Annotated in this window: 58 protein-coding genes, 1 tRNA gene and 3 pseudogenes (1 of these 62 only partly in view); 34 read left to right on the top strand and 28 right to left on the bottom strand. The window is 48.6% G+C overall.

Annotated features, from left to right (window positions below; translation table 11 throughout):
* The first annotated feature begins 212 nt into the window (after positions 1-212).
* The 3 genes and pseudogenes from A7098_RS03835 to A7098_RS03850 all read left to right on the top strand — a co-directional run.
* Positions 213-288 (top strand) — tRNA-Met (locus A7098_RS03835).
* Positions 289-963: 675 nt separating this feature from the next.
* A pseudogene (locus tag A7098_RS24120) lies at positions 964-1,080 on the top strand (lysis system i-spanin subunit Rz); the annotation flags it as partial.
* 11 nt (positions 1,081-1,091) lie between these two features.
* Positions 1,092-1,369, top strand: a pseudogene (locus A7098_RS03850) (transposase); the annotation flags it as partial.
* Between the two features lie 110 nt (positions 1,370-1,479).
* Here A7098_RS03850 and A7098_RS03855 read toward each other — a convergent pair.
* Both A7098_RS03855 and A7098_RS03860 read right to left on the bottom strand, forming a co-directional pair.
* Positions 1,480-2,196 (bottom strand): YebC/PmpR family DNA-binding transcriptional regulator, encoded by a 717-nt coding sequence (locus tag A7098_RS03855; RefSeq protein WP_032225387.1) that lies wholly within the window; start codon positions 2,194-2,196, stop codon positions 1,480-1,482.
* Positions 2,197-2,506: 310 nt separating this feature from the next.
* On the bottom strand, positions 2,507-2,836 hold the full coding sequence (locus A7098_RS03860) for a YkgJ family cysteine cluster protein (protein WP_010345776.1): 330 nt from the start codon (positions 2,834-2,836) through the stop codon (positions 2,507-2,509).
* A gap of 880 nt (positions 2,837-3,716) precedes the next feature.
* Between A7098_RS03860 and A7098_RS03865 the strand changes: the two genes are divergently transcribed.
* The gene (locus tag A7098_RS03865; RefSeq protein WP_085460637.1) at positions 3,717-5,240 is read left to right on the top strand and encodes a cyclic diguanylate phosphodiesterase; all 1,524 of its coding nucleotides are present in this window, start codon (positions 3,717-3,719) and stop codon (positions 5,238-5,240) included.
* Positions 5,241-5,411: 171 nt separating this feature from the next.
* On the top strand, positions 5,412-5,630 hold the full coding sequence (gene ymgF, locus A7098_RS03870) for a cell division-associated protein YmgF (RefSeq protein ID WP_105280364.1): 219 nt from the start codon (positions 5,412-5,414) through the stop codon (positions 5,628-5,630).
* A 306-nt stretch (positions 5,631-5,936) separates the two neighbouring features.
* Here the strand turns inward: ymgF and A7098_RS03875 are convergent, their stop codons facing one another.
* The 5 genes from A7098_RS03875 to minC all read right to left on the bottom strand — a co-directional run bounded on the left by A7098_RS03875 (position 5,937) and on the right by minC (position 9,022).
* Complete coding sequence (locus tag A7098_RS03875; RefSeq protein WP_000979974.1) at positions 5,937-6,272, bottom strand: YmgD family protein; 336 nt, start codon at positions 6,270-6,272, stop codon at positions 5,937-5,939.
* Between the two features lie 3 nt (positions 6,273-6,275).
* Complete coding sequence (locus A7098_RS03880; RefSeq protein WP_000730702.1) at positions 6,276-6,620, bottom strand: YMGG-like glycine zipper-containing protein; 345 nt, start codon at positions 6,618-6,620, stop codon at positions 6,276-6,278.
* 600 nt (positions 6,621-7,220) lie between these two features.
* On the bottom strand, positions 7,221-7,487 hold the full coding sequence (gene minE / locus A7098_RS03885; RefSeq protein ID WP_001185665.1) for a cell division topological specificity factor MinE: 267 nt from the start codon (positions 7,485-7,487) through the stop codon (positions 7,221-7,223).
* Between the two features lie 3 nt (positions 7,488-7,490).
* Positions 7,491-8,303 (bottom strand): septum site-determining protein MinD, encoded by an 813-nt coding sequence (gene minD, locus A7098_RS03890; RefSeq protein WP_000101043.1) that lies wholly within the window; start codon positions 8,301-8,303, stop codon positions 7,491-7,493.
* A gap of 23 nt (positions 8,304-8,326) precedes the next feature.
* On the bottom strand, positions 8,327-9,022 hold the full coding sequence (gene minC, locus A7098_RS03895) for a septum site-determining protein MinC (protein ID WP_105280365.1): 696 nt from the start codon (positions 9,020-9,022) through the stop codon (positions 8,327-8,329).
* A gap of 128 nt (positions 9,023-9,150) precedes the next feature.
* On the opposite strand from minC, the gene A7098_RS03900 reads away from it, so the two are divergent.
* The 3 genes from A7098_RS03900 (at position 9,151) to A7098_RS03910 (ending at position 10,714) form a co-directional block, all read left to right on the top strand.
* Complete coding sequence (locus A7098_RS03900) at positions 9,151-9,444, top strand: YcgL domain-containing protein (RefSeq protein WP_001516252.1); 294 nt, start codon at positions 9,151-9,153, stop codon at positions 9,442-9,444.
* 71 nt (positions 9,445-9,515) lie between these two features.
* Positions 9,516-10,175 (top strand): fumarylacetoacetate hydrolase family protein, encoded by a 660-nt coding sequence (locus A7098_RS03905; protein WP_105280366.1) that lies wholly within the window; start codon positions 9,516-9,518, stop codon positions 10,173-10,175.
* Between the two features lie 92 nt (positions 10,176-10,267).
* A complete protein-coding gene (locus tag A7098_RS03910) occupies positions 10,268-10,714 on the top strand; it encodes a YcgN family cysteine cluster protein (RefSeq protein ID WP_024165127.1) in 447 nt (148 codons plus the stop codon).
* A gap of 513 nt (positions 10,715-11,227) precedes the next feature.
* Here the strand turns inward: A7098_RS03910 and znuB are convergent.
* On the bottom strand, positions 11,228-12,013 hold the full coding sequence (gene znuB, locus A7098_RS03915; RefSeq protein WP_000571472.1) for a zinc ABC transporter permease subunit ZnuB: 786 nt from the start codon (positions 12,011-12,013) through the stop codon (positions 11,228-11,230).
* A complete protein-coding gene (znuC, locus tag A7098_RS03920; protein WP_105280367.1) occupies positions 12,010-12,765 on the bottom strand; it encodes a zinc ABC transporter ATP-binding protein ZnuC in 756 nt (251 codons plus the stop codon). The genes znuB and znuC overlap by 4 nt, the downstream gene beginning before the upstream one ends.
* Before the next feature lie 78 nt (positions 12,766-12,843).
* Here znuC and znuA point away from each other — a divergent pair, with 78 nt between their 5' ends.
* The 3 genes from znuA (at position 12,844) to lpxM (ending at position 16,204) form a co-directional block, all read left to right on the top strand.
* A complete protein-coding gene (gene znuA / locus A7098_RS03925; RefSeq protein WP_024165128.1) occupies positions 12,844-13,776 on the top strand; it encodes a zinc ABC transporter substrate-binding protein ZnuA in 933 nt (310 codons plus the stop codon).
* 15 nt (positions 13,777-13,791) lie between these two features.
* Complete coding sequence (mepM, locus tag A7098_RS03930) at positions 13,792-15,114, top strand: murein DD-endopeptidase MepM (protein WP_001184035.1); 1,323 nt, start codon at positions 13,792-13,794, stop codon at positions 15,112-15,114.
* Between the two features lie 118 nt (positions 15,115-15,232).
* Entirely contained in the window at positions 15,233-16,204 is a 972-nt protein-coding gene (gene lpxM, locus A7098_RS03935) for a lauroyl-Kdo(2)-lipid IV(A) myristoyltransferase (RefSeq protein ID WP_010357026.1), read from the top strand.
* Positions 16,205-16,335: 131 nt separating this feature from the next.
* Here the strand turns inward: lpxM and pyk are convergent, their stop codons facing one another.
* Positions 16,336-17,778 carry a pyruvate kinase gene (pyk, locus tag A7098_RS03940; RefSeq protein ID WP_000091159.1) on the bottom strand — a complete coding sequence of 481 codons (1,443 nt, stop codon included), beginning with the start codon at positions 17,776-17,778 and terminating at the stop codon, positions 16,336-16,338.
* Between the two features lie 126 nt (positions 17,779-17,904).
* A complete protein-coding gene (gene hexR, locus A7098_RS03945; protein ID WP_105280368.1) occupies positions 17,905-18,774 on the bottom strand; it encodes a DNA-binding transcriptional regulator HexR in 870 nt (289 codons plus the stop codon).
* A gap of 337 nt (positions 18,775-19,111) precedes the next feature.
* On the opposite strand from hexR, the gene zwf reads away from it, so the two are divergent.
* From zwf to kdgA, 3 genes are all read left to right on the top strand, one after another.
* The gene (gene zwf, locus A7098_RS03950) at positions 19,112-20,587 is read left to right on the top strand and encodes a glucose-6-phosphate dehydrogenase (protein ID WP_000301727.1); all 1,476 of its coding nucleotides are present in this window, start codon (positions 19,112-19,114) and stop codon (positions 20,585-20,587) included.
* Between the two features lie 234 nt (positions 20,588-20,821).
* On the top strand, positions 20,822-22,633 hold the full coding sequence (gene edd, locus A7098_RS03955; RefSeq protein ID WP_001069467.1) for a phosphogluconate dehydratase: 1,812 nt from the start codon (positions 20,822-20,824) through the stop codon (positions 22,631-22,633).
* Between the two features lie 36 nt (positions 22,634-22,669).
* Positions 22,670-23,311: a bifunctional 4-hydroxy-2-oxoglutarate aldolase/2-dehydro-3-deoxy-phosphogluconate aldolase gene (gene kdgA / locus A7098_RS03960; protein ID WP_000800512.1), complete on the top strand. Its 642-nt coding sequence runs from the start codon at positions 22,670-22,672 to the stop codon at positions 23,309-23,311.
* A 235-nt stretch (positions 23,312-23,546) separates the two neighbouring features.
* Here the strand turns inward: kdgA and purT are convergent, their stop codons facing one another.
* Positions 23,547-24,725, bottom strand: a complete 1,179-nt coding sequence (purT, locus tag A7098_RS03965; RefSeq protein ID WP_000173457.1) for a formate-dependent phosphoribosylglycinamide formyltransferase — start codon at positions 24,723-24,725, stop codon at positions 23,547-23,549.
* A gap of 141 nt (positions 24,726-24,866) precedes the next feature.
* Between purT and yebG the strand changes: the two genes are divergently transcribed.
* From yebG to ptrB, 4 genes are all read left to right on the top strand, one after another.
* A complete protein-coding gene (yebG, locus tag A7098_RS03970) occupies positions 24,867-25,157 on the top strand; it encodes a DNA damage-inducible protein YebG (protein WP_000257576.1) in 291 nt (96 codons plus the stop codon).
* Between the two features lie 66 nt (positions 25,158-25,223).
* Positions 25,224-25,580 carry a protein YebF gene (gene yebF, locus A7098_RS03975; RefSeq protein ID WP_010345796.1) on the top strand — a complete coding sequence of 119 codons (357 nt, stop codon included), beginning with the start codon at positions 25,224-25,226 and terminating at the stop codon, positions 25,578-25,580.
* Between the two features lie 305 nt (positions 25,581-25,885).
* Complete coding sequence (locus A7098_RS03980; protein WP_000024758.1) at positions 25,886-26,545, top strand: tellurite resistance TerB family protein; 660 nt, start codon at positions 25,886-25,888, stop codon at positions 26,543-26,545.
* A gap of 209 nt (positions 26,546-26,754) precedes the next feature.
* Positions 26,755-28,815 (top strand): oligopeptidase B, encoded by a 2,061-nt coding sequence (gene ptrB, locus A7098_RS03985; RefSeq protein ID WP_105280369.1) that lies wholly within the window; start codon positions 26,755-26,757, stop codon positions 28,813-28,815.
* Here ptrB and exoX read toward each other — a convergent pair.
* The 3 genes from exoX to holE all read right to left on the bottom strand — a co-directional run bounded on the left by exoX (position 28,812) and on the right by holE (position 30,486).
* Positions 28,812-29,474, bottom strand: a complete 663-nt coding sequence (gene exoX, locus A7098_RS03990) for an exodeoxyribonuclease X (protein WP_105280370.1) — start codon at positions 29,472-29,474, stop codon at positions 28,812-28,814. The genes ptrB and exoX overlap by 4 nt on opposite strands.
* 24 nt (positions 29,475-29,498) lie before the next feature.
* Entirely contained in the window at positions 29,499-30,155 is a 657-nt protein-coding gene (gene yobB / locus A7098_RS03995; protein ID WP_105280371.1) for a carbon-nitrogen hydrolase family protein YobB, read from the bottom strand.
* A gap of 100 nt (positions 30,156-30,255) precedes the next feature.
* Entirely contained in the window at positions 30,256-30,486 is a 231-nt protein-coding gene (holE, locus tag A7098_RS04000; protein ID WP_000916765.1) for a DNA polymerase III subunit theta, read from the bottom strand.
* Between the two features lie 138 nt (positions 30,487-30,624).
* Between holE and yobA the strand changes: the two genes are divergently transcribed.
* The 4 genes from yobA to pphA all read left to right on the top strand — a co-directional run bounded on the left by yobA (position 30,625) and on the right by pphA (position 33,291).
* Positions 30,625-30,996, top strand: a complete 372-nt coding sequence (gene yobA, locus A7098_RS04005; RefSeq protein ID WP_000255068.1) for a CopC domain-containing protein YobA — start codon at positions 30,625-30,627, stop codon at positions 30,994-30,996.
* 3 nt (positions 30,997-30,999) lie between these two features.
* Positions 31,000-31,872, top strand: coding sequence for a copper homeostasis membrane protein CopD (copD, locus tag A7098_RS04010; RefSeq protein WP_105280372.1), 873 nt, complete (start codon positions 31,000-31,002; stop codon positions 31,870-31,872).
* A gap of 12 nt (positions 31,873-31,884) precedes the next feature.
* A complete protein-coding gene (locus A7098_RS04015) occupies positions 31,885-32,226 on the top strand; it encodes a YebY family protein (protein ID WP_105280373.1) in 342 nt (113 codons plus the stop codon).
* 408 nt (positions 32,227-32,634) lie between these two features.
* A complete protein-coding gene (gene pphA / locus A7098_RS04020; protein WP_105280374.1) occupies positions 32,635-33,291 on the top strand; it encodes a protein-serine/threonine phosphatase in 657 nt (218 codons plus the stop codon).
* Here pphA and A7098_RS04025 read toward each other — a convergent pair whose 3' ends face one another.
* The 5 genes from A7098_RS04025 to yebS all read right to left on the bottom strand — a co-directional run bounded on the left by A7098_RS04025 (position 33,292) and on the right by yebS (position 39,346).
* Positions 33,292-33,483, bottom strand: coding sequence for a YebW family protein (locus A7098_RS04025; protein ID WP_032225372.1), 192 nt, complete (start codon positions 33,481-33,483; stop codon positions 33,292-33,294).
* 105 nt (positions 33,484-33,588) lie between these two features.
* Positions 33,589-33,825, bottom strand: coding sequence for a DUF1480 family protein (locus A7098_RS04030; RefSeq protein WP_010345804.1), 237 nt, complete (start codon positions 33,823-33,825; stop codon positions 33,589-33,591).
* 116 nt (positions 33,826-33,941) lie between these two features.
* Positions 33,942-35,381 carry a 16S rRNA (cytosine(1407)-C(5))-methyltransferase RsmF gene (gene rsmF, locus A7098_RS04035; protein ID WP_105280475.1) on the bottom strand — a complete coding sequence of 480 codons (1,440 nt, stop codon included), beginning with the start codon at positions 35,379-35,381 and terminating at the stop codon, positions 33,942-33,944.
* A gap of 79 nt (positions 35,382-35,460) precedes the next feature.
* Positions 35,461-38,094, bottom strand: a complete 2,634-nt coding sequence (gene yebT, locus A7098_RS04040; RefSeq protein ID WP_105280375.1) for a lipid-binding membrane homeostasis protein YebT — start codon at positions 38,092-38,094, stop codon at positions 35,461-35,463.
* Positions 38,063-39,346, bottom strand: a complete 1,284-nt coding sequence (gene yebS, locus A7098_RS04045) for a membrane integrity lipid transport subunit YebS (RefSeq protein ID WP_105280376.1) — start codon at positions 39,344-39,346, stop codon at positions 38,063-38,065. The genes yebT and yebS overlap by 32 nt, the downstream gene beginning before the upstream one ends.
* Positions 39,347-39,475: 129 nt before the next feature.
* On the opposite strand from yebS, the gene msrC reads away from it, so the two are divergent.
* From msrC to htpX, 4 genes are all read left to right on the top strand, one after another.
* Positions 39,476-39,973, top strand: a complete 498-nt coding sequence (msrC, locus tag A7098_RS04050) for an L-methionine (R)-S-oxide reductase (protein ID WP_105280377.1) — start codon at positions 39,476-39,478, stop codon at positions 39,971-39,973.
* A gap of 96 nt (positions 39,974-40,069) precedes the next feature.
* On the top strand, positions 40,070-40,768 hold the full coding sequence (gene proQ, locus A7098_RS04055) for an RNA chaperone ProQ (RefSeq protein WP_000431365.1): 699 nt from the start codon (positions 40,070-40,072) through the stop codon (positions 40,766-40,768).
* A gap of 19 nt (positions 40,769-40,787) precedes the next feature.
* Positions 40,788-42,836, top strand: a complete 2,049-nt coding sequence (gene prc / locus A7098_RS04060; protein WP_105280378.1) for a carboxy terminal-processing peptidase — start codon at positions 40,788-40,790, stop codon at positions 42,834-42,836.
* Positions 42,837-43,027: 191 nt separating this feature from the next.
* Positions 43,028-43,909, top strand: coding sequence for a protease HtpX (gene htpX / locus A7098_RS04065; protein ID WP_000984500.1), 882 nt, complete (start codon positions 43,028-43,030; stop codon positions 43,907-43,909).
* 45 nt (positions 43,910-43,954) lie between these two features.
* Here the strand turns inward: htpX and A7098_RS04070 are convergent.
* Positions 43,955-45,329, bottom strand: a pseudogene (locus A7098_RS04070) (MFS transporter).
* Between the two features lie 176 nt (positions 45,330-45,505).
* On the opposite strand from A7098_RS04070, the gene kdgR reads away from it, so the two are divergent.
* Positions 45,506-46,297 carry a DNA-binding transcriptional regulator KdgR gene (kdgR, locus tag A7098_RS04075; protein ID WP_001262205.1) on the top strand — a complete coding sequence of 264 codons (792 nt, stop codon included), beginning with the start codon at positions 45,506-45,508 and terminating at the stop codon, positions 46,295-46,297.
* A gap of 141 nt (positions 46,298-46,438) precedes the next feature.
* Here kdgR and A7098_RS04080 read toward each other — a convergent pair whose 3' ends face one another.
* Positions 46,439-46,678, bottom strand: coding sequence for a YobH family protein (locus tag A7098_RS04080; protein ID WP_001211004.1), 240 nt, complete (start codon positions 46,676-46,678; stop codon positions 46,439-46,441).
* Between the two features lie 157 nt (positions 46,679-46,835).
* On the opposite strand from A7098_RS04080, the gene mgrB reads away from it, so the two are divergent.
* From mgrB to rlmA, 5 genes are all read left to right on the top strand, one after another.
* The gene (gene mgrB, locus A7098_RS04085; protein WP_000714530.1) at positions 46,836-46,979 is read left to right on the top strand and encodes a PhoP/PhoQ regulator MgrB; all 144 of its coding nucleotides are present in this window, start codon (positions 46,836-46,838) and stop codon (positions 46,977-46,979) included.
* A gap of 74 nt (positions 46,980-47,053) precedes the next feature.
* A complete protein-coding gene (locus tag A7098_RS04090) occupies positions 47,054-47,341 on the top strand; it encodes a YebO family protein (protein WP_001006853.1) in 288 nt (95 codons plus the stop codon).
* A gap of 666 nt (positions 47,342-48,007) precedes the next feature.
* On the top strand, positions 48,008-48,124 hold the full coding sequence (locus A7098_RS04100; RefSeq protein ID WP_032141266.1) for a DUF2627 domain-containing protein: 117 nt from the start codon (positions 48,008-48,010) through the stop codon (positions 48,122-48,124).
* Between the two features lie 39 nt (positions 48,125-48,163).
* A complete protein-coding gene (gene cspE / locus A7098_RS04105; RefSeq protein ID WP_001062678.1) occupies positions 48,164-48,373 on the top strand; it encodes a transcription antiterminator/RNA stability regulator CspE in 210 nt (69 codons plus the stop codon).
* Between the two features lie 165 nt (positions 48,374-48,538).
* Entirely contained in the window at positions 48,539-49,348 is an 810-nt protein-coding gene (gene rlmA, locus A7098_RS04110) for a 23S rRNA (guanine(745)-N(1))-methyltransferase (protein WP_032225360.1), read from the top strand.
* On the opposite strand, the gene mntP is transcribed toward rlmA, so the two are convergent.
* From mntP to manX, 5 genes are all read right to left on the bottom strand, one after another.
* Positions 49,345-49,911 (bottom strand): manganese efflux pump MntP, encoded by a 567-nt coding sequence (mntP, locus tag A7098_RS04115; RefSeq protein WP_024165129.1) that lies wholly within the window; start codon positions 49,909-49,911, stop codon positions 49,345-49,347. The two genes, rlmA and mntP, sit on opposite strands and share 4 nt — an antisense overlap.
* Positions 49,912-50,327: 416 nt before the next feature.
* Positions 50,328-50,786 (bottom strand): DUF986 family protein, encoded by a 459-nt coding sequence (locus A7098_RS04125; RefSeq protein ID WP_105280379.1) that lies wholly within the window; start codon positions 50,784-50,786, stop codon positions 50,328-50,330.
* A gap of 54 nt (positions 50,787-50,840) precedes the next feature.
* Positions 50,841-51,692 carry a PTS mannose transporter subunit IID gene (gene manZ, locus A7098_RS04130; RefSeq protein ID WP_024165130.1) on the bottom strand — a complete coding sequence of 284 codons (852 nt, stop codon included), beginning with the start codon at positions 51,690-51,692 and terminating at the stop codon, positions 50,841-50,843.
* 12 nt (positions 51,693-51,704) lie between these two features.
* Positions 51,705-52,505 (bottom strand): PTS mannose transporter subunit IIC, encoded by an 801-nt coding sequence (gene manY / locus A7098_RS04135; protein WP_000406930.1) that lies wholly within the window; start codon positions 52,503-52,505, stop codon positions 51,705-51,707.
* A 62-nt stretch (positions 52,506-52,567) separates the two neighbouring features.
* Positions 52,568-53,539 (bottom strand): PTS mannose transporter subunit IIAB, encoded by a 972-nt coding sequence (gene manX / locus A7098_RS04140; RefSeq protein WP_000150530.1) that lies wholly within the window; start codon positions 53,537-53,539, stop codon positions 52,568-52,570.
* A 317-nt stretch (positions 53,540-53,856) separates the two neighbouring features.
* On the opposite strand from manX, the gene A7098_RS24125 reads away from it, so the two are divergent.
* Together A7098_RS24125 and yoaE are read left to right on the top strand one after the other, a co-directional pair.
* Positions 53,857-54,015 carry a hypothetical protein gene (locus A7098_RS24125; RefSeq protein WP_272941839.1) on the top strand — a complete coding sequence of 53 codons (159 nt, stop codon included), beginning with the start codon at positions 53,857-53,859 and terminating at the stop codon, positions 54,013-54,015.
* On the top strand, positions 54,003-55,559 hold the full coding sequence (gene yoaE, locus A7098_RS04155) for a CNNM family cation transport protein YoaE (protein WP_105280380.1): 1,557 nt from the start codon (positions 54,003-54,005) through the stop codon (positions 55,557-55,559). Before A7098_RS24125 ends, yoaE begins: the two co-directional genes overlap by 13 nt.
* Positions 55,560-55,562: 3 nt before the next feature.
* Here the strand turns inward: yoaE and A7098_RS04160 are convergent, their stop codons facing one another.
* Positions 55,563-56,739, bottom strand: partial view of an EAL domain-containing protein gene (locus A7098_RS04160; protein WP_010345817.1) — the 3' portion only. 422 nt of this gene lie beyond the right edge of the window; 1,177 of the gene's 1,599 nt are visible here — the last part of the coding sequence; the start codon falls outside the window, past its right edge — the gene reads right to left on this strand; the stop codon is at positions 55,563-55,565.

A 56,739-nucleotide genomic window follows, 5' to 3' on the forward strand; every position in this document is an offset into this window, starting at 1 on the left:
TTTGAATCTTTTTGTTACAAAATATGATGAAATTTTTGTTTTTATAATGGTTAAAGCCTTACTTGTATTTATAAGATGATATAAATAATCAAAATATACAATGCAATTAATATCTGTAATAGATAAGAAAATATCAATTTTTTATTTTTTATTAATAATGCGATAATGTAGACTGTATATATGTACTTTTAACGAAGCAAATTTGTTTTTCTGACTCTTTAGCTCAGTGGTGAGTGTGAGCGACCCATAATCGCCAGGTCGCTGGTTCAAATCCAGCAAGCGCCACCAACCATACAGCCATTAGCTCATTGGGGGAGAGAGCGCCAACCTTCGAACTTGGCTGCGCGGGGATATCAACAGGTCACTATTACTCCTTTTGCTTTATTTGAGCAAATTTTGATATTGTGCCGAAATAGTATAAACCTGCCGTTGAGTGGATTTTGTTGTTTCGGATGCAGGAAAATCCGTAATTAACATATTCCGATAACAAATTAATTGTATTTGATAAAATTATGTGTTTTCGAGATTATGGTATTGATGCCATTTTTCTTATTTGTTAAAAAATCACCTGCATGGTGAATCCCCCTGTGCGGAGGGGCATATCAGCAAGGTTGCAAATATCCTTCGGCTTTAGCGGCAATATTGCGGGTTCGGATGCTGATGCCGGACTCACCGGGAGGCACCCGGCACCATGCAAATGATGGAACATTGCGCATACAAAAACCTGCCCTTCATCTCCGGAAGGGCTTTTTTATGGGCAAGTATCATGATTTATATATCGGATATTTTTATTGCCTGTCGATATTAATTACATGGTACAGGACTGTGCAATACCTGAACCCATATGTAATGTGTTGAATTCATAAGATTGCCAGTAGGCGCCCTTTTTATTTTCTGACGTTAGCCTGATTGCTCACTACAATCTGATTTATTCAACAGTCCCTCTTCGGGGGTGATATCGATAATCAGACGGTACAAGAAGCTGAGGACGTTTCCTTTACTGATATGCAGTTGCGCCAGTGCGATGTTGCTGCACTCGATACGAAATACTCAAAGGAGTTAGCCGATGCGAAAGCAGAATGCTGTGTGGATATATCCACATACTTGTGGAGATCCCGTCGAAAATGAGCGTATCGAGGTTTATGGCTATCTGAAGGGTAAACGCAGTCAGATGCTCTATGAGTAATTTAGAGATCTCAAGTTCAAATACAGGAACAGGGAATTTTGATGTGGAAGTTATTATTTAGATACGCTGGGTAAGAACACAGCAAAGATACAAGAATATATAAAGCACCCGCTCGAAGAAGATAAAATTGGCGAACAATTATTGAACCCATATCCAGGCAGCTCGTTTACGGGGCGTAAGTAACGAAGTTGAATGCAAATGTTAGATCATATGCACCAGTTAGGGCGCAGTTGGAAACAGTGCCTTATAGGCGCATTTGAAAAACCTCCGGCATAGCCGGAGGATATTTATAATTAGAGATTAGCAACGTTATGATATACTTTTTGGACATCATCGTCATCTTCAAGGGCATCAACAAGCCCTTCAAAGATTTCTAAATCTTCTGGTGAAAGTTCTACTTCTGATTGAGCAATCAATTCTAATTCTGTTGTTGAAAAATCAGTAATTCCAGCGGTTTTTAGAGCTGCAATTCCTTTGTGAAGATCTGTAGGTTCAGTATAAATAACGATGCTTCCTTCTTCTTCAGTCACATCACGAACATCTACTTCAGCATCAAGCAAAATTTCAAAAATATGGTCAGGATTTGTTCCTTTAAATACAATCACACCAGTATTGTCAAACATATAGCTGACAGAACCTGCTGCTCCAATATTCCCGCCTTTTTTATTGAAAATTGTGCGAATATTAGCAATTGTACGATTAACATTTGAAGTCAACGTTTCAGCGATAATCATTGAACCATTTGGTCCAAAGCCTTCATAACGCCCTTGTACGAACGTCTCATCTCCGCCACCTTTGGCTTTATCAATGGCTTTATCAATAACGTGTTTTGGAACTTGTGCCTGCTTCGCACGTTCAATAACGAATTTTAAAGATGTGTTTAATTCTGGGTCTGGTTCACCTTGTTTAGCGGCAGCATAGATTTCCACACCGAATTTTGCATATACTTTAGACGTTGCACCGTCTTTAGCCGTTTTTTTAGCAACAATATTGGCCCATTTACGTCCCACTGGAATGATCTCCTCGAAATTTATTTACATTACTGACAAGTTGATAACCTGTGTTTATTCGCCATATTATAACATGACACGAAAAAACTAGTCTATGAAAAATAAAATATGATAATGCTACAGACGTACTTTAATTTTATCAATGGTCTTAATTATTGATGGGGTGTTATATGATTTATTTTGGTTTTTTTTTGTATTTATTATTAATGGATTAACCGCGACAGTAATGTCGCGGCATAGTTAGTTTCGCTACCTGAATATATTGTTGAGGATGGCGATCGTATGGAGCTAATTAAACTTGAAAAAGCTTTTAAATTGGAGGTAGTCCATATTTAGCTCGAGCGCGATTACATGCCTCATTAATTTCTCCATGCTCGCCTGACATGGCGAATTCCCTACATGTGGAAGAGCGGTTTTTATATATTGTGCAGCAGGCGTTTTTTCCAGGCGTTCCTGCCAGGGCAATACAGCGTGGGTTCTTCTGGTTAGTTCCGCGCATACATCGGTGGTAAGGGGATATCTGCTCAGTAAGATGAGCCGGTATGGTTCCGCCTGCATCATCAGCTTCGGCCCAGTAAAAAGAGACGCGGAAAAATGCACAACAGGCACCACACGCCATGCATGGATTCAGATTGCTCATAATTCACCAGTACTTCTATATAAATATCACAACAAAACCGCAGACACGTCGTATAAAGGCGCGTGCCTGCGGCAGGCTGGCGAACTTTCTATAGTGCGAGTATTGAATGATTACCAGCCGTTATCAATTTTACATATCTATTTAGATATGACCAGACAAGTTGAATACAAACAGGAAGAGTTAATCTTTACAATTTGTAACATGGGGTTTTGTGAAAAGAAAATGTCTTACGCACTAGAGTTCGCATTATATGGTTTCTATAGCCTGACTTGCTAAATAAGAATATATCGCTCTCTTTCTTATTCTAACTGGTTATAGATGTTATCAGAAAAAGTTATTTCGCTGGTTTTTAAGAGTATAAAAAATCCACGTTTGACTTGTGCAACTTATATTACTGCTATCGATTCTTCACATTCCTTCCAGTGATATTGCTGTATATAATGGAGCTGATTTTGGATGCCGCTATTGATGGATACCGTTTGTTATGAGCAGGTGTCGTGTGCTGTTGAAGAAAAAGCTGGGTCGCGTAGAGTAACAATTTGCACTGCCTTACCTCGGTATAACCTTTACTGTCCCCATCGACGTTGTACCAGTTCAGCATATCCTTACTCATTGATACAGTTAAGTATTAAAGGATGAGTACACAGAGAACGTTGCCTACCCAATATTCTTGTTCTGGTTTGTTGCTCAATACGTCTTCTCTGCCTTAGGGTCAGTCAATTAACACTCACTTGAGATCTTTATCCAACATTGAAGGTATTACGGCATAGTGGGGTAAAATTTCATCAAGAACGTGGATATTTCTGATTCTCTCTACCATGCTCTCTGTAGACGCCAGATTGAGCGAATGAACAGAGAATAATGGTCCTGGGACACGCGAATGCGCAATACACTTATCCCCATCCTCGTTGCGGTGTGCCTGTTTATTACTGGCGTCTCTATTTTGAATATTCAGCTCTGGTATTCCGCAAAAGCAGAGAGCCTGGCGGGGGCGAAGTACGCCGCCAACAACATTAATCATATTCTTGAGGAAGCGTCACAGGCGACTCAAACGGCGATGGAAATTGCAGGGAAAAGGTGCGATCTGGATGAACAATATCAGCTAGGTACAGAGGCCGCGCTGAAACCCCATCTGCGGACGATCATCATTCTCAAACAAGGTGCTGTCTGGTGTACATCGCTGCCGGGTAATCGGGTACTGCTATCCCGTATTCCTGAGATACCAGACAGTAATTTGCTGTTGGCTCCGGCGCTCGACACTGTAAATAGATTACCCATTCTGCTCTATCAGATTCAGTTCGCTGATACGCGTATCCTGGTGACTATTAGCGACCAGCATATCCGTGGTGCGCTCCATGTGCCGTTGAAGGGGGTGAAATATAGTTTGCGCGTGGGGGATAATATTATTGGGCCGTCGGGAGATGTGACAACTCTCAATGGCAGACATCAACTTTCTGGACGGGTTAACTCCACTGAATATCATTTCAGTATTATCTATAACCAGCCGCCGCTATTTAGCTTTACCAGAATGATCGACAAAGGCTTGGGTATTTTGATATTCAGCCTTTTAATATCCTGTTCCGCTGCCTTTTTACTTGATAAATATTTCAATAAGACAGACACACCTGAAGAGATTCTGCGTAGGGCGATAAGCAATGGTGAGATTGTGCCTTTTTACCAACCGGTAGTTAATGGTCGGGAAGGGACGTTACGCGGCGTAGAAGTTCTTGCCCGATGGAAACATCCTCGTGGAGGATATATTTCACCTGTAGCATTTATTCCACTTGCTGAAAAATCAGGGTTGATAGTTCCGCTCACCCAAAGTTTGATGAGTCAGGTCGCCACACAAATGAACGCGATCGCCAGTAAACTGCCGGAAGGATTTCATGTTGGGATCAATTTTAGCGCCTCGCATATTATTTCGCCGACATTTGTTGAAGAATGTCTGAAATACCGCGACAGCTTCACTCGCCATGATTTGAATCTCGTTCTTGAAGTTACTGAGCGTGAAGCGTTACATGTTGATGAAAATTTGGTTCAGCGATTGAACATTCTGCATGAAAATGGTTTTGTTATCGCGCTGGATGATTTTGGTACGGGCTACTCAGGGCTTTCTTATCTCCATGATCTGCACATCGATTATATTAAGATTGATCACAGTTTCGTCGGTCGGGTCAATGCAGATCCTGATTCCACCAGAATTCTGGACTGTGTGCTGGATCTGGCGCGCAAACTTTCTATCAGTATTGTCGCCGAAGGCGTCGAGACGAAGGAGCAGCTCGACTATTTGAACCAGAATAATATTACGTTCCAGCAAGGGTACTATTTCTATAAACCGGTGACGTATATTGAACTCGTCAAAATTATTCTCTCAAAACCGAAGGTGAAAGTGGTTGTTGAGTGAATATTGCACTAATTGATATAGCATGATGATATTTGGCTGAAAATTGATCAGCAAGGCGATGAAATGGTGCAATTGTAGACAGGTAATTAGCTCGTTGCTTCTTGTTACTATTGTTCATTATTTTGTTTGCTATAATTGTCTGAAGATTTTGTCAGGATCACCGTAAGTAGCATGAACAAAAGTAATAGCCTGGATTATTTCACTTTGTATATCATCTTTTCCATTGCGTTTATGCTGAGCTCCATCCTGATTATCCTGATCGCCAAACCCAGCATCTGGCTAGGAGAAGTGCTTGTTACCATAAATTTAATCAATGCACTGGTTTGGCTGGTAATCAATTTGCTTAACCGGTTAAGAGAGAAGCTGGTAAGCCAAAGGGATCAGCATTAACCCTTCTTTTAAATACGTTTTGACAATTTGGGCTGACAGGATATTTGATCAGAAATGCTTATAAATCCAATCAGTAGATGATTAATCTTTGAAACTGGAAAAACTGGTCAGGTTTAGTTTTGGGAAAATTACTCTGCGGTGAGGCGGGGGTATACGGATATGATTGCAGTAAAATAGTTTTTGATACAGTGAAAACTGACGGAATAAACTAAAGCCAAATACTAACACTTCATTTTTGTTTATAAGCACATCCATCCGCTAAAAATATACCGCGTCGAATAAATCGACGCGGTACTACATTAACAATTATTTTTTGCCGATGGCACGCATGGTGTCATCAATTGCGGTAATTAACAGCATTTGCGGATCTTTAGCACAAACCTGATTCAGTTTTTCTACCACTTTGGCACTCAGTTCTGGAGATTGCTCAATTTTTAAATCACGGCTAGTAACGCTGGCATTACCCATTACAGCGACGATATCTGCAACCTGTGCGCTGTCAGTTTTTGCCATTTCGTTGGCTTCTGCGCAAGTAATGTAGGTTTCTGCCGGCAGGCCGTTCTTAATATTATAATCCTGCGCCCAGGTCATTGGTGCGAAAACAAACAGTCCAGCCAGTAAAGCAAATTTTTTCATCATCATACCTTATTTCATTTTACCCAGAATGGCACCACCTGTACCACCAATCACAGCACCTTTAATCGCGCCTTCCAGACCATTGCCGGTCAGGACGCCAGTGACTGCGCCAACGGCCGCACCTACTTTTGCGCCTTTACGGGCATTTTTACCATCGCGACCTTTTTCAGTGACTGCGCCAACACCTGCACCTACAGCAGCGCCTTTCAGTACGCCATTTACACCATTGCCAGTCAGTAAGCCTACGCCTGCGCCTAACAATGCGCCTTTAGTGGTGCGATTCATATCCGCCATGGCTGGCGTGGAGCAGAGTAATATTGAGATGAGCCCGAAGGCGAGTGTTTTTTTCTTCAACTTAGATGTCCGGTATTAAGTAAGTTGCACACACAATAATTTCGTCTTCAATTAAGAGCAGCTTAACTAAAGAACGCTCGATATTATTCAGATCATTCAAAATGAGCGCGGTTTGTATAATAAGAGTTATGTTTTTCGCTTGAATGGGAATAATCTTAAATAAGAATTAACTCATTGATTTTGAATATTTTATTCAAGAAATGTCATCAAGTGTTAACATTGCATTGCAAAGGTAAGGCAATCTGAAATATCAATGTTATTGTGTAATTTATATGTGAACAATATTTATCAGAAAACGTAATGTCAGTGGTTTTATTCTGGTGGCGATAATGTGAATTAGTTGCGACTTAATTTGACGCTGGAGCTTGAAGGGGGAGTGTTACCGTTTATACAAAACAGGAGGTAATTCCCATTTCCTGTACTAACAACGCAGCAACCAAATGAGCGAACTCAACGGAGGGAAGGGGGCTGTGCCTGGACGCCGATGACAACATTACTTAATAGCGAACCGGGGAAGAGAAAAATTTAACCAGGGTGTAATCTGACAGATACCTGTATAAATAACCGGTAACTGTCAGATCGAACCTGAGCTAATACAGCTTATTTCAGCTCTTCTGCTTCCGGCAGGGTCACGTTCAACTCAAGAATGGAAATATCACCATCTTTTTGCTCAAGCTGTACGGTCACCATCTCGGGATCGATTTGTACGTATTTACAAATGACCTCAAGAATATCTTTACGCAACTGGGGCAGATAGTGTGGTTCTGCATCGCTGCGACGGCGTTCAGCAACAATAATTTGCAACCGCTCTTTTGCAATGTTGGCCGTGTTTTTCTTCCGTGAGAGAAAGAAATCGAGTAATGCCATAACTTATCCTCCGAACAAGCGTTTGAGGAAGCCTTTCTTCTCTTCTTCAATGAAGCGGAAAGGACGTTCTTCTCCCAACAGACGTTCTACGGTATCAGCGTAGGCTTTACCCGCATCGGCGTTGATATCGAGAATAACCGGTTCTCCCTGGTTAGAGGCGCGCAATACTGATTGATCCTCTGGGATCACGCCGACGAGCTTGATGCGCAGGATCTCCAGCACGTCTTCCATGCTCAACATGTCTCCTTTGTGCACGCGACCAGGGTTATAGCGCGTTAACAGCAGGTGCTCTTTTATGGGTTCTTCGCCGTTTTCTGCGCGACGTGATTTCGACGCCAGAATACCTAAAATACGGTCAGAGTCACGAACTGAGGAAACTTCCGGGTTGGTGGTAATAATGGCCTCATCAGCGAAATAAAGAGCCATTAATGCACCGGTTTCAATACCCGCCGGTGAGTCACAAACGATAAACTCAAAGTCCATCGCTTTCAGGTCATCAAGAACTTTGGCCACCCCTTCGCGGGTGAGGGCATCTTTATCGCGAGTTTGCGAAGCTGGGAGAATATAGAGGTTATCAGTACGCTTATCCTTAATTAACGCCTGATTTAGCGTTGCATCGCCCTGAATGACGTTGACGAAATCGTAAACGACCCGGCGCTCGCAACCCATAATCAGGTCGAGATTACGCAAGCCGATATCAAAATCGATCACGACAGTTTTCTTTCCCTTCTGGGCCAAACCAGTGGCGATGGCCGCGCTGGAGGTTGTCTTTCCAACGCCCCCTTTCCCCGAAGTAACAACAATAATGCGTGCCATAAAAATTCCTTGTTAAAAAGGGATCAATTTAACGATTGAACGGTCAAAGCGTTTTCGACTAATTGCAGTCGTGCCGCTTTGCCATAAAATTCTGCTGGGATTTTATCACTCAGCCAGTATTCACCGGCGATAGAGACCAGTTCTGCCATCAGACTCGTACAAAATATTTGTGCTTCCCGGTCACCACTTGCCCCGGCTAGCGCACGACCGCGCATCATGCCATAGACATGAATGTTACCATCTGCGATCAATTCTGCCCCTGCACTAACATGGCTTGTAACAATCAGATCACATTGTGGCGCATAAATGCGCTGACCGGAACGTACCGGGGTATCTATTAAGCGCGTTTTTGTGTCCGGTGTTGTACTTTTCGCAGGAACCTGGGGAGCCGGTGCTGGACGTGGCGCTTTTTCCTTTCCTTCAGTCAGGATTGGCAACCCCATCTTTTCGATTTCAGCTTTCAGCTTCGCATTTTTGCAGCCACTGACACCAATGATCCGCAAGCCTGTTGCTGAGATAGCTTTGTGCATTGCTGGCCAGTTGACCTGTTCTTCGAGGCCACTGACATTGAGTACGATGGGAGCATGATTTAAAAATGCCGGAGCCTGAGCGATTTTGTCTTCCAGCGCCTGATGAATAACCTTAGGTTCTGCCTCATGCAGATGAACCACAGATAAGGTGAAGCTGCTACCTTTAAGCTCGATTGGCGTGTTTGACATCCTGGCCTTACTCAATTAGCTAATTACCATCATCATCAGCGTGCGATGATATTACGAAGACTATAAGGCATGTTATAGTCTGGATTATATTGAGGCAAGTCACCCCCCCATTTATTCAGAGTAAAATTATGTTTTGTGTGATCTATCGAAGTAGTAAACGTGACCAGACCTATTTATATGTTGAAAAAAAAGACGACTTTTCACGTGTTCCAGAGGAGCTGATGAAAGGTTTTGGTCAACCGCAACTTGCGATGATTCTTCCATTGGACGGGAGAAAAAAACTGGTAAATGCCGATATTGAGAAAGTTAAACAGGCCTTAGCTGAGCATGGCTATTATCTTCAATTGCCACCTCCTCCTGAGGATTTGCTGAAGCAACATCTTTCTGTGATGGCGAAAAATACAGACAGCACTAAAAAATAACCAATATCCGGCGGTGGCATCATATTTGTCGGAGCGGGTTTTAAGATCCACGATGAAGTGAGAGGAACGTTATGTATCAACATCACAACTGGCAAGGTGCACTGCTGGATTATCCGGTGAGTAAAGTAGTTTGTGTTGGCAGTAATTATGCCAGACATATTAAAGAGATGGGGAGTGAAGTGCCTGAAGAGCCCGTGTTGTTCATTAAACCTGAAACGGCACTGTGCGATCTGCGCCAGCCATTGGCTATTCCCTCAGATTTTGGCGCGGTTCATCATGAAGTAGAACTGGCTGTGTTGATTGGCGCGACGCTACGTCAGGCTACGGAAGAGCATGTGCGCAAAGCCATTGCAGGTTACGGCGTGGCGCTCGATCTGACATTACGTGATATTCAGGCAAAAATGAAGAAAGCCGGGCAGCCGTGGGAAAAGGCCAAAGCGTTTGATAACTCTTGTCCTCTTTCCGGGTTTATTCCTGCCGCAGAGTTCACTGGCGATCCGCAAAATACATCGCTGGGTCTGAGCGTTAACGGCGAACAACGCCAACAAGGTTCGACTGCGGACATGATCCATAAAATCGTTCCGCTGATTGCTTATATGAGCAAGTTTTTTACCCTCAAGGCCGGTGACGTTGCGTTAACAGGCACGCCTGATGGTGTCGGGCCGCTATACAGTGGCGATGAACTGACTGTTACTTTCGATGGTCATTCTTTGACAACTCGCGTTTTGTAATACTTTTTTGCCGCCTGAATGAGGCGGCAAAACTTGCATCGCTGTGCCAGACTGGTTATAAGGTGCGTTTTAACGTAATGGCGGAACACCTGATGAGCGATATACCTTTCTGGCAAAGTAAAACCCTTGATGAAATGAGCGATGCAGAATGGGAGTCGTTGTGTGATGGTTGTGGTCAGTGCTGCCTGCATAAACTGATGGATGAAGACACCGACGAAATCTACTTCACTAACGTCGCTTGCCGTCAGCTTAATATTAAAACCTGTCAATGTCGGAACTACGAACGCCGCTTCGAGTTTGAACCTGACTGCATCAAATTAACCCGCGAAAACCTGCCAACATTCGAATGGCTACCGATGACCTGTGCATATCGATTGCTGGCGGAAGGGAAGGCATTGCCAGAGTGGCATCCGCTGATGACTGGTTCGAAAGCGGCAATGCACGGTGAGCGAATCTCTGTACGTCATATTGCGGTGAAAGAATCAGAAGTGATCGACTGGCAGGATCATATACTCAATAAACCGGACTGGGCGCAGTGAGCATTTGAAACAGAAGGGATTACTTTCTCGTTTTGAACGGGGCACTGTTGGTGCATCAGAACTGAAATTTACATTCAGAATTGCCAGGGGATTGTCATTATTATCTGCCCCCAATGCGAACAGAAAAATGCCCCTCTGTGCAGTAATGAAGATTGGATTTACTCCTGCACTTAATGCCCTGCGAGCAAATGTGCTGCAATTCATACGCTGTACGAACTTATACTGATACTCCTATTTCTCGGTGCTACATTCCTGTATTTATTGCCAGTTTCCAGAGACTGCTTATCTGCTCACTCACGTTTTTTCGAGAGAACGATAATATTTTTCGTGGGGAAATAACTGCAAAGGAGAATTCTTAATATCGTCGTTTAATTTGTCGAATGCGGACATGGATTTTATGCAGACCATATAAACATTCTCTGGTCGCTTGTTCTTAACAGAATGTTTTTTGCTGATACTCGCAATGTGGTGACCTGGTCGATGAAACTGGCACTGTATAGTGCCAGTCGCAACTTAGTTGGCTTGCTTTTTCATCATACTGATAATAAACAACAGCGCCGCACACAGCACCACCGACGGGCCTGCTGGCGTATCGTAAAACGCGGAAAAGGTTAAACCACCAGTTACGGCAATCATCCCCACCAAAACAGCGACACCAGCCATCTGCTCCGGCGTGCGGGCAAAACGACGTGCAGTAGCCGCAGGAATAATCAGCAGCGAGGTAATAATCAACGCGCCGACAAATTTCATTGCCACGCCAATCGTCAATGCCGTCACCAGCATCAACAATAATTTTACGCGCTGTAATTTCACGCCATCGACAAACGCCAGATCCGGGCTAATCGTCATCGACAGCAAATTGCGCCATTGCCAGAACAGAATTGCCACCACGATGACCACGCCAATCGCAATGGAGATAAGATCTTCCGGCGTCACTGCCAGCAAATCACCAAACAGGTATGCCATCAAGTCAACGCGAATGTTAGACATCAGGCTGACGACGACCAGACCCAGCGACAAAGCACTGTGCGCCATAATTCCCAATAATGTATCGATCGCCAGTTGTGGGCGCTTTTCCAGCCATACCAGACCGCCCGCCAGCAGCAGCGTAACCGCAATCACTGCATAGAAAGGATTCACATCCAGTAGCAGGCCAAACGCGACGCCAAGTAAAGATGCATGTGCCAGCGTGTCGCCGAAATAAGACATACGACGCCAGACAACAAACGAACCCAGCGGACCTGCGGCACAGGCCAGCATGATCCCGGCTAACCAACCAGGAAATAATAATTCAATCATGAGCGATCATTTCCCCGACGCAGAATAATCCGCCCCTGTAAATCATGGCGGTGATTATGATGATGGCGATAGATACCTAGTTGCTCAGCACCGCGAGGTCCAAACATCGAAATAAATTCTGGATGCAGGGAAACGACTTCCGGTGTGCCGGAACAACAGATGTGGTGATTGAGGCAAAGTACTTCATCGGTTTTTGCCATCACCAGATGCAGATCGTGAGAAACCATTAATACGCCACAATCCAGTTCGCGGCGCAGTTGATCAATCAGGTCGTACAACGCAACCTGACCATTTACATCCACGCCTTGAGTGGGTTCATCCAGCACTAATAATTGCGGTTGATTTAACAACGCGCGCGCCAGCAGTACACGCTGCGTTTCGCCGCCAGAGAGCTTTTGCATTGGCGCGTCAATCAGATGCCCGGCCTGAACGCGTTTCAGTGCGGGCAGAATGTCTTCTCTATATGTACCGGGGCGTAAGCGTAAAAAACGGTTTACGGTCAGTGGCAACGTGGTGTCGAGATAGAGCTTTTGCGGCACGTAGCCGATACGCAGTTTTCCGTGGCGCTTGATAACACCTTCATCTGGTGTTACCAGCCCGAGCACAACCCGCACCAGCGTCGACTTACCTGCGCCGTTCGGCCCAAGTAAGGTCAAAATTTTTCCAGGTTTAAGTTCCAGCGACACATCAGAGAGGACGCGGCGTTGGCCAAAAGAAACCGAGACATTTTCCAGGGAAACCAGACTTGTCATGTTAATTTTAGTCTTGCAGTAGTCATGAAATGTTATAATATCACACTTCTTGTATTCATTACGATGATTGGTCGCATTATGTTACATAAAAAAACGCTTCTTTTCGCAGCATTATCCGTCGCTCTCTGGGGTGGTGCAACACAGGCGGCAGATGCCGCCGTTGTTGCTTCGCTTAAACCTGTTGGATTCATCGCTTCCGCCATTGCTGATGGGGTAACAGAGACTGAAGTATTACTGCCTGATGGTGCTTCAGAACACGATTATTCACTGCGTCCATCGGATGTAAAACGCTTACAGAACGCGGACTTAGTCGTCTGGGTTGGCCCGGAGATGGAAGCGTTTATGCAAAAGCCGGTGAGCAAATTACCTGAGGCGAAACAGGTAACGATTGCGCAGCTTGAGAATGTAAAACCGATGCTGATGAAAAGTATTCACGGCGATGATGATGATCATAACCACGCGGAAAAAAGTGACGAAGATCACCATCACGGCGATTTCAACATGCATCTTTGGCTCTCCCCAGAGATAGCGCGGGCTACAGCGGTTGCAATCCATGGAAAATTAGTGGAACTTATGCCGCAAAGTCGAGCCAAACTTGACGCCAACCTGAAGGATTTTGAGGCACAATTAGTTGCAACCGATAAACAGGTTGGTAATGAGCTCGCGCCGCTCAAGGGAAAAGGTTATTTCGTTTTTCATGATGCTTACGGCTACTTCGAAAAACAATTCGGACTGACACCGCTTGGTCATTTTACCGTTAACCCAGAGATTCAACCGGGCGCGCAGCGTTTACATGAAATAAGAACACAGTTGGTTGAGCAAAAAGCAACCTGCGTTTTTGCTGAACCACAGTTCAGGCCAGCGGTCGTTGAAAGCGTCGCACGAGGGACATCCGTTCGTATGGGAACGTTGGATCCCCTTGGGACGAATATCAAACTGGGTAAAACAAGCTATTCAGAATTTCTGAATCAATTAGCCAACCAGTACGCGAGCTGCCTGAAAGGAGATTAATGAGGAAGTGATTACGTGCAACAGATAGCCCGCTCTGTCGCCCTGGCGTTTAATAATTTACCGCGACCACACCGCGTTATGTTGGGGTCGCTCACCGTTCTTACTCTGGCCGTCGCTGTCTGGCGGCCCTATGTTTACCACCGCGACGCCACGCCAATTGTTAAAACCATTGAGCTGGAACAAAACGAAATCCGTTCACTCTTACCTGAAGCCAGTGAACCGATTGATCAAGCCGCACAAGAAGATGAAGCCATTCCGCAAGATGAACTGGACGACAAGATCGCCGGAGAAGCGGGTGTGCATGAATATGTTGTTTCCACAGGCGATACGCTAAGTAGCATCCTCAATCAATATGGTATTGATATGGGTGATATCACCCAACTGGCTGCTGCGGATAAAGATCTGCGTAACCTGAAAATTGGTCAACAACTCACCTGGACATTAACCGCAGAGGGCGATTTACAACGTCTGACCTGGGAAGTTTCTCGTCGGGAAACGCGTACCTATGACCGCACTGCAGCAAACGGTTTTAAAATGACCAGCGAAATGCAGCAAGGGGAGTGGGTTAATAATCTACTGAAAGGCACTGTAGGGTCGAGCTTTGTTGCCAGCGCCAGAAGTGCTGGTTTAACCAGTGCTGAAGTGAGCGCAGTGATTAAAGCGTTACAGTGGCAGATGGACTTTCGGAAGGTTAAAAAAGGCGATGAATTTGCGGTATTAATGTCACGTGAAATGCTTGATGGCAAACGTGAGCAAAGCCAGTTACTGGGCGTACGTTTGCGTTCTGAAGGTAAAGATTACTACGCTATCCGTGCCGAAGATGGCAAGTTCTATGATCGTAACGGTACTGGTCTGGCGAAAGGATTCTTGCGATTCCCGACGGCGAAGCAGTTCCGTATCTCGTCTAACTTTAACCCGCGTCGTCTGAACCCGGTCACAGGTCGCGTTGCGCCGCACAGAGGGGTTGATTTCGCGATGCCACAGGGTACGCCGGTACTTTCGGTGGGTGACGGTGAAGTGGTTGTAGCCAAACGCAGTGGCGCCGCAGGTTATTATGTTGCGATCCGTCATGGCCGCACCTATACCACGCGTTATATGCACCTGCGCAAGATTCTGGTGAAACCGGGGCAGAAGGTAAAACGAGGCGATCGTATCGCGCTTTCCGGTAACACCGGGCGTTCAACCGGGCCGCATTTGCACTATGAAGTATGGATCAACCAGCAGGCCGTAAACCCGCTGACGGCGAAACTGCCGCGTACCGAAGGGCTGACTGGCTCCGATCGCAGTGAGTTCCTGGCGCAGGCCAAAGAGATTGTGCCGCAGCTACAGTTTGATTAATTAACACCCATTCGCAGCCGGTACGCAGTCAGTACCGGCTTTTTTATTTGGTGCGGGGCAAGTTGCGCCGCTACACTATCAGCAGATTGATATTTGCCTTATCCGAAACTGGAAAAGCATGGAAACGAAAAAAAATAATAGTGAATACATTCCTGAGTTTGATAAATCCTTTCGCCATCCGCGTTACTGGGGAGCCTGGTTGGGTGTGGCGGCGATGGCCGGCATTGCCTTAACGCCTCCGAAATTCCGCGATCCCATTCTGGCGCGGCTGGGACGTTTTGCCGGACGATTGGGTAAAAGCTCACGTCGTCGTGCGTTAATCAATCTGTCTCTTTGCTTTCCAGAACGTAGCGAAGCTGAACGCGAAGCGATTGTGGATGAGATGTTTGCCACAGCGCCGCAGGCGATGGCGATGATGGCAGAACTGGCGATACGCGGGCCGGAAAAAATTCAGCCGCGCGTAGACTGGCAGGGACTGGAAATCATCGAAGAGATGCGGCGTAACGACGAGAAAGTGATCTTTCTGGTGCCGCACGGCTGGGCGGTAGATATCCCCGCTATGCTGATGGCCTCGCAAGGGCAGAAAATGGCGGCGATGTTCCATAATCAGGGCAACCCGGTTTTTGATTATGTCTGGAACACCGTGCGTCGTCGTTTTGGTGGTCGTCTACATGCGAGGAATGACGGCATAAAACCGTTCATCCAGTCGGTTCGTCAGGGGTACTGGGGCTATTATTTGCCCGATCAGGATCATGGCCCGGAGCACAGTGAATTTGTTGATTTCTTTGCAACTTATAAAGCGACGCTGCCCGCGATTGGTCGTCTGATGAAAGTGTGTCGTGCGCGTGTCGTACCGTTGTTTCCGATTTATGACGGCAAGACGCACCGCCTGACAATTCAGGTTCGTCCGCCGATGGATGACTTGTCAGAGGCAGATGACCATACCATTGCGCGGCGGATGAATGAAGAAGTCGAGATTTTTGTTGGTCCGCGACCAGAGCAATACACCTGGATTTTAAAATTGCTCAAGACTCGCAAACCGGGCGAAATCCAGCCTTATAAACGCAAAGATCTTTATCCTATCAAATAGAAAAAGCCTCTCACGAAGAGAGGCTTTCGTCTGATGATAAGTTCAAGTTTGCTTCAGAAGATTTGAAATCTGTCGAATTATCATTGAATTGCAGGCCGGATAAGGCGTTTTCACCGCATCCGGCAACGTACTTACTCTACGGTTAAAATACGCGTGGTGTTGGTAGAACCCACGGTACTCATCACATCGCCCTGGGTGACAATTACCAGGTCACCAGACATCAGGTAGCCTTTATCGCGCAGCAGATTTACCGCTTCGTTGGCTGCAACCACGCCATCATTCGCGCTGTCAAAATAGACCGGCGTTACACCACGATAAAGCGCAGTCAGGTTCAGGGTGCGCTCATGGCGAGACATTGCGAAAATCGGCAGTCCGGAGCTGATACGGGAAGTCATCAGCGCGGTACGACCTGACTCGGTCATGGTGATGATAGCGGTAACACCTTTCAGGTGGTTAGCCGCATACATCGCGGACATGGCGATAGCTTCTTCCACATTGTCGAACTGAACGTCCAGACGATGTTTAGACACGTTGATGCTTGGGATTTTTTCCGCACCCAGGCAAACACGCGCCATGGCTGCAACGGTTTCTGACGGATACTGACCCGCAGCGGTTTCTGCAGACAACATTACTGCGTCAGTACCATCCAGCACGGCGTTTGCCACGTCCATAACTTCTGCACGAGTCGGCATTGGGTTGGTAATCATTGACTCCATCATCTGGGTCGCAGTGATTACCGCGCGGTTCAGCTGACGCGCGCGACGAATCAACGCTTTCTGAATGCCGACCAGTTCAGGATCGCCAATTTCTACGCCTAGGTCGCCACGTGCAACCATCACCACGTCAGAGGCGAGAATAATGTCGTCCATCGCATCCTGGCTGCAAACGGCTTCTGCGCGTTCAACCTTGGCGACAATTTTCGCATCACAACCAGCGTCGCGCGCCAGACGGCGTGCATAGTTCAGGTCTTCGCCGCAGCGTGGGAAGGAGACCGCCAGGTAATCCACGCCAATCAGCGCCGCAGTCTGGATATCTGCTTTATCTTTCTCGGTCAGGGCTTCAGCCGACAGGCCGCCGCCGAGTTTGTTGATCCCTTTATTGTTGGAGAGCGGGCCGCCGACGGTCACTTCGGTGAACACTTTCATGCCCTGAACTTCCAGCACTTTTAACTGAACGCGACCATCGTCCAGCAGCAAGATGTCGCCAGGCACGACGTCAGCAGGCAATCCTTTATAGTCGATGCCGACTTTTTCTTTATCGCCTTCACCTTTCCCCAGGTTGGCGTCCAGCAGGAATTTATCCCCAATATTGAGGAATACCTTACCTTCTTTAAAGGTAGATACACGAATCTTTGGCCCCTGAAGGTCACCCAGAATAGCCACATGACGCCCCAGTTTTGCGGCAATTTCACGAACTTTATCCGCGCGCATTTTGTGATCTTCAGGCGAGCCATGAGAAAAGTTCATACGTACAACGTTCGCGCCGGCAGCGATAACTTTTTCAAGGTTATTATCGCGATCAGTAGCAGGGCCTAACGTGGTAACGATTTTGGTTCTGCGAAGCCTTCTGGACATGTAATACTCCGTTGACTGAAACAACAAGGTGTTGCTTGAACATGAAATCCGAATGAAATAAAGCCATTGTGGCGATAAATTAATCTCATTCGGATGTCGTATAAGATTAGAACAATGGCAATCGTTTTAACGATCGTCACTTAAATTAAGTAACTGCTTATCAAAACGCGATTCCTTAAGAGCTTCCTTGACCCGCTTCAAGTTATCTCTGAATTTTGCGCCGCGTCGCAAAGTAAATCCTGTTGCCAGCACATCTATCACGGTCAACTGGGCAAGTCGAGAGACCATGGGCATATAAATGTCAGTATCTTCCGGTACGTCGAGGGTAATTGCCAGCGTCGCTTCTTGGGCGAGTGGTGTACCAGCAGAGGTGAGGGCAATCACCATTGCGTCGTTTTCCCGCGCCAGTTGCGCCAGTTCAACCAGATTTTTGGTTCTGCCGGTATGGGAAATCAACACAACGACGTCTCCATCGCTACAGTTCATACAACTCATTCGCTGCAGTACGATATCGTCCGAGTAGATCACCGGAACATTGAAGCGAAAAAACTTATTCATTGCATCGTGGGCAACAGCGGCAGAAGAACCTAACCCGAAAAAGGCAATTTTTTTCGCCTGGGTGAGGAGATCAACAGCGCGATTGACGGCGGACTTATCCAGCGAGTGGCGGACGTGATCGAGAGTAGCCATTGCCGACTCAAATATTTTCCCTGTGTATGATTCAACGCTGTCATCTTCACTGACGTTGCGATTAACATAGGGTGTGCCATTAGCCAGACTTTGCGCCAGATGCAGTTTAAAATCAGGAAAACCGCGTGTGTCCATGCTGCGACAGAAACGATTGACCGTCGGTTCGCTAACATTGGCTTCCAGTGCCAGAGCAGCAATACTCGAATGGATCGCGTTGTCGGGCGAGACAAGAATGACCTCGGCAACTTTGCGTTCTGATTTGCTCAGATGTTCCAGTTGAGACTGGATTTTTTCCAGCATATTCATGATGTAAAGAGACTCACGGGTAATGACGATTTCCACACGGAAAGAAATCGAAATGCAGTTTTGTCAGATATTACGCCTGTGCGCTGTGTTAATGACAAAAGCAGATAAAAAAGTTGTTATTTTTTTTCATAACATGATCAGTGTCAGATTTTTACCCAAAGGAAAATGATGGTTTTTTTATCAGTTTTGCCGCACTTTACGCGCTTTTGCCGTAATCGCACGGGTGGATAAGCGTTTACAGTTTTCGCAAGCTCGTAAAAGCAGTACAGTGCACCGTAAGAAAATTACAAGTATACCCAGGCTTAAGTACCGGGTTAGTTAACTTAAGGAGAATGACATGGCGGTAACGCAAACAGCCCAGGCCTGTGACCTGGTCATTTTCGGCGCGAAAGGCGACCTTGCGCGTCGTAAATTGCTGCCTTCCCTGTATCAACTGGAAAAAGCCGGTCAGCTCAACCCGGACACCCGGATTATCGGCGTAGGGCGTGCTGACTGGGATAAAGCGGCATATACCAAAGTTGTCCGCGAGGCGCTCGAAACTTTCATGAAAGAAACCATTGATGAAGGTTTATGGGACACCCTGAGTGCACGTCTGGATTTTTGTAATCTCGATGTCAATGACACTGCTGCATTCAGCCGTCTCGGCGCGATGCTGGATCAAAAAAATCGTATCACCATTAACTACTTTGCCATGCCGCCAAGTACTTTTGGCGCAATTTGCAAAGGGCTTGGCGAGGCAAAACTGAATGCTAAACCGGCACGCGTAGTCATGGAGAAACCGCTGGGGACGTCGCTGGCGACCTCGCAGGAAATCAACGATCAGGTTGGCGAATACTTCGAGGAGTGCCAGGTTTACCGTATCGACCACTATCTTGGTAAAGAAACGGTGCTGAACCTGTTGGCGCTGCGTTTTGCTAACTCCCTGTTTGTAAACAACTGGGACAATCGCACCATTGATCATGTTGAGATTACGGTGGCAGAAGAAGTGGGGATCGAAGGGCGCTGGGGCTATTTTGATAAAGCTGGTCAGATGCGCGACATGATCCAGAACCACCTGCTACAAATTCTCTGCATGATTGCGATGTCTCCGCCGTCTGACCTGAGCGCAGACAGCATCCGTGATGAAAAAGTCAAAGTACTGAAGTCTCTGCGCCGCATTGATCGCTCTAACGTGCGTGAAAAGACGGTGCGAGGGCAGTACACCGCAGGTTTTGCGCAGGGCAAAAAAGTGCCGGGTTATCTGGAAGAAGAGGGCGCGAACAAAAGCAGTAACACGGAAACCTTCGTGGCGATCCGCGTCGACATCGATAACTGGCGCTGGGCTGGCGTACCGTTCTACCTGCGTACCGGTAAACGTCTGCCGACTAAATGCTCTGAAGTGGTGGTCTATTTCAAAACGCCAGAACTGAATCTGTTTAAAGAGTCGTGGCAGGATCTGCCGCAGAATAAACTGACTATCCGTCTGCAACCTGATGAAGGCGTGGATATCCAGGTACTGAATAAAGTTCCTGGCCTTGACCACAAACATAACCTGCAAATCACCAAGCTGGATCTGAGCTATTCAGAAACCTTTAATCAGACGCATCTGGCGGATGCCTATGAACGTCTGCTGCTGGAAACCATGCGTGGTATTCAGGCATTGTTTGTACGTCGCGATGAAGTGGAAGAAGCCTGGAAATGGGTAGACTCCATTACTGAGGCGTGGGCGATGGACAATGATGCGCCGAAACCGTATCAGGCCGGAACCTGGGGACCTGTTGCCTCGGTGGCGATGATTACTCGTGACGGTCGTTCCTGGAATGAGTTTGAGTAATATCTCGACTTATCCTTACGGGTTATTTTACCGGTAACATGATCTTGCACAGATTGTAGAGTAATTTTTACACTTTTGAGCCTCGTGTGGATTCACCCACGAGGCTTTTTTTATTACACTGACTGAAACGTTTCTGCCCTATGAGCTCCGGTTACAGGCGTTTCAGTCATAATTTTCCTGAATGAAACGCGTTGTGAATCATCCTGCTCTGACAACTCAATTTCAGGAGCCTTTATGAATCCACAATTGTTACGCGTAACAAATCGAATCATTGAACGTTCGCGCGAGACTCGCTCTGCATACCTCGCCCGGATCGAACAAGCGAAAACTTCGACCGTTCATCGTTCGCAGTTGGCATGTGGTAACCTGGCACACGGTTTCGCTGCCTGCCAGCCAGAAGACAAAGCCTCTCTGAAAAGCATGTTGCGTAACAATATCGCTATCATCACCTCCTACAACGACATGCTCTCTGCCCACCAGCCTTATGAACACTACCCGGAGATTATTCGTAAAGCACTGCATGAAGCCAACGCGGTCGGTCAGGTTGCTGGTGGTGTTCCGGCTATGTGCGATGGTGTAACCCAGGGGCAGGACGGCATGGAACTGTCGCTGCTAAGCCGCGAAGTGATTGCAATGTCTGCGGCGGTGGGGCTGTCCCATAATATGTTTGATGGCGCGCTGTTCCTCGGCGTGTGCGACAAGATTGTCCCTGGGCTTACGATGGCTGCTTTGTCGTTCGGTCATCTGCCTGCGGTATTTGTGCCATCAGGTCCAATGGCAAGCGGGTTGCCAAATAAAGAAAAAGTGCGTATTCGCCAGCTTTATGCCGAAGGCAAAGTGGATCGTATGGCACTGCTGGAGTCAGAAGCTGCATCTTATCATGCGCCGGGTACATGTACTTTCTACGGTACTGCCAACACCAACCAGATGGTGGTGGAGTTTATGGGGATGCAGTTGCCGGGCTCTTCTTTTGTTCATCCGGACTCCCCGTTACGTGATGCATTAACCGCAGCCGCAGCGCGCCAGGTTACACGCATGACTGGCAACGGTAATGAATGGATGCCGATCGGTAAGATGATCGACGAAAAAGTGGTGGTGAACGGCATCGTGGCACTGCTGGCGACCGGCGGCTCCACTAACCACACAATGCACCTGGTGGCGATGGCGCGTGCGGCGGGTATTCAGATTAACTGGGATGATTTCTCTGATCTTTCTGATGTCGTACCGCTGATGGCGCGTCTCTACCCGAACGGTCCGGCCGATATTAACCATTTCCAGGCAGCGGGTGGCGTACCAGTGCTGGTGCGTGAACTGCTCAAGGCGGGCCTGCTGCATGAAGATGTCAACACGGTGGCAGGCTTTGGTCTGTCTCGTTATACCCTTGAACCATGGCTGAATAATGGTGAACTGGACTGGCGGGAAGGGGCGGAAAAATCACTCGACAGCAATGTGATCGCTTCCTTCGAGCAACCTTTCTCTCATCATGGCGGGACAAAAGTGTTAAGCGGTAACCTGGGCCGTGCGGTTATGAAGACCTCTGCCGTACCGGTAGAAAACCAGGTGATTGAAGCGCCTGCGGTTGTTTTTGAAAGCCAACATGACGTTATGCCTGCCTTTGAAGCGGGTTTGCTGGATCGCGATTGTGTGGTTGTTGTCCGTCATCAGGGGCCAAAAGCGAACGGAATGCCAGAATTACATAAACTCATGCCGCCACTTGGTGTATTATTGGACCGGTGTTTCAAAATTGCGTTAGTTACTGATGGACGACTCTCCGGTGCTTCAGGTAAAGTGCCGTCAGCTATCCACGTAACACCAGAAGCCTACGATGGCGGGCTGCTGGCAAAAGTGCGCGACGGGGACATCATTCGTGTGAATGGACAGACAGGCGAACTGACGCTGCTGGTAGACGAAGCGGAACTGGCTGCTCGCGAACCGCACATTCCTGACCTGAGCGCGTCACGCGTGGGAACAGGACGTGAATTATTCAGCGCCTTGCGTGAAAAACTGTCCGGTGCCGAACAGGGCGCAACCTGTATCACTTTTTAAGATGACAAATTTGTAATCAGGCGAGAGAAAACTCTGATGAAAAACTGGAAAACAAGTGCAGAATCAATCCTGACCACCGGCCCGGTTGTACCGGTTATCGTGGTAAAAAAACTGGAACACGCGGTGCCGATGGCAAAAGCGTTGGTTGCTGGTGGGGTGCGCGTTCTGGAAGTGACTCTGCGTACCGAGTGTGCAGTTGATGCTATCCGTGCTATCGCCAAAGAAGTGCCTGAAGCGATTGTGGGTGCCGGTACAGTGCTGAATCCACAGCAACTGGCAGAAGTGACCGAAGCGGGTGCACAGTTCGCAATCAGCCCGGGTCTGACTGAGCCACTGCTGAAAGCGGCGACTGAAGGTACAATCCCTCTGATTCCAGGGATCAGCACTGTTTCCGAACTGATGCTGGGTATGGACTACGGCCTGAAAGAGTTCAAATTCTTCCCGGCTGAAGCTAACGGCGGCGTGAAAGCCCTGCAAGCGATCGCAGGTCCGTTCTCCCAGGTGCGTTTCTGCCCGACTGGTGGCATTTCTCCGGCTAACTACCGTGATTATCTGGCGCTGAAAAGCGTACTGTGCATCGGTGGTTCCTGGCTGGTTCCGGCGGATGCGCTGGAAGCGGGCGATTACGACCGTATTACTAAGCTGGCGCGTGAAGCAGTAGAAGGCGCTAAGCTGTAAGAGTCAAAATGCCCGATCGAGAATCGGGCATTTTTGAGGATGATGACAAACGCAACATTGCCTGATGCGCTATGCTTATCAGGCCTACAAGTGAATTGTAATATATTGAATTCATAAGATTTGTAGGTCAGATAAGGCGTTTACGCCGCATCTGACATAAACAAAGCGCACTTTGTCAGCAATCTGAAATGCCCGATTGTGAATCGGGCATTTTTGTAGCTTGTTTTTAACAGATTTAACCTTGCACTTTCACCTGACCGGCGGCGTGCTTCGCGCGTTTAATCGCCTCATCAATACTCTCTGCAGTAGCCAGTGCCACACCCAGACGACGGCTGCCATCAATTTCCGGCTTACCAAATAATCGAATCTGTAGACCTGCGCCTACGGCATTCTGCACATTATCAAACGTGACATTCTGACTGGTCAGTTGCGGCAGGATAACCGCAGAAGCGGCTGGACCATACTGGCGGATCCCACCAACAGGCAGTCCAAGGAACGCGCGTACATGTAGGGCAAATTCTGAGAGATCCTGAGAAATTAACGTCACCATCCCGGTGTCATGCGGGCGAGGGGAGACTTCACTGAAAATCACCTCATCACCACAGACAAACAACTCGACACCAAACAGCCCATAACCTCCCAGCGCCAGCACCACTTTACGGGCAATCTCCTGCGCACGTTCAAGGGCAAGGGGGCTCATTTGCTGCGGTTGCCAGGATTCACGGTAATCTCCATCTTCCTGACGATGGCCGACTGGCGCACAGAAATGGACACCATCCACGGCGCTGACGGTCAGTAGTGTAATTTCGAAGTCAAACTTAACCACGCCTTCAACAATCACACGACCTGCTCCAGCGCGACCACCTTGCTGGGCGTACTCCCACGCCTGAGCAAGCTGTTCGGCAGAGCGAATAAATGTCTGCCCCTTGCCGGAAGAACTCATCACCGGTTTAACAATACAGGGATAGCCAATGGCGGCAACCGCCTCGCGGAAAAGGTTTTCGCTGTCGGCAAAACGATACGTTGAAGTGGGAATTTGAAGCTCTTCTGCCGCCAGACGGCGGATGCCCTCGCGATTCATGGTTAATTTTGTCGCGCGCGCGCAGGGGACAACATTCAGTCCTTCCTCTTCAAGCTGGATCAGCATATCGGTGGCAATAGCTTCAATCTCCGGCACGATATAGTGCGGCTTTTCCAGTTCAACCACGCGGCGCAATGCATCACCATCCAGCATATTAATGACATGGGAGCGGTGTGCGACATGCATGGCTGGCGCGTCGGCATAGCGATCAACCGCAATCACCTCTACGCCGAGGCGCTGGCACTCGATTGCCACTTCTTTACCCAGTTCACCGGAACCTAATAACATCACGCGAGTTGCTGCCGGACGCAGCGCAGTGCCTAATAACGTCATAACGAATATCCCCTGATTAATTCCGCGTGAAGTATAAACGAAAACGTTTGCGTGTGTCTTTATTGCTTGATTGCTTGCGTTGATTTCTCGATTGAAAAGAAATATACTGTATAAAATTACAGTTATGATGAGAGGCTGCAAATGGCGGTTGAAATTAAATACGTAGTCATTCGTGAGGGCGAAGAGAAGATGTCGTTTACCAGCAAAAAGGAAGCCGATGCTTATGACAAAATGCTTGATACGGCGGATCTGCTCGACACCTGGCTGGCAAATTCCCCGGTCAAAATGGAAGACGAGCAACGTGAAGCTCTTTCACTGTGGCTGGCAGAACAGAAAGATGTCCTGAGTACCATCCTGAAAACAGGCAAATTACCGTCTCCGCAGGTGGTCGATAATAGCAACGATGCGGAAGATGAGACCCACGCCGCCTGAAGCAACTTGCGCTCCTGACAATTTGTACCATGCTTTCTCCTGAATCATTGTGCTATGGAGAAAAACATGAAAAAAAGAGGAGCGTTGTTGGGGCTGTTACTGCTTTCTGCCTGCGCATCAGTTTTTGCTGCAAATAACGAAACCAGCAAGTCAGTAACTTTCCCAAAGTGTGAAGGTCTGGATGCAGCCGGAATTGCCGCGAGTGTAAAACGCGATTATCAACAAAACCGCGTAGCGCGCTGGGCAGACGATCAAAAAATCGTTGGTCAGGCAGATCCGGTTGCGTGGGTTAGTTTGCAGGATATTCAGGGTAAAGATGATAAATGGTCAGTTCCGCTGACCGTGCGCGGTAAAAGTGCCGATATTCATTATCAGGTAAGCGTGGACTGTAAAGCGGGAATGGCGGAGTATCAGCGTCGTTAATGGCTATTAGTCATTGCGCATAATTCCTGGCGGATGTGGTGTAATCACCTGTCCGCCTTACAATGCATCAGACCCCGTAGGCATGATAAGGCGCGACAGCATCGCAGCAGGCAATCAGCAGCAGATAATCCCAATCAATCCTTCCTCCACATTCCCACCATAGCCGAGTTCCTTATCTGACGCGAATTTCCGTCGATGACTTCCTTTCGGTCCGTTTATTTGCGCATCTTTTGCCGCGATATACACTTTCTGACATCCTCATCCGCTATGCTACAGGCACTAAAAATGGTTATTGAGGAGCAAATATGGCTAACTGGTTAAATCAGCTGCAATCCCTGCTTGGGCAAAGCAGTTCTTCTACCTCCTCGTCTATGGAGCAGGGATTGGGCAAACTTTTAGTGCCGGGCGCATTAGGCGGGCTGGCAGGGTTGCTGGTCGCAAATAAATCAGCACGTAAACTTCTCACGAAATATGGCACCAATGCGTTGCTGGTTGGCGGCGGAGCGGTAGCGGGTACGGTGCTGTGGAACAAATACAAAGATAAAATTCGTGCGGCGCATCAGGATGAACCGCAATTCGGCACTCAAAGCACGCCGCTGGATGAGCGTACGGAACGTTTGATCCTTGCACTGGTCTTTGCCGCTAAAAGTGATGGTCATATTGATGCCAAAGAACGTGCAGCTATCGACCAGCAATTGCGTGAAGCCGGCGTGGAAGAGCAGGGGCGTGTACTCATTGAGCAGGCAATTGAACAACCGCTGGATCCGCAGCGCCTGGCGAACGGGGTTCGTAATGAAGAAGAGGCGCTGGAAATCTATTTCTTGAGCTGCGCAGCTATTGATATTGATCATTTCATGGAGCGTAGCTACCTGAATGCATTGGGCGACGCGCTGAAAATTCCCCAGGATGTTCGCGAAGGGATCGAACGCGATCTCGAACAGCAAAAGCGCACTTTGGCGGAATAATTCCGCTCTCTGGATAGCCTGACCGTGGACTATTTCGGGCTATCCAGAACCGCACAGCCATTTGAACGGACTGATTTTCTCTGTCAGCATATCATTCGATATCCACGCCATTACCTGTCATCATCTGAGCAATGACTACCCTGTTTCGCTTGCATACCGGGTGAGTTTTGCCACCCTTATAAGATGTTTCAACCAGAAAGAACAATAACATGCTACCAAAAGCCGCCCGCATTCCCCACGCCATGACGCTTCATGGCGATACGCGTATCGATAATTACTACTGGCTGCGGGACGACACGCGCTCACAGCCGGAAGTGCTGGACTATTTGCAACAAGAGAATAGCTACGGTCATCGGGTGATGGCCTCGCAACAAGCCTTGCAGGATCGCATATTAAAGGAAATTATCGACCGCATTCCGCAAAGAGAAGTTTCTGCGCCCTACATCAAAAATGGCTACCGCTACCGGCATATTTATGAACCTGGCTGTGAATATGCCATCTACCAGCGTCAATCGGCGTTCAGTGAAGAGTGGGATGAGTGGGAAACATTGCTCGATGCCAACAAGCGCGCGGCGCACAGTGAGTTTTATTCGATGGGCGGAATGGCAATTACCCCCGATAACACCATTATGGCGCTGGCGGAAGATTTCCTTTCCCGACGCCAGTACGGCATCCGTTTTCGCAATCTTGAAACGGGCAACTGGTATCCCGAATTGCTGGATAATGTCGATCCCAGCTTTGTCTGGGCGAATGATTCGTGGACTTTCTATTATGTGCGCAAGCATCCGGTGACGCTGCTGCCTTATCAGGTCTGGCGTCACGCCATCGGTACACCAGCATCGCAAGATAAACTGATCTACGAAGAAAAAGACGATACCTATTACGTCAGTTTGCATAAAACGACATCGAAGCACTATGTAGTCATTCACCTGGCCAGCGCCACCACCAGTGAAGTTCGCTTGCTGGACGCGGAAATGGCCGATGCCGAGCCGTTTGTTTTTCTGCCGCGCCGCAAAGATCACGAATACAGTCTTGATCACTACCAGCATCGGTTTTATCTGCGTTCCAACCGCAACGGCAAAAACTTTGGTTTATACCGTACCCGTATGCGTGATGAACAACAATGGGAGGAGTTAATTCCGCCACGCGATAACATCATGCTGGAAGGGTTTACGCTGTTTACCGACTGGCTGGTGGTTGAAGAGCGTCAGCGCGGGTTAACCAGTTTGCGCCAAATTAACCGCAAGACACGGGAAGTCATCGGCATTGCTTTTGATGATCCGGCCTACGTGACCTGGATTGCCTACAATCCAGAACCTGAAACCGCGCGATTGCGTTACGGTTATTCCTCCATGACCACGCCAGATACTTTGTTTGAACTGGATATGGATACCGGCGAGCGCCGCGTGCTGAAACAAACTGAAGTACCCGGTTTTGATGCGGCGAATTACCGCAGTGAACACTTGTGGATCACTGCCCGGGATGGCGTCGAAGTTCCGGTTTCGCTGGTCTATCATCGTAAGCACTTCCAGAAAGGCAATAATCCGCTGTTGGTATACGGTTATGGTTCTTACGGAGCAAGCATAGATGCCGATTTCAGTTTCAGCCGCCTGAGTTTGTTGGATCGTGGATTTGTCTACGCCATTGTCCATGTTCGCGGTGGTGGCGAGCTGGGGCATCAATGGTACGAAGACGGTAAATTCCTGAAGAAGAAAAATACGTTTAATGATTATCTTGATGCCTGCGATGCATTGTTAAAACTGGGCTATGGCTCTCCTTCGCTCTGTTATGCAATGGGAGGCAGTGCGGGGGGAATGCTGATGGGGGGCGCTATCAACGAACGCCCCGAGCTGTTCCACGGCGTTATCGCCCAGGTGCCGTTTGTTGATGTCGTAACAACGATGCTTGATGAATCAATTCCTCTGACCACTGGCGAATTTGAAGAGTGGGGGAATCCGCAAGATCCGCAATATTACGAGTACATGAAAAGCTACAGCCCGTATGACAACGTCACCGCACAGGCTTATCCGCATTTGCTGGTAACGACCGGCTTACACGATTCACAGGTGCAATACTGGGAACCGGCAAAATGGGTGGCTAAATTGCGTGAGTTGAAAACCGATGACCATCTGTTATTGCTGTGTACCGACATGGACTCAGGGCATGGCGGTAAATCGGGGCGCTTCAAATCTTACGAAGGTGTGGCGATGGAATATACTTTTCTGGTCGCGCTGGCGCAGGGGACATTACCCGGTCAGCCAGCGGCTTAAGCATTCTCCAGGTAATGCTTCAACGTTAAACGCAATTCCGGGCTCATACTGTCGAGGTTATTAAACAACCAGCGCAGGTAGCCCGGATCGCGCTCTGCAACTTCTGATACTGCTTTACCGCGATACTTGCCAAACGTGAACGTCGTTAACAATGATGGACGTCCAGTGATATCCGCCATTTGTTCCACCGTCCAGCCGGATGTGTTCATAATATCGATAAGCAAGGCAGCGGTGATGTAACAGTCATACAGCGCACGGTGGTGATGCAAGCCTGGCGGCGTTTGTACACTGAGTTTACGCGTTTTATACAACGCCATATTGCTGTACTTGATTCCTGGCCACAAACGACGAGCCAGTTTCATCGTGCAGATCCACTCGCCAGGCATTTCAGGCAATACGCGGCGGTCAAAGCTGGCATTGTGGGCGACATACCATTCACTACCGTAGTAGTGCGGGATCACCTCTTCAATCCACGGCTTGTCGGCGACCATGGCTTCGGTGATGCGATGAATCGCCATAGCTTGCGGAGTAATGGGACGGTCGGGGCGCACCAGGTGGCTCATGGGGTTGACGATTTTCCCATCAACAACATCAACTGAGGCAATCTCGACGATCCCTCCCTGTAAACCGCAGGTTTCTGTATCGATAATACGCAGCATGGCAAAACTCCGGGCCGAAAACGCCTAGCGTAATGGAATGATATCGCCTTGCCAACCCTGCGGTGTGCGTTGACCAACTAACAATAACGAACCGCGATCGGCGCGAACAATAAGGCTGCCATGTTCATCCCACAGTGCGCTGTTGCCCCGGGCATTAGCCATCAGTACGGCGATGGAGAACTGATGTGAGAAAAATTGTAAGTGGCGAGTAGAAGCCAATAGTTCGGGCTCACTGATGCACTGACCGGTGGTAAACAGTGAACAGGTTGGGGGCATATCAATGCCTTCAGGTTGTCCATCCACCACAGTGATGGTTTTAGAATGTCGATCCAGACATGCTCCGTGGCTTTGATGATAAATTCCGGGCGAGTTCATCCCTGGCGCGAATACGGCAATACCACGAATAAAACGTTCATTATGTTCAACGGGGAGGCCGGTAATAATGGTCATTCTCCATGTTGTCGCGGCATAACAAAGCGGGGCTAACAGCGAAAGATCGGGCGGGGCAGGAAGAGAGCGTCGCTTATAATCACATCCCAGTAGAGAAAGCGAGGGGAAAACTAAAAGTTCGCACTGCTGTCTGGCGGCAGCCCTCACGAACTCCAGATGATGGGCCACCTGCTCAGTGAGTGAGGCATTACGAGGCTCATATTGTGCTGCTGCGACTTTCCTGTATGTCATAATGACTTCCTTTTCACAGTGTCCGCAAATATTGATGCGTATAAGAAAATACTCACAATTTAGCAGGCGCTATGTAAGAAAGTGTAACTTAATATAAGGTTTATTTAAGTTTAGGCTCGTAAGGTAAGCGTGACAGATTTACAGAGGCAAGGCGGTGGGTAATAAGGCGCTCACGAAACCAGCTTCGCAGGTGTTCCGGTTGTTCACGTTCAACCGCCTCAGCAATTACCGGCATATTGTAACGTTCTTTAAATGCCACCCCGGCAGCCGCCAGATCGACATTAACTTTATCCATTTCAGTTTGATCCAGTTTAGCCAGATTCTTCAGCATATTGTGTCTCCTCGTTAATTGCGGGCAAAAGTTACTAAGAGTCAGCCAGGATGGCAAGCCGGAATTGATGATCCTCGACTCTATCATTAGACAAGGTTATGCTCTGTAAAAAAGTTATTACAAAAAGGAATAGATAATATGGTTTCAACTGCACGTTCTCTTCGTTACGCACTCGTATTATTTGCCGCTTCGCTGGCGCCTTCTGTCTGGGCACATGCGCATCTGACGCATCAGTATCCTGCGGCGAATGCGGAGGTTACTGCTGCCCCACAGGCCATTACGTTAAACTTCTCTGAAAGTATTGAACCCGGATTCAGCGGCGCCAAAATCATCGGTTCAAAGAATGAAGATGTTAAAACATTACCCGCGAAGCGTAATGAACAAGACAAAAACCAATTGATTGTTCCGCTTGCCGACGCCCTGAAGCCCGGAAGTTATACCGTCAACTGGCATGTTGTCTCGGTGGATGGGCATAAAACCAAAGGGCATTACACCTTTACAGTGAAATAAAACATGCTGGCGTTTACCTGGGTCGCATTGCGATTTATCCATTTTACCTCCCTGATGCTGGTCTTTGGCTTCGCGATGTATGGCGCATGGCTGGCACCAATAGCAATTCGTCGCTTGCTGACGAAACGTTTTCTGCGTTTACAACAACATGCTGCCGTCTGGAGTTTGAGCAGCGCCGCTGCGATGTTCGCCGTACAGGGCGGGTTGATGGGCGCGGGATGGTCGGATGTGGTTTCGTTGAACATTTGGCAATCAGTGTTACAAACGCAGTTTGGTGGTGTCTGGATTTGGCAAATCGTTCTCGCCCTCGTTACGCTAACCGTCGCTCTGATGCAACCAGGGAACATGCCACGTTTGTTGTTTGTGCTAACTACCGCGCAATTTATCCTGATGGCGGGAGTAGGACATGCGACGTTAAACGAAGGATTAACGGCGAAAATCCATCAGACTAATCATGCTGTACATCTGATTTGCGCGGCGGCATGGTTTGGTGGCTTGCTGCCGGTCGTCTGGTGTATGCGGTTGGTAAAAGGGCGCTGGCGACGTCAGGCCATTCATGCACTGATGCGATTCTCCTGGTGTGGACATTTTGCGGTGATTGGCGTGCTGGCAAGCGGCGTGCTTAATGCATTATTCATCACCGGATTTCCCCCAACACTTGCGACTTACTGGGGGCAGCTTTTATTTCTAAAGGTCATATTGGTGATGATTATGGTAGCCATTGCACTGGCAAATCGTTATGTTCTGGTGCCACGGATGGGGCAATATGAAGACCGTGCGGCTCCGTGGTTTGTTTGGATGACAAAACTCGAATGGGCGATAGGTGCGGTAGTGCTGGTGATTATCAGCCTGCTTGCAACTCTCGAACCTTTTTGATGGATTACGAAAATGATGAAAAAAAGTATTCTGGCATTTGTATTGCTTACCAGTTCGGCAGCGGCGCTGGCGGCGCCACAAGTGATCACCGTTAGTCGCTTTGAAATTGGCAAAGACAAATGGGCATTTAATCGTGAAGAAGTGATGCTGACATGCCGACCGGGCAACGCGCTGTATGTCATTAACCCCAGCACCCTGGTGCAGTACCCTTTGAACGATGTCGCGCAAAAAGAAGTTACCAGCGGAAAGACCAACGCCCAGCCTATTTCAGTGATCCAGATTGATGATACTAACAAACCAGGTGAAAAAATGAGTCTGGCACCGTTTATTGAAAGAGCTGAGAAACTCTGTTAATCATCTATAGTAAATGTTTGATTTCAAATAAAAAACCGCCTCAGTTCTTTCACCGGAACGGGCGGTTTTTAACATTTAAGACGATGACAAGCACGCTTTTTATTGACCATTTTGCACGCAAACTGGCAAACCTGGTGTCGTCATCTATTCTTAAAGGGCAAGGCAACTAAGCCTGCATTAATGCCAACTTTTAGCGCACGGCTCTCTCCCAAGAGCCATTTCCCTGGACCGAATACAGGAATCGTATTCGGTCTCTTTTTATCTATAAAGCCAGTTTGATGATTACATCACAGCTTTTACTGCACTGACTTTACCATCAACCATAACACACACTCTACTGCTTCAGTCCAGGCTTTTTTAACATTTTTGTTAAGATAATGTGATCTTTCGCGCGGGAGTAAGGAATTGATGAAACAGGCAAGACACATCTATCAGAAGATTGATGGCAGTCAGTGGCGACATATCTGGCTGGTGGGGGATATTCATGGCTGCCTGGCGCAACTGCGTAAGAAATTGTGGCACTGCCGGTTTGACCCGTGGCAAGACTTGCTGATCTCGGTTGGTGACGTTATCGATCGTGGCCCGGAGAGTATGCGTTGCCTGCAATTACTGGATCAACGCTGGATCAGAGCGGTAAGAGGCAATCATGAGCAGATGGCGATAGATGCGCTGGATTCGCAGCAGATGTCTTTGTGGTTTATGAATGGCGGCGACTGGTTCGCAGCACTGACAGAGCGCCAATGCGAGCAGGCGAGAATAGTGCTGGAAAAGTGCAGGTCTTTACCGTGGATAATTGAATTAAGCTGTAGTAGCGGACTGCATATCATCGCCCATGCGGATTACCCCAATAATATTTATGAGTGGCATAAGGAAGTCGATCTGCATCAGGTGTTGTGGAGTCGATCGCGATTGCGTGGGGGTCAAAAAGGGCAGGGAATTACAGGTGCCGATCATTTCTGGTTTGGGCATACGCCATTACGCCATCGCGTGGATATCGGTAACTTGCATTATATTGATACCGGCGCCGTCTTCGGAGGTGAGTTGACTCTTGTGCAACTGCAATAATTAAAAGTCACTGTAATCCTGTGCAGGTCGCCAGAAACCATCAATAAAATCCTCAATCGGAAAACAGCCGCCGTGGCGGATCCGTTGATCGTCCATTGAATAGAGGCACTGCTGTTCCGTATTGTAGATATCAACCACAATATCGTCACAGCCAGCGTCCAGATAGCAAACAAAAAGTACCAGCGCGAACATTTCATCCTCGAAGTGCGGTGCCGTACCGTTAAGTTTAGGGGAGATTTTACAACGGGGGAAATAACCAGGATAAATAACCCGTCATGCCGACGGGTTCTTTTTGGATCAGGCAAGACGCATAATCCAGGCATCAGACTTTTGATCGTAGCGGGTACGGTAAAGGACAGAGTGTTCGCCGTTTAGCAGGGCTGGGATGCTGGTTTCGGCGTCCCAGGCATCAAGTTGCATACATAAATCCGGGTCAGATTTACAGGGGATGGTTAACGTTCGGTCACCAGGCGATTCGCCGGTTAACTCGCCGTCGTCGATTTCAAAAGCGCCTATGCGTACACTGGTTTTCATCTTCGTGCTCTCCATTTAAGTGCCGATTGTGGTACGACCAGTTCGGTCGTACCATTTTTCAGCCTAGTCAAGGCAGTCAGATTCGCCAGTCAAAAAGTGCGCTTTTTTGTGTGCGGTCAGGCTTTACCGGTAAAAAGTTTCCCGTCGCGCACCAGCTCCCGTGGGTAACTGTTTTTCAGCCGTGAACCAATACGTTTGGCTAAACCGATTGGCTGATGTTGGAAGGTGACCAGCACATCATCCGTAGTTGGCGTGGTTTGTGGGTAGACGTCGCGCCCGCGATACCACTCTTCCGCTTCCTGTGGTGTCAGTTCAAACGCGTTCTCGTTGTCGGGTGAGGCAAGGGCAATAACCGCTTCATGCTGCCAGCGATAACCTTTGTTATGTGTTTCAGCAAGTTTAATCCCCAGACGGGAAAATCGGACCTTACCGATCAACGCTTCAATGTCCACCGGGAATAACCAGATTTCTTTATCGCGCTGCCAGAGGCGCAGGTTTTCATCCCAGTTTAAGCCGACACTCGCAGCCGCCTGATGAATTTGTCCGGCTTCGCGATCTTTCACTACGGTAAACGGGAAATTGCCCACTTTATATTTCGGCGCAGGCAACGCGGGAATCGCCTGAGTTTTACGCAGACGCGCAACGAAAAAACCTTCGCAATCATAAATTTGTGGGAAGACGTGCAAAAAGCCTTCCTCGGTCAGCGCCTTGTCCGCGCCAGGGAATAGATCGCCCAGCGGTAAAAACTCTACTGCATCAGGGTAAGTCTCTTTCAGCCACAGGCAAACGGCTTCGTTTTCTTCCCGGTTTAAGGTACAGGTCGAGTAAACCAGCGTACCGCCAGGACGTAATGCATGAAAGGCACTGTCGATCAGTTCCCGCTGGGTGGCTGCGATCTCCTGATTGCTTTCTGGTGACCAATTTTTCAGCGCATCGGGATCTTTACGCACCACGCCTTCGCCGGAGCAGGGGGCATCCAGCAAAATAGCATCGAACATTTCTGGCAATGCCGCACCAAACACGCGGCCATCAAAATGCGTGAGCGCAACATTACTGATGCCACAGCGGCTGATATTGGCATGTAACACTTTAACCCGGCTGGCGGAAAACTCGTTGGCAAGGATCGCCCCTTCGTTATTCATCCGTGCGGCAATTTGCGTAGTTTTTGAACCCGGCGCAGCAGCAACATCCATCACCCGCTGTGGTGCATTACCGTCAGCAAACAAGGCAGCAACGGGCAACATTGAACTGGCTTCCTGAATATAAAACAGGCCACTTAAATGCTCGGCGGTACTACCCAATGGCAATGCATCTTCATTGTCGCGTTCAATCCAGAAACCTTCTTCACACCACGGAATTGGCGTAAGCGTCCAGCCATAAGGAGCGGTTAATTGCCGGAAATCTGCAACGGAGATTTTCAGCGTATTAACGCGAATGCTGCGGCGCAACGGGCGCTGACAGGCGGCGAGAAAATCATCAAAAGAGAGCGTCGAAGGCATTGCTTCACGCATTTGCGTCAGAAAGGCGTCCGGGAAATAAACGGTGTGTTGGGCCACGAGCATGTACCACTGGCAAAAAAACAGGCGCGCAGTTTAGCATAAACGCTCCGGCGCAGGTACGCCGGAGCAGTGCGCATTATTTGGGTAGCGCGGTTCCCCACTCACGCCACTCTTTCGGTTCGCTTTCCAGCAACAAGAAGTGTTTGCCTTCCTGGGCTTTCGGTGCCAGCGGAGTACCAGGCGGAGTGGCAAAGGCGATCCCGCCACGGATAAACTGGTTAAATGTACCGGTTTTCACTACGCCGCCCGTAAGACCAAAGTCCAGACTGTAGCCCGATGCCAACCAGAAGACGGAATTGTTCCGCACCAGGTGCTGGTAGCGTTTACTGATGCGCATCGCAATCATCACCCGATCCGATAGTGTACCCAGCGTCATTCCAGTGACCGTACCCACTTCCAGACCACGGAACAGTACCGGTGTACCGATGCCTAACGATCCGGCTTCTGGCGCTTCAACAATAATGCTTAAGCCATCCAGGTAACGAGAGTCGGTAATGGTAGCCTCCTGTAATTCAAAGTCGCGGCGAGGATTTCCACGACCGGGTTCGACATTGATATACGGCTGGAGGATGGTATCAAGGTGCTCAACGCCGGCTGCCGAAATCTGCGGTGTGACCACCGAAAAGCGTGTACCACCGCGAGCGAAAGTCTGGACATATTCCGGATAGAGCACCGCTTTTGCCTGTACTTCATTACGTGCGGTTATCAGATCCAGCGTCTGGATTTGCCCGATATCAATACCGAGGTAGCGAATTGGCATACCGACCGCCAGTTTTCCGGCATCAAAAGCGTGGAGCGTAATCTGTCCGCCGACCGCACGAGCCGCCGTTTCTGACGCATAAAGAATACGCTTATCGCCTTTACGCTGGCTGGCGCTGGCGCCGCTGAGGTTATCGAAGCTGATAGCACCCTTTAACGCCCGTGAAAGTGGCGAAGCCTGTACGGTCAGACCGCTACCATTAAGCTGAACTTTCGCCCCGCCTTCTGCCCAGAACACGCTGTTGTTGGTCAGAAGGTTGCGATATTCCGGCTTAATATGCAGATCGATATCAAAGGCGTTAGCCCGTGGGCGCACGGTGATGACTTCGCCAACCTCAAACTTACGGTACAGCACTACCGATCCCGCCTGCACGTCTGGTAATGTTTCTGCACTCAAACTCACGGTCGTGGTGGGCAAATCGCTAAGGCTGTTTTCCAGGGCTTTTTCCAGATTGGCATACAGCGGATAGCTGGCTTTCATCTCGCCTTTATCGCCCGGCAGAATACGTATCCCTCCGTTGATCCATTCAGAGGCGCTGGCACCGAGAAACTCGACGCCGTCCAGCCCCACTTTCACGTCCACACGGCTGTTGACAACGAATTTGCTGTCGCCTTTTACCAGCTCGCGATGCTGCGGTTCAATGGCGACGGTAAAAGTGACGCCTTTGCTGGTGAGTTTACGTTCAATTACCTGACCGACCTGCACACCATGTAGAATGAGTGGCTGACCGGCATCAATACCGTAACTTTCTGGCGCGGTCAGGGTCAGCGTCAGAACATCAGGTTCATGCAGCAGGGCTTTCTCGCCAGGCACAACGACAAACTCCTTGCGTGGCTCACCATCGCCCGGCACCAGTTCGAAGGTTTTGCCCGTGAGCAGGGCGCTGAGATTCGCATCGCTGAGGGATAATTTCGGGTTGCGTAATTCGATGCGGGTATTTTCCCGTAACAGCGTTACGACGCTGGGATCTACGGTCATTTCTCCGGTGACTTTGCCGCCTGGGTTTAAATCCAGTTTCGTCAGTTGTCCGACTTCCAGACCCTGATACATTAACGGTGTTGAGTCGGCGGTTAATCCGGCACCGCTCGGCAGTTCCAGTTTTATGATTACCCCACGCTGGCTGTGGGCGAGATCTTCATACAAACCAAAGGTATCTTCCGCTTCGGCGGGTTTCGACTCTTCCGGCGAATCGAAGGCAATCGCACCGTTAACCAGCGCAGCCAGACTTTCCAGTTTCACCTTCGCGCCACTGATACTGACATTGGCATCAACGCCAGAAACGTTCCAGAAGCGACTCCCTTTTTTCACCAGATCGGTAAAACGCCGCTCAATCAGGACATCAATCACCACGCCCTGGTTATTGGGATTGATCGCATAGTCGTAGACACGTCCCACCGGGATCTTGCGAAAATAGACCAGCGAACCACTATTCAGCGAACCAAGATCGGGAGCCTGTAGGTGGATCATTAGATCACCATTATCCAGCCGATATTTCGGTTGGGTATCGAGGGCGACAAAGTGATCCTGCTCTTTGCCTTTGCCTGGCATCATGCCGATATAGTTACCCCCAACCAGTGCATCCAGTCCGGAAACACCTGCCAGAGAGGCTTTTGGCGTCACCAGCCAGAACTGCGTCTCTTCGCGCAGCGCATCTTTCATATCGGACTTGATGCTGACCCTGACTTCAATCTTACGAAGATCATCGCTAAGGCTGACATCCTGAACGGTTCCGACTTCAACACCCTGATAACGAACAGGTGTGCGGCCAGGGACAATGCCGTCCGCCGACATAAAGTCGATGGTGACGGTGTTCCCCCGATCCTGATAACTGTCCCAAATCAGCCAGCCGGCAATCATTAGCGCGATGAACGGCAGCAGCCAGAAAGGTGAGATACGGCGTTTAGTTTTAATCTGCGCTTCAGTCGTCGAAGCGGGCGTTTCCTGACTCATGTGTATCCCAAAGTAAGCGGCTGTCCAGCCATTCCACTGCAAGAATAGTTAAAATAACCGCTGCGCCGAAATAAAACGCAGCCGGTCCCATAGTAAAAGCGAGGATCTGATCGCGATTGATCAGCGACATAGTTAAAGAAATGACAAACAGATCGAGCATCGACCAGCGACCAATCCAGGTCACCATTCGCAGTAACAGTATTCGCGTGCGTAATCCTTGTTGGCATTTAAAATGAATGCTCAATAATAAAGTGAACATAACAATCACTTTGGTAAACGGCACCAGAATACTGGCGATAAACACAATTCCGGCGACCGCAATGTTGCTGTTTGCCAGCGACATGATGCCGGAAAGAATCGTATCTTCTTGTCGTCCACCGTTCAGATAAATGATCGAGATAGGCAACAGGTTAGCTGGTAACAACAAGACGACTGAAGCCAACAACGCCGCCCAACATTTTTGAAGACTATGATGACGACGCAGGCGAAGCGGGATATGGCAGCGGGGGCAGCGACCGCGCGGATCAGGATAGCCGGTAAAGTGACACCCCAGGCAAACACGTAGTTTCGCGTCCCTGCGCGTGGCAGGGCGTTCAGGATAAAATCGCTCCCACAGCTGTTCAACATTAAGATGTGACAACGTCACCGTCGTTAAAATCACCAACGCTACAAAAGAGAATAAGCCGACACCCGCCTGGATATGGGCATAATCCTGTACCTTTATAGAAGCAACACCAATGCCGACCAGGTAGATATCCAGCATCACCCACTCTTTCAGTCGCTCAAGCATCAGCAGCACCGGGCGTAAGTTCATCCCCAGTCGGTTGCCAAACCACAAATAAGCAATAGATGTGACGAGGATAAGTGGGGCGCCGATAACGCAGAAAAAGACCATCGCCCCCGTTATCGCATCGCCCTGTTTGGTCATTTGCCAGATGCCTTGCATGACGTTGGCGTCAATACGAATACCTAACAGCCAGATATGCAACAGTGGTTCGCCCCAGGCAAACGGCATCAGCAATAGCATGGTGAACGCCATTGCCGCCAGGCGCGTTAGCGACCAGTCACGCCCGTCACGAATTTTGGCCTGACAGCGCGGACAATAGGCACTTTGATGAGAATTTATCTCGGGCAGGCTAAACAGCATGTCACATTGCGGGCAACGTTGATAATCACCACGCGGCAGTTCCTTGCCGATTGAGCTCACTGTTATCTTTTTTGTTGGCGTAATTTGCGTGGTGTTAAGTGCCATGACGTGCCAAATGTAATAAGAATTAACATTAATCTTAACCCATGATGGGAATGATCTTGAGCATTAACGCATTTAATGCTTATTTTAATAGGCTGGCAGTTCCAGGTAAGACAACCAAGTGATTATATAATGAACAAAACAGAATTTTACGCGGATTTAAATCGCGACTTTAACGCGCTGATGGCGGGAGAGACCAGTTTTCTGGCAACGCTGGCAAACACCAGCGCGTTGTTATACGAACGTCTGGCAGACGTAAACTGGGTCGGTTTTTATTTGCTTGAGGACGATACGCTGGTGCTCGGACCATTTCAGGGCAAAATTGCCTGTGTACGGATCCCCGTCGGGCGTGGCGTGTGCGGCACTGCGGTTGCCCGCAATCAAGTACAACGAATCGAGGATGTTCACGCTTTTGATGGGCATATTGCCTGTGATGCGGCGAGTAATTCTGAAATTGTCCTGCCGCTGGTGGTGAAAAATCAGATTATTGGTGTTCTCGACATCGACAGTACCGTCTTTGGTCGCTTTACAGACGAGGACGAGCAAGGCTTACGTCAGCTTGTGGCACAGCTTGAAAAGGTGCTTGCAATGACGGATTACAAAAAATTCTTTGCGAGCGTCGCAGGATAATCAACGGATAACGTAGCATTTACTGATGGCGTCATTATAATGACGCCTGTTCATGCCTGCGCTTGTTGGCTACGTCCGTTGTAATCAGGAAATTTCATGGAAAATCAACCTAAGTTGAATAGCAGTAAAGAAGTAATCGCGTTTCTGGCCGAACGTTTTCCCCACTGTTTCAGTGCGGAAGGTGAAGCGCGTCCGCTGAAAATCGGTATTTTTCAGGATTTGGTCGATCGTGTTGCCGGGGAAATGAACCTGAGCAAAACGCAACTGCGATCCGCTTTACGTCTCTACACTTCGAGCTGGCGTTACCTTTACGGTGTTAAACCCGGCGCAACGCGTGTCGATCTTGACGGCAACCCATGCGGTGAGCTGGACGAGCAGCATGTAGAACATGCTCGCAAACAGCTTGAAGAAGCGAAAGCACGCGTTCAGGCTCAGCGCGCTGAACAGCAAGCGAAAAAACGCGAAGCTGCCGCAGCTGCTGGTGAGAAAGAAGATGCACCACGCCGCGAACGTAAACCACGTCCTGCCGCGCAACGCCGTAAAGAAGGCGCCGAGCGCAAACCTCGCGCGCAAAAACCGGCTGAGAAAGCGCCAAAAACAGTAAAAGCACCTCGCGAAGAACAGCATACCCCGGTTTCTGACATTTCAGCTCTGACTGTCGGACAAGCCCTGAAGGTGAAAGCTGGTCAAAACGCGATGGATGCCACCGTATTAGAAATCACCAAAGACGGCGTCCGCGTCCAACTGAATTCGGGTATGTCTTTGATTGTGCGCGCAGAACACCTGGTGTTCTGAAACGGAGGCCGGGCCAGGCATGAACATGTTTTTTAGGCTTACCGCGTTAGCTGGCCTGCTTGCAATAGCAGGCCAGACCTTCGCAGTAGAAGATATTACGCGTGCTGATCAAATTCCGGTATTAAAGGAAGAGACGCAGCATGCGACTGTGAGTGAGCGCGTAACGTCGCGCTTCACCCGTTCCCATTATCGTCAGTTCGATCTCGATCAGGCGTTCTCGGCCAAAATCTTTGACCGCTACCTGAACTTGCTTGATTACAGCCACAATGTACTGCTGGCAAGCGATGTCGAACAATTTGCGAAAAAGAAAACCGAGTTGGGCGATGAACTTCGCACCGGCAAACTTGACGTTTTCTACGATCTCTACAATCTGGCGCAAAAACGCCGCTTCGAACGTTACCAGTATGCGTTGTCTGTACTGGAAAAGCCGATGGATTTTACCGGCAACGATTCCTATAACCTGGATCGCAGCAAAGCACCCTGGCCGAAAAACGAGGCCGAGTTAAACGCGCTGTGGGACAGTAAAGTTAAATTCGACGAGTTAAGCCTGAAGCTGGCAGGTAAAACGGATAAAGAAATTCGTGAAACCCTGACTCGCCGCTACAAATTTGCTATTCGTCGTCTGGCGCAAACCAACAGCGAAGATGTTTTCTCGCTGGCAATGACGGCGTTTGCACGCGAAATCGACCCACATACCAACTACCTTTCTCCGCGCAATACCGAACAGTTCAATACTGAAATGAGTTTGTCGCTGGAAGGTATTGGCGCAGTACTGCAAATGGATGATGACTACACCGTTATCAATTCAATGGTGGCGGGTGGGCCAGCAGCGAAGAGTAAAGCTATCAGCGTTGGTGACAAAATTGTCGGTGTCGGACAAACCGGTAAACCGATGGTTGACGTGATCGGCTGGCGTCTTGATGATGTCGTTGCCTTAATCAAAGGGCCGAAAGGCAGTAAGGTTCGTCTGGAAATTCTGCCTGCGGGTAAAGGGACCAAGACCCGGACAGTAACGCTGACGCGTGAACGTATTCGTCTGGAAGACCGTGCAGTTAAAATGTCTGTGAAGACTGTCGGTAAAGAAAAAGTCGGTGTGCTGGATATTCCGGGCTTCTATGTTGGCTTGACGGACGATGTCAAAGTTCAACTGCAGAAACTGGAAAAACAAAATGTCAGCAGTGTCATTATCGACCTACGTAGCAACGGCGGGGGGGCGCTGACTGAAGCGGTATCGCTCTCTGGGCTGTTTATTCCATCAGGTCCGATTGTGCAGGTTCGTGATAACAACGGCAAGGTTCGCGAAGATAGCGATAACGACGGTCAGGTTTTCTATAAAGGCCCGTTAGTGGTGCTGGTTGACCGTTTCAGTGCTTCGGCTTCGGAAATCTTTGCTGCTGCCATGCAGGATTACGGTCGTGCGCTGGTTGTGGGTGAACCGACATTTGGTAAAGGCACAGTCCAGCAGTATCGTTCTCTGAACCGTATCTACGATCAGATGTTACGTCCTGAATGGCCGGCGTTGGGTTCAGTACAGTACACAATCCAGAAATTCTATCGCGTTAACGGCGGCAGTACGCAACGTAAAGGCGTAACGCCAGATATCATCATGCCTACGGGCAATGAAGAGACGGAAACCGGTGAGAAATTCGAAGATAACGCGCTACCGTGGGATAGCATTGACGCTGCAACCTATGTGAAATCTGGAGACTTAACGGCGTTTGAACCGGAGTTGCTGAAGGAACATAATGCGCGTATCGCGAAGGATCCTGAGTTCCAGAACATCATGAAGGATATCGCTCGCTTCAACGCCATGAAGGACAAACGCAACATCGTTTCTCTGAATTACGCTGTGCGTGAAAAAGAGAATAACGAAGATGATGCGATGCGTCTGGCGCGGTTGAACGATCGCTTTAAACGCGAAGGAAAACCGGAGTTGAAGAAACTGGACGATCTGCCAAAAGATTACAAGGAGCCAGATCCGTATCTGGATGAAACAGTGAACATCGCGCTTGATTTGGCGCGTCTGGAAAAAGCCAGACCTGCGGAACAGCCCGCCCCCGTCAAGTAACATCAATCAGGCACAAGAAATTGTGCCTGATTTTTTAACAGTGGCAAGATGCCGTAAATCAGATGCTACAAAATGTAAAGTTGTGTCTTTCTGGTGACTTACGCGCTATCCGGACTTGAAAATAGTCACGTAGCCCATACGATGTGGGTATCGCATATTGCGTTTTGTTAAACTGAGGTAAAAAGAAAATTATGATGCGAATCGCGCTCTTCCTGCTAACGAACCTGGCCGTGATGGTCGTTTTCGGGCTGGTACTGAGCCTGACAGGGATACAGTCGAGCAGCGTTCAGGGGCTGATGATTATGGCCTTGCTGTTCGGTTTTGGTGGTTCCTTCGTTTCGCTTCTGATGTCCAAATGGATGGCATTACGATCTGTTGGCGGGGAAGTGATCGAGCAACCGCGTAACGAAAGGGAACGTTGGCTGATCAATACTGTTGCGACCCAGGCGCGTCAGGCTGGAATTGCTATGCCGCAAGTGGCTATCTACCATGCGCCGGATATCAACGCCTTTGCAACCGGTGCGCGCCGTGATGCCTCTCTGGTTGCTGTCAGCACCGGTTTGTTGCAAAACATGAGCCCGGATGAAGCCGAGGCAGTAATCGCTCACGAAATTAGCCACATTGCCAATGGTGATATGGTTACGATGACGCTGATTCAGGGTGTGGTGAACACCTTCGTTATCTTTATTTCTCGTATTCTCGCGCAACTGGCCGCTGGCTTCATGGGCGGTAACCGTGACGAAGGTGAAGAGAGCAACGGTAACCCGCTGATCTACTTTGCAGTCGCGACGGTGCTGGAACTGGTATTTGGTATTCTGGCGAGCATTATTACCATGTGGTTCTCGCGTCATCGTGAATTCCACGCCGATGCGGGTTCAGCGAAACTGGTTGGCCGTGAAAAAATGATTGCCGCGCTGCAGCGTCTTAAAACCAGCTATGAGCCGCAAGAAGCAACGAGCATGATGGCTTTCTGCATTAACGGTAAGTCAAAATCGCTCAGTGAGCTGTTCATGACTCACCCGCCGCTGGATAAACGTATTGAAGCTCTGCGCACCGGTGAATACCTGAAGTAATATGAAGTAAATGCTAAAAAGCGCGTCCTGGTCGACGCGCTTTTTTTATGCCTGGGATCGTGGCTGGGTAATCCGTAACCCACTGACGCAGGCAGCAATCACAGCCAGAATAGCCGCAGTCATCAGCGAGACGTGCGTACCATTATCGCCAAACTGATTTAACATCAGAGCCACCAGAGCCGCGCCGCTACTCTGACCAAGCAGACGAGCTGTACCTAACATGCCACTGGCACCACCGCTACGTTCGCGAGGGGCGGAGGTAATAATGGTGTGGTTATTGGGGGACTGAAATAAGCCAAATCCAGCGCCGCATAAGATCATTGGCCAGATAATGTTGATATCCGCAGGAGAAGCGGGCAGCAGAACCAGTGAAAACAGACCCGCTGCCATAATGAACAAACCTAAAGCACCAAGTAATCCTGCATGTACGCGCTCTATCAGATAGCCTGCCAGCGGTGCCATCACCATGGTAGCTAACGGCCACGGCGTCAGGAGTAAACCCGTTTCTACTTCACTGCGCCCGAGCACGGTTTGCAGGTAAAAGGGCAGAGAAACCATTGCCAGCATCTGTGCGCAGAAAGAGCAAATAGACGTGCAAATAGAAAGTGAAAACAGCGGAATGCGCAGTAAATCCACCGGTAGCAGCGGTACGGGAAGAGAAAGCTGGCGGCGAATAAAGAATATACCCACGACAACCATTACCGCCAGTTCTGCTGCAATCAACGTCAGCGATTGCCCCTGAGCGAAACCACTCAACGCAGTAATAAGCAGGCCGAAGGTTAACGCATTCATTACTGCACTGGGCAGGTCAAAACGAGGTTTACTGGAACGCGAGCCATTAGGTGGCAGAAAACGTATCGCCAGAAGCAGAGCGATAATACCCAACGGCACGTTGATTAAAAATAACCATTTCCAGGAAGCAAAGGAAAGAATTGCCGCTGCAATTGTCGGACCGGCAGCCGAGGAGACGGCAACAATAAACGAGTTAATTCCCATCCCCCCTACCCAGAAAACGCTGCGGGTAGATCAGGCGGATAAGTGCAGTATTGACGCTCATCAGTGCTGCGCCGCCGAAACCTTGTATTACACGCGCCAGGGTGAGCATTTGCAGCGAATCAGAAAGGGCGCAGAACAGCGAAGACAACAGAAAAACGACCAGTCCGCATTTATAAATACGTCGATAGCCAAACATATCTCCCAGAAACGAGAATGAGAGCAGAGAGACGACAATGGCAATTTGATAGGCGTTCACTACCCAGATGGAGCTGGCTGGCGTGGCATGAAGGTCTGTGGCGATTGTTGGCAAGGCGACGTTAGCGATAGCGCCGTCGAGGACCGCCATCGAAATACCAATAATAATGGTTAAAATCGCGCCGTATCGCTGAGGCAACGGCAGACCATCGGCCTGAACTTTTGGCATAGGAATTTTATATCTTTTGGTAATAATCAACAGGGGTATGATTCTAGCACTGATATTCACGGCGAATGTCGCAGAATTGTAACTAACCGGCAAAAGATGGATTGCGACCACCCTGGCACGAAATTATAATAAAAAACAGTTCTGATTTTTATAAAACACTCGCAATGAGGTGATAAATGGCTAACGCAGATCTGGATAAACAGCCTGATTCTGTATCTTCTGTACTGAAAGTTTTTGGCATTTTGCAGGCGCTGGGCGAAGAGCGTGAAATAGGGATAACCGAGCTGTCACAGCGCGTCATGATGTCAAAAAGCACCGTTTATCGCTTTTTACAGACCATGAAAACCCTGGGCTACGTGGCGCAGGAAGGGGAGTCAGAGAAATATTCGCTGACCCTGAAATTGTTTGAACTGGGCGCCCGCGCGTTACAAAATGTTGATCTTATTCGTAGCGCAGATATCCAGATGCGTGAGCTTTCCCGCCTGACCAAAGAGACCATCCACCTTGGCGCGCTGGATGAAGACAGCATTGTTTACATCCACAAAATTGACTCTATGTACAATTTGCGCATGTATTCTCGGGTTGGTCGTCGTAATCCGCTTTACAGTACTGCGATTGGTAAAGTATTGCTGGCCTGGCGCGATCGTGATGAAGTGAAGCAAATCCTTGAGGGCGTTGAGTATAAACGCAGTACCGATCGTACCATTACCAGCACAGAAGCGTTATTACCGGTGTTGGATCTGGTGCGTGAGCAAGGTTATGGCGAAGATAACGAAGAGCAGGAGGAGGGGCTGCGCTGTATCGCAGTTCCGGTATTTGACCGCTTTGGCGTGGTTATTGCTGGTTTGAGTATTTCCTTCCCGACCCTGCGTTTTTCTGAGGAGCGTTTGCAGGAGTACGTGACTATGCTGCATACGGCGGCGCGTAAAATTTCCTCTCAAATGGGGTATCACGACTATCCGTTCTGATTAGAGGAAGAACCTGTCTGTATAATATTCAGACAGGTTCTGTATTTCGCGTGGGTTAAATAAAGTTACAAATGGCGTAACATAGTACGCTATGGCGATGAATGTACTTTTTATCTTCGGTTTAAGTAGTTATTTATGCCTTTAGCCATTATCTACAACGTTATTGCTTTTACGTAACAGCGGGCAATCTGTTATTCCGAAAAGCCCACTTTTAGTGTGTAGGTATTGTACCGTGCTGGTGCCTCTGGCGGTCAGATAGGAACATTGCAAACCTAACCCAGCGGCATTTTCCTTGCTTCCAATCAGAACGCCATATCCGCTTAGTAATAATCCTGTCCATACCAGTGCTATCAACATAATTGTGCGAATAATGAATCGCATTATGACCTCATCTCTTTTTTGTTCGCCTAATCGTAGCGGTAATATGGGCTGAAGCAAGCGTATAGTTCCGAAAAAGCACGAATATCGACATAGTTAGGCGCTGTTTAACTAACGCATGATAGTTTAATGACATAAGGTAGTTTAAACGGAGACTGGAGTGAAAAAGTTTCGATGGGGCGTTCTGGTTGTCGCTGTGCTGGCTTGCTTGCTGCTATGGGCTCAGGTGTTCAATATGATGTGCGATCAGGACGTACAATTTTTCAACGGAATTTGTACCATCAATCAATTTATCCCGTGGTGATATCATTTTTTCAACGGTAGATTTCCTTCCTGTGTGGCAGTGGTAGAATGGCGCCTCTACTTAGAGGTGGTGAAATGAACGAAGTTGTAAATTCAGGCGTGATGAACATTGCGTCTTTGGTTGTATCGGTGGTAGTTCTCGCTATTGGGCTCATCTTGTGGTTTTTCATCAACCGTGCCAGTTCACGGACTAACGAACAGATTGAACTTCTTGAGGCATTGCTGGATCAGCAAAAACGGCAAAATGCGCTGTTACGTCGTTTGTGCGAAGCAAGCGAACCTGAAAAAACAGATACCAGTGCTGCAGAGAACCAAAAAGCGGCTGAAGATGACGATATCATCCGCCTGGTAGCTGAACGGTAATCCGTCCTCAAATTTGAGTAACCCTGGTGTTAACGGGTTACTCATCTTATCATTCATATATGCACTATAGTGGTGCAATTGATTTAAATTAATACTCTGGTCTGACTTCAATTATTTATCGTGTTATTTATTTCATAACATCGATATCGGAAAAAGATATTTACCCCGCTAAGTTATTGGGATGTTTACATCGGAATTGTGATCAATCACGGTATTGTTTATTAGCGAAACGTTTCTCTTCTCACTTTTTAGTATTTCATCAATTTTTCTTATTTTAAAATAATAATATGCCTTAAGTATAGTTTCTTTATTGTACTCTAGTTTGTTGTTAACTGACTGTTTTATGGAGTGAATTTATATAATATTTTATTCGTTATATATCATAAAAAGTGATATCGCTCGCATTGCGTAATAAGTTGTAGTGCTGCTCTGGAAGAACTGAACTTATTGAACTATGTTAGAAACTACATCAGATCAAGTATCTGTTTGTAATGGTATGGTTAAGTGCATCGATATATCGACATGTATTCCGTTGCATAAATGTGCAAAAAAGTGGAAGGCGTATCGAGATTTGTGCGGCTGATCGAGACATGTTTAAAAATGGCTTGCCATAATTAACGTTGTATGTGATAACAGTTTCGGGTTAAACGAGGTACAGTTCTGTTTATGTGTGGCATTTTCAGTAAAGAAGTCCTGAGTAAACACGTTGTCGTTGAATACCGCTTCTCTGCCGAGCCTTATATTAGTGCCTCATGCAGTAATGTGTCAGTTTTATCTCTGTAATGCCTGCGGGCGAAGAAAACAATCTAAGGAATTTTTCAAATGGCAAAGATTAAAGGTCAGGTTAAGTGGTTCAACGAGTCTAAAGGTTTTGGCTTCATTACTCCGGCTGATGGCAGCAAAGATGTATTCGTACACTTTTCCGCTATCCAGGGTAATGGCTTCAAAACTCTGGCCGAAGGCCAGAACGTTGAGTTCGAAATTCAGGACGGCCAGAAAGGTCCGGCAGCTGTTAACGTAACAGCAATCTGATCGAAACCACTGATCTGAAGTGTAAACGCGCTTCAATCTCGCTATCAAGCCTCGTCCAAATGCGAGGCTTTTTACTTTGTTTTATTCGTGCTCTTGCCTGCGGATATTTGCCCGACGCGCAATTCGCGTTACACTTGCGGCCTTTAGTATCCTGCCGGAGTTGTCATGTCGTTTTCCTGTCCACTTTGTCATCAGCCGCTATCGCTTGAAAAAAACAGCTATATCTGTCCCAAACGGCATCAATTTGATATGGCGAAAGAGGGATATGTTAATTTGCTGCCCGTTCAGCATAAACGATCCCGCGATCCGGGTGATAGTGCGGAAATGATGCAAGCGCGGCGCACATTTTTAGATGCCGGGCATTATCAGCCGCTTCGTGATGCGATAGTCGCTCAATTGTGTGATTGTCTTGATGAGCACGCAACGGCAATACTGGATATTGGCTGTGGGGAAGGGTACTACACTCATGCTTTTGCCGAGGCATTGCCGGGTGTGACTACTTTTGGTCTGGATGTCTCTAAGGTTGCGATTAAGGCTGCTGCAAAACGCTATCAGCAGGTCACCTTTTGTGTCGCTTCCAGCCACCGTCTGCCGTTTTCTGATACCAGTATGGATGCCGTTGTCCGTATCTACGCGCCGTGCAAAGCAGAAGAATTAGCGCGCGTGGTCAAACCGGGAGGATGGGTCATTACCGCTACCCCGGGACCACGACATTTAATGGAGCTGAAGGGGCTGATTTACGACGAAGTACATCTACATGCGCTCCATACGGAACAACTGGAAGGTTTTACATTACAGCAGAGCGATGAATTGTGTTATCCGATGCGCCTGCGCGGAGATGAGGCCGTTGCGTTGTTACAGATGACACCGTTTGCCTGGCGCGCCAAGCCAGAAGTCTGGCAAACGCTGGCGGCAAAAGAAGAATTTGATTGCCAGACGGACTTTAATATTCACGTCTGGCAACGAACAAATTAGCCGTGGTAGTGCGTCCAGAGGATCTGGACGCCAATGCCAATAAGCACCAGCCCGCCAAGAATTTCTGCTTTTTTGCCAATAATTGAACCGATAAAGCGACCCACCATCATACCTAATGTTGACATGATCAAGGTGGCGCAGCCAATCGCCAGTGCAGTAGCAATAATATTAACTTGCAGGAAGGCCAGACCAACACCAACCGCCATGGCATCCAGACTGGTGGCAATTGCGGTAGTTACCAGCAACCAGAAACCGTGACGACGACGCGGTTCTTCATCCTCATCGTCTCCACCACGAAAACCCTCAATAATCATTCGCCCGCCGAGAAATATCAGCAGTACAAACGCAATCCAGTGGTTCCACTCGAGAACAAAACGGCTGGCTAACATGCCCATACCCCAGCCAATCAGCGGCGTCAGCGTTTCAACGGCACCAAAAATAAGGCCAGTGCGCAGGGCTTCAGAAAATTTCGGTTTATGGAGGGTGGCACCTTTACCGATTGATGCAGCAAAGGCATCCATCGACATACCAAAAGCAAGAAGAACAGTAGCAGTGATATTCATGACAACGTCCTGACCGGGGTATCCATAAAACACATCACCGCCCCCAGCAAACATGCACACATGAACGACAAGAAGCGCCCATGCAGGCATAGCGATTGATGTGCATATGGTCTCGCCTGACTGAAGGTGTTCAGTCCGTACGTGCCACGTTTTGCAACGAGTATGTTGACACGTACATTTCCGGAATCTGGAAATCGGCTACTCCCCAAATGAGGGCGCAACCTTAACATATTTTGAGAATATAAAACAACTGTTGGGATATATTATTGCATTGTATTATTGATAGCGATTTTCATTTAGATTTATATATCAATAAAACGTTAAAATAAATAACAAATAAGAGAAGGAATAATATAGCCTAAGCTATGTCTGGTTATTAAAAATACACTAAACATAGCTTCGGCTAAATCTATAACTTATTGAGTTGACAAGAGAAGTTTATAGATTTTTTCCAGATCGTCGATATTTCGAACGCGGATTAATAAACGGCGCTGTTCTAATTGCATCACCAGTACGCCATCTTCCGATAAGTTCATCGCTTTAATTCGGCGATATTCAATCCAGACATTGGCGAAGAAAAAACCTTGCTGTTTAAAAATGATTTTCGGAACCCGGATCCAGAAAATATAAAAGCCCATTAGCGCCAGTGCACTTAATAACCAGGTGGTTATTTGTGCGCCATGGTTGGTCACATTGTTATAGATAAGAATGACAATCAGCCCGACGAAGATAACGCTATCGATGCGACCGCGCCGGAGCAAAGGAATTGCCAGCAGGGTGGGGCCGTTGCGTCGGGGCATGATGAACTGATCGTATATCGCAAAGGCCAGGAGTGCGGCGATGAACAGAATCAGTACCAGATCCGTGATTGTCATTAATCCTCCAGATAAAAAAACGGGGCCAATAGGCCCCGGTAGTGTACAACAGTATTACAGTCCCAGCAGGCCGCAAGCGTAACCAGCGATACCGATGACGAAGAAGCCAACGATGATCCACAGAGGGTTAACTTTTTTGCGCAGCAGCCACATACAGGCGAAAGTCAGCAACAGCGGCACCAGGCCTGGCATTAACTGGTCAAGAATGGTCTGGACAGTGGTAACGTGCTCTTTACCCGTCTGGTCGGTGATGCGAGAGACTACCAGCGGGATGTTGACATGTGTCCACTTGTTAACCAATGCCCCCATGACAAACAGGCCGAGAATAGACGCCCCTTCCGTCAGTTTTTGCAGGAAGCCGCCACCCATATCTTTAACGATATCGATACCTTTGGAGTAACCATACGCTACGCCGTAGTAACGGGTTGCCAGGCGTACCAGGTTAAACAGAATAAAGAACAGCAGCGGACCTAACAGGCTGCCGCTCATTGCGATCCCGGCACCCAGCGCCGCGAATACCGGACGTACCGTACCCCAGAAGATCGGGTCGCCCACGCCTGCCAGCGGCCCCATCAGACCTACTTTGATACCGTTGATAGCACCGTCGTCGATCTCTGCGCCGTTAGCGCGCTGTTCTTCCAGCGCCAGGGTTACGCCGAGGATTGGCGCCGCCACAAACGGTTGGGTGTTAAAGAATTCGAGGTGACGTTTAATCGCCTGTTTACGGGCATCGTTGTTCTCAGGATAGAGGCGACGAATCGCCGGAACCATAGAGAAGCAGAAACCCAGTGCCTGCATACGTTCGAAGTTCCATGAACCCTGGAAGAGGTTAGAACGCAGGAAGACGCCACGAATATCACTCGGAGTGAGTTTTTTCTCGGTGGTAGTTTGAGTTGTATCAACCATTTCGCTCACCTGTTAGTCCAGTTCGTTATCGAGATCGTTGTTACCAGCAGCCTGAACAGGCGCACCGGCTACGCGGTTATATTTCGGGCTAAGTTGGATGTAGAGCACTGCCATAACAGTACCAATCACACCCAGAGCAACCAGGTTAAAGTTGGTGAATGCTGCGGTTACGAAGCCGAGGTAGAAGAACGGCATCAGGTATCCAGCACGCATCATGTTGATAACCATCGCATAACCAACCACCACGATCATGCCACCGGCGATATTCAGACCATTAGTCACCACTTCCGGAATGGCGTTCAGCATGTTCTGAACTTCACTGGTGCCTACAGACAGCGCAACAATCACGGCCGGGATAGCCACACGCATCGCTTGCAGGAACAGAGAAGAAACGTGGATCCAGGAAATTGCCGTCAGGTTGCCATTATCAGCCGCCTTATCCGCAGCGTGCTGGAAAGCAACGGTGATGGTACGAACGATGATGGTCAGCACCTGACCCGCAGCGGCCAGCGGGATTGCCAGCGCGATACCGGCACCGATGCTCTGATGACCAGCGATAACCAGAATGGTAGAAATGATGGAAGCCAGAGCGGCATCAGGCGCAACTGCGGCACCGATGTTCATCCAGCCAAGTGCGATCATTTCCAGAGTCCCACCGATAATAATACCGGTTTTCATATCGCCAAGAACGATACCCACCAGGGTACAGGCGATTAGCGGACGGTGAAACTGAAATTCATCGAGGATTGATCCCATACCTGCGATACAGGCTACGATAAATACCAGCACAATTTGAAGAGTGGTAATCTCCATTGTACTTCTCCTGTTTACGTAAGACTTAAGTGTGAAAACTGAGTGATAATCAACACAATACGTTACTTATCGATTTTGCTGATCAGATCCATCATTTTCAGTTTCGGATCGGTGGAAACCTTACGGACTTCCAGTTCGATACCACGCGCATTCAGTTTTTTGAACGCTTCGATATCTTTTTCATCAACCGAAACCGCGTTATTCACCTGGGTTTTACCCTGACGGAATGCCATACCGCCAACGTTAACAGAGGTAATTTTCACGCCGCCTTCAACGAGGCGCTCAACATCTGTCGGGTTGGTGAATAACAGCATTACACGTTCGCCAGCATATTTCGGGTTGTTGTAGACACGGATCATCTTGGCAACATCAACCACGTGTGCTGTTACGCCCGGAGGTGCAACCTGGGTGAGCAGTGTCTTACGAACGGTATCCGCAGCCACTTCATCACTAACAACGATAATACGGGAGACATTGGTTTCTTTGGTCCAGCGGGTAGCGACCTGACCGTGAATCAGACGATCGTCGATACGCGCAAGGCCAATAACCATGTAGTCATTTGGTCCCATTGGTTTTGCCGGAGTTGGAGCCGCTTTTGGTGCGGCGGCGGCGGGTGCTGGCGCTGCTTTTTCAACCGGTTTGGCTTTCAGTGCTTTCACGCCTTCACGGCCTGTTTCTACTGCCAGCGCCACCAGTTCATCAAAGCCAGGGTCATCATCACGAGCCATTAACGTTTCCACCAGCATTGGAATGTTAACGCCTGCGATCACTTCATAATGCTCTTTGTCGACGACAATACGGCTGGCAGCATTGAACGGGCTGCCGCCCCATGTATCAACGAGAAACAGCACGCCTTTAGTGGTGTCGAGTTTTGCCAACTGAGCGTTGTACTTTTCAATCAGCGTTTCGGCATTTTCACCTGGAACGAAATCGATCCAGCCGACGTTTTCCTGCTCGCCTAACAGCATCTCTGCCGTTTTAAGCAACTGCTCTGCAGCCCAACCATGTGTGCCTATAACAATAGCAATGGTCACTTGCTACCTCCTTTATTATTGTTAACACCTCAACGTGCCAGATGTATTTTTTGAATCGTCGTCCACAATCGAATCGATTCAGATAAGGGTTACAACCAAAAACCCCCTGCGTTTCGCGATTTATTTTAGATAGCGAAAAAAATATTTTATGTGATGAGGATCCGTAATTTAACTTTGGATTAGCAAAATTCCGAAAGGTAAAATACCCTCGTTACATTCGTTTGCAAAGGAAGGTAAATCTTTGCCAAATCAGAGTTCTCTCTGATATGTTTAACTCCCGTTTAACAATCAAGGAGTATGGGGCAGCAGCCCGCAGTATGGATCGTCACCGACGTCATTTCAGCATCAGGCCTTTCAGCGCCTGCCTTTCTGGCATTTTTTGCCGCACCTTTTGTTTGCATTTTGTCGTTACGCCTGCATTATTTCTGGCGCCGAATAGCTATTCCTTAAGCAGGAGCTTGTCATGGAATTCTTAATGGATCCCTCGATTTGGGCGGGGCTACTCACGCTTGTCGTTCTTGAAATCGTGCTGGGTATCGATAACCTGGTTTTTATCGCCATTCTTGCCGATAAACTGCCGCCAAAACAACGTGATAAAGCACGTTTGTTGGGGCTGTCGCTGGCGCTGATCATGCGTCTGGGACTGTTATCGCTGATTTCATGGATGGTCACCCTGACCAAACCGCTATTTACCGTGATGGATTTTTCCTTCTCCGGCCGCGATCTGATTATGTTGCTCGGGGGGATATTCTTGTTGTTTAAAGCGACAACGGAGCTACATGAACGGCTGGAAAACCGCGATCATGATTCTGGTCATGGCAAAGGCTATGCCAGTTTCTGGGTGGTCGTAACACAGATTGTCATCCTTGATGCCGTCTTCTCGCTGGATGCGGTGATTACTGCAGTAGGGATGGTCAACCATCTGCCGGTGATGATGGCCGCGGTGGTGATTGCGATGGCAGTCATGTTGCTGGCATCGAAACCGCTGACGCGATTCGTTAACCAGCATCCAACGGTAGTGGTGCTCTGTCTGAGCTTCCTGTTAATGATTGGTCTGAGTCTGGTAGCAGAAGGCTTTGGTTTCCACATTCCGAAAGGTTACCTGTATGCCGCGATTGGCTTCTCGATCATTATCGAAGTATTTAACCAAATTGCGCGCCGTAACTTTATTCGTCACCAGTCGGCTTTACCGCTGCGTGCACGTACTGCCGACGCCATCCTGCGTTTGATGGGCGGTAAACGTCAGGCGAATGTGCAGCATGATGCGGATAACCCGATGCCGATCCCGGTGCCGGAAGGTGCGTTTGCCGAAGAAGAGCGATACATGATTAACGGTGTACTGACTCTGGCGTCGCGCTCTCTGCGCGGGATTATGACGCCGCGCGGCGAAATCAGCTGGGTTGACGCTAACCTTAGTGTCGATGAAATCCGTGAGCAGTTGCTTTCTTCGCCACATAGCCTGTTCCCGGTATGTCGCGGAGAACTGGATGAAATCATCGGTATCGTGCGTGCGAAAGAACTGCTGGTGGCACTGGAAGAGGGCGTTGATGTAGCGGCGATTGCTTCGGCGTCTCCGGCGATTATCGTTCCGGAAACCCTCGATCCGATCAATCTGCTGGGCGTGCTGCGTCGCGCTCGCGGTAGTTTTGTGATCGTGACCAACGAGTTTGGTGTGGTGCAAGGTCTGGTTACGCCTCTGGATGTGCTGGAAGCCATTGCCGGTGAGTTCCCGGATGCTGATGAAACGCCGGAAATCATTACCGACGGCGACGGCTGGCTGGTAAAAGGTGGTACAGACCTCCACGCCTTACAGCAGGCGCTTGATGTTGAGCACCTTGCTGATGACGATGATATCGCGACGGTCGCAGGTCTGGTGATTTCTGCAAATGGTCACATCCCGCGTGCGGGCGATGTGATTAACGTAGGGCCGTTGCATATTACCATTGTTGAAGCTAACGATTATCGTGTTGACCTGGTTCGTATTGTTAAAGAGCAACTGGCGCACGACGAAGACGAATAATCATTAACGAAATGGCATAACGGGCGTGATATGCCCATTATGCCGGGCGGGCGGCGGTTGGCTGCCCGCCAGCCATTTTGGGAAATCACGCAGCGGCATTGGTTGCGCGTACAAATATCCTTGTAAAATATGCACCCCATGACGGCGTAAATATTTTGCCTGTTCTTGCGTTTCTACGCCCTCCGCCACCAGTTCAATATTCAGTCTTTGCCCCAACGCAATGATGATATCGGTTATCGTCGAGTTAACCGCGTCTGAACCAATTGCAGCGGTGAATGACTTATCAATTTTCAGGACGTCAGGGCGTAACGTTTCCAGCCAGGAAAACGAACTGTTGCCGGTGCCGAAATCATCAATCGCCAGTTTGACGTTTTTACGATGCAGTTCGCGGGCAATCCGATAATCAACATCCAGTAAGGCATCGCGCTCGGTTATTTCAAGGATGAGTTGCTGAATCGGGTGAGCACTGAACCAGTACTGATTAAGATCTTTCAACAGCACGCCACGGCGAAAATGGCTGGGGGCGACGTTAATCCCAATGTGAAACTGGTTGCTTATTGGAAAAACGTGGATTTGACGGATGGTTTCCATCATCACATAACGGGTAAGCGGCACTATCAGGTGATGTTCTTCCGCAATAGGGATAAACACATCCGGCGAGATCCAACCCTGACGTGGGTTATTCCAGCGCAGCAATATCTCTACGCCAATACATTGCTGACTACGTGCGTTTAGTAAAGGTTGACAGAATAGCTCGAACTCATGTTGCGCAAGGCCAAGATTAATTTCGCGCGAAAAACTCATTCTGTGTGCGGTTGCAAGCCATGCAACATAACCCACCAGTAAACTCAACAGTACAGCCAGCGGGAGCTGACTGGGAAGATGATGCAACGCCAGTTGCGTCGCACCAGGTCCGCTGACGCTAATGGTAAAAGGAAAATTTTGCGATGAAACCTGGTAACGTTCATTGCCATTAAGCGGAGGTAAAGAATCAACCAGACCGTCATCATAGAGTAAATGGCGATCGGCCACCGTCAGGCTGGCGTTTCTAATTTGCGGCAACTGCGGCTCCAGTAACATCGTCGTCAATAACCCAATGTTGATCATCTCCAGAACGCCATCACCGCTATGTGATGACAAGGGATACCACTGGATCAGCACTGGGCTACCTTTAATCAAC

Origin of the sequence: Escherichia sp. MOD1-EC7011, assembly GCF_002965005.1 — a bacterium.
GTDB lineage: Bacteria > Pseudomonadota > Gammaproteobacteria > Enterobacterales > Enterobacteriaceae > Escherichia > Escherichia ruysiae.

What these genes read in the sequence shown, in the direction of transcription:
- A7098_RS03860 (WP_010345776.1), bottom strand. Translation starts at nt 2,836, where the DNA reads ATGAGCAATCTGAATCCATGCATGGCGTGTGGTGCCTGTTGTGCATTT.
- A7098_RS03865 (WP_085460637.1), top strand. Translation starts at nt 3,717, where the DNA reads ATGCGCAATACACTTATCCCCATCCTCGTTGCGGTGTGCCTGTTTATT.
- ymgF (WP_105280364.1), top strand. Translation starts at nt 5,412, where the DNA reads ATGAACAAAAGTAATAGCCTGGATTATTTCACTTTGTATATCATCTTT.
- A7098_RS03875 (WP_000979974.1), bottom strand. Translation starts at nt 6,272, where the DNA reads ATGATGATGAAAAAATTTGCTTTACTGGCTGGACTGTTTGTTTTCGCA.
- minE (WP_001185665.1), bottom strand. Translation starts at nt 7,487, where the DNA reads ATGGCATTACTCGATTTCTTTCTCTCACGGAAGAAAAACACGGCCAAC.
- minD (WP_000101043.1), bottom strand. Translation starts at nt 8,303, where the DNA reads ATGGCACGCATTATTGTTGTTACTTCGGGGAAAGGGGGCGTTGGAAAG.
- minC (WP_105280365.1), bottom strand. Translation starts at nt 9,022, where the DNA reads ATGTCAAACACGCCAATCGAGCTTAAAGGTAGCAGCTTCACCTTATCT.
- A7098_RS03900 (WP_001516252.1), top strand. Translation starts at nt 9,151, where the DNA reads ATGTTTTGTGTGATCTATCGAAGTAGTAAACGTGACCAGACCTATTTA.
- A7098_RS03905 (WP_105280366.1), top strand. Translation starts at nt 9,516, where the DNA reads ATGTATCAACATCACAACTGGCAAGGTGCACTGCTGGATTATCCGGTG.
- A7098_RS03910 (WP_024165127.1), top strand. Translation starts at nt 10,268, where the DNA reads ATGAGCGATATACCTTTCTGGCAAAGTAAAACCCTTGATGAAATGAGC.
- znuB (WP_000571472.1), bottom strand. Translation starts at nt 12,013, where the DNA reads ATGATTGAATTATTATTTCCTGGTTGGTTAGCCGGGATCATGCTGGCC.
- znuC (WP_105280367.1), bottom strand. Translation starts at nt 12,765, where the DNA reads ATGACAAGTCTGGTTTCCCTGGAAAATGTCTCGGTTTCTTTTGGCCAA.
- znuA (WP_024165128.1), top strand. Translation starts at nt 12,844, where the DNA reads ATGTTACATAAAAAAACGCTTCTTTTCGCAGCATTATCCGTCGCTCTC.
- lpxM (WP_010357026.1), top strand. Translation starts at nt 15,233, where the DNA reads ATGGAAACGAAAAAAAATAATAGTGAATACATTCCTGAGTTTGATAAA.
- pyk (WP_000091159.1), bottom strand. Translation starts at nt 17,778, where the DNA reads ATGTCCAGAAGGCTTCGCAGAACCAAAATCGTTACCACGTTAGGCCCT.
- hexR (WP_105280368.1), bottom strand. Translation starts at nt 18,774, where the DNA reads ATGAATATGCTGGAAAAAATCCAGTCTCAACTGGAACATCTGAGCAAA.
- zwf (WP_000301727.1), top strand. Translation starts at nt 19,112, where the DNA reads ATGGCGGTAACGCAAACAGCCCAGGCCTGTGACCTGGTCATTTTCGGC.
- edd (WP_001069467.1), top strand. Translation starts at nt 20,822, where the DNA reads ATGAATCCACAATTGTTACGCGTAACAAATCGAATCATTGAACGTTCG.
- kdgA (WP_000800512.1), top strand. Translation starts at nt 22,670, where the DNA reads ATGAAAAACTGGAAAACAAGTGCAGAATCAATCCTGACCACCGGCCCG.
- purT (WP_000173457.1), bottom strand. Translation starts at nt 24,725, where the DNA reads ATGACGTTATTAGGCACTGCGCTGCGTCCGGCAGCAACTCGCGTGATG.
- yebG (WP_000257576.1), top strand. Translation starts at nt 24,867, where the DNA reads ATGGCGGTTGAAATTAAATACGTAGTCATTCGTGAGGGCGAAGAGAAG.
- yebF (WP_010345796.1), top strand. Translation starts at nt 25,224, where the DNA reads ATGAAAAAAAGAGGAGCGTTGTTGGGGCTGTTACTGCTTTCTGCCTGC.
- A7098_RS03980 (WP_000024758.1), top strand. Translation starts at nt 25,886, where the DNA reads ATGGCTAACTGGTTAAATCAGCTGCAATCCCTGCTTGGGCAAAGCAGT.
- ptrB (WP_105280369.1), top strand. Translation starts at nt 26,755, where the DNA reads ATGCTACCAAAAGCCGCCCGCATTCCCCACGCCATGACGCTTCATGGC.
- exoX (WP_105280370.1), bottom strand. Translation starts at nt 29,474, where the DNA reads ATGCTGCGTATTATCGATACAGAAACCTGCGGTTTACAGGGAGGGATC.
- yobB (WP_105280371.1), bottom strand. Translation starts at nt 30,155, where the DNA reads ATGACATACAGGAAAGTCGCAGCAGCACAATATGAGCCTCGTAATGCC.
- holE (WP_000916765.1), bottom strand. Translation starts at nt 30,486, where the DNA reads ATGCTGAAGAATCTGGCTAAACTGGATCAAACTGAAATGGATAAAGTT.
- yobA (WP_000255068.1), top strand. Translation starts at nt 30,625, where the DNA reads ATGGTTTCAACTGCACGTTCTCTTCGTTACGCACTCGTATTATTTGCC.
- copD (WP_105280372.1), top strand. Translation starts at nt 31,000, where the DNA reads ATGCTGGCGTTTACCTGGGTCGCATTGCGATTTATCCATTTTACCTCC.
- A7098_RS04015 (WP_105280373.1), top strand. Translation starts at nt 31,885, where the DNA reads ATGATGAAAAAAAGTATTCTGGCATTTGTATTGCTTACCAGTTCGGCA.
- pphA (WP_105280374.1), top strand. Translation starts at nt 32,635, where the DNA reads ATGAAACAGGCAAGACACATCTATCAGAAGATTGATGGCAGTCAGTGG.
- A7098_RS04025 (WP_032225372.1), bottom strand. Translation starts at nt 33,483, where the DNA reads ATGTTCGCGCTGGTACTTTTTGTTTGCTATCTGGACGCTGGCTGTGAC.
- A7098_RS04030 (WP_010345804.1), bottom strand. Translation starts at nt 33,825, where the DNA reads ATGAAAACCAGTGTACGCATAGGCGCTTTTGAAATCGACGACGGCGAG.
- yebT (WP_105280375.1), bottom strand. Translation starts at nt 38,094, where the DNA reads ATGAGTCAGGAAACGCCCGCTTCGACGACTGAAGCGCAGATTAAAACT.
- yebS (WP_105280376.1), bottom strand. Translation starts at nt 39,346, where the DNA reads ATGGCACTTAACACCACGCAAATTACGCCAACAAAAAAGATAACAGTG.
- msrC (WP_105280377.1), top strand. Translation starts at nt 39,476, where the DNA reads ATGAACAAAACAGAATTTTACGCGGATTTAAATCGCGACTTTAACGCG.
- proQ (WP_000431365.1), top strand. Translation starts at nt 40,070, where the DNA reads ATGGAAAATCAACCTAAGTTGAATAGCAGTAAAGAAGTAATCGCGTTT.
- prc (WP_105280378.1), top strand. Translation starts at nt 40,788, where the DNA reads ATGAACATGTTTTTTAGGCTTACCGCGTTAGCTGGCCTGCTTGCAATA.
- htpX (WP_000984500.1), top strand. Translation starts at nt 43,028, where the DNA reads ATGATGCGAATCGCGCTCTTCCTGCTAACGAACCTGGCCGTGATGGTC.
- kdgR (WP_001262205.1), top strand. Translation starts at nt 45,506, where the DNA reads ATGGCTAACGCAGATCTGGATAAACAGCCTGATTCTGTATCTTCTGTA.
- A7098_RS04080 (WP_001211004.1), bottom strand. Translation starts at nt 46,678, where the DNA reads ATGCGATTCATTATTCGCACAATTATGTTGATAGCACTGGTATGGACA.
- A7098_RS04090 (WP_001006853.1), top strand. Translation starts at nt 47,054, where the DNA reads ATGAACGAAGTTGTAAATTCAGGCGTGATGAACATTGCGTCTTTGGTT.
- A7098_RS04100 (WP_032141266.1), top strand. Translation starts at nt 48,008, where the DNA reads ATGTGTGGCATTTTCAGTAAAGAAGTCCTGAGTAAACACGTTGTCGTT.
- cspE (WP_001062678.1), top strand. Translation starts at nt 48,164, where the DNA reads ATGGCAAAGATTAAAGGTCAGGTTAAGTGGTTCAACGAGTCTAAAGGT.
- rlmA (WP_032225360.1), top strand. Translation starts at nt 48,539, where the DNA reads ATGTCGTTTTCCTGTCCACTTTGTCATCAGCCGCTATCGCTTGAAAAA.
- mntP (WP_024165129.1), bottom strand. Translation starts at nt 49,911, where the DNA reads ATGAATATCACTGCTACTGTTCTTCTTGCTTTTGGTATGTCGATGGAT.
- A7098_RS04125 (WP_105280379.1), bottom strand. Translation starts at nt 50,786, where the DNA reads ATGACAATCACGGATCTGGTACTGATTCTGTTCATCGCCGCACTCCTG.
- manZ (WP_024165130.1), bottom strand. Translation starts at nt 51,692, where the DNA reads ATGGTTGATACAACTCAAACTACCACCGAGAAAAAACTCACTCCGAGT.
- manY (WP_000406930.1), bottom strand. Translation starts at nt 52,505, where the DNA reads ATGGAGATTACCACTCTTCAAATTGTGCTGGTATTTATCGTAGCCTGT.
- A7098_RS24125 (WP_272941839.1), top strand. Translation starts at nt 53,857, where the DNA reads ATGGATCGTCACCGACGTCATTTCAGCATCAGGCCTTTCAGCGCCTGC.
- yoaE (WP_105280380.1), top strand. Translation starts at nt 54,003, where the DNA reads ATGGAATTCTTAATGGATCCCTCGATTTGGGCGGGGCTACTCACGCTT.